General features: G+C 72.2%; 50 protein-coding genes (2 of these 50 running past the window's edge). 21 read left to right on the forward strand and 29 right to left on the reverse strand.

All coding sequences use genetic code 11. The features are described from left to right. The 7 genes from ACWEOH_RS10590 to ACWEOH_RS10620 all read right to left on the reverse strand — a co-directional run. On the reverse strand, positions 1–795 hold the 5' portion of the coding sequence (locus ACWEOH_RS10590) for an ATP-binding protein (protein WP_452030706.1). It extends 1,488 nt beyond the left edge of the window; only the first 795 of its 2,283 coding nucleotides appear in the window; its start codon is at positions 793–795; the stop codon falls past the left edge of the window. A gap of 129 nt (positions 796–924) precedes the next feature. Then, entirely contained in the window at positions 925–1,284 is a 360-nt protein-coding gene (gene mnhG / locus ACWEOH_RS10595; RefSeq protein WP_452030708.1) for a monovalent cation/H(+) antiporter subunit G, read from the reverse strand. After that, the gene (locus ACWEOH_RS10600; RefSeq protein WP_452030710.1) at positions 1,281–1,553 is read right to left on the reverse strand and encodes a monovalent cation/H+ antiporter complex subunit F; all 273 of its coding nucleotides are present in this window, start codon (positions 1,551–1,553) and stop codon (positions 1,281–1,283) included. Before ACWEOH_RS10600 ends, mnhG begins: the two co-directional genes overlap by 4 nt. Then, positions 1,550–2,209 carry a Na+/H+ antiporter subunit E gene (locus ACWEOH_RS10605; RefSeq protein WP_452030712.1) on the reverse strand — a complete coding sequence of 220 codons (660 nt, stop codon included), beginning with the start codon at positions 2,207–2,209 and terminating at the stop codon, positions 1,550–1,552. The genes ACWEOH_RS10600 and ACWEOH_RS10605 overlap by 4 nt, the downstream gene beginning before the upstream one ends. Next, on the reverse strand, positions 2,206–3,792 hold the full coding sequence (locus ACWEOH_RS10610; protein WP_452030714.1) for a Na+/H+ antiporter subunit D: 1,587 nt from the start codon (positions 3,790–3,792) through the stop codon (positions 2,206–2,208). Before ACWEOH_RS10610 ends, ACWEOH_RS10605 begins: the two co-directional genes overlap by 4 nt. After that, complete coding sequence (locus ACWEOH_RS10615) at positions 3,789–4,307, reverse strand: Na(+)/H(+) antiporter subunit C (protein WP_452030716.1); 519 nt, start codon at positions 4,305–4,307, stop codon at positions 3,789–3,791. Before ACWEOH_RS10615 ends, ACWEOH_RS10610 begins: the two co-directional genes overlap by 4 nt. After that, complete coding sequence (locus tag ACWEOH_RS10620; protein ID WP_452030718.1) at positions 4,304–7,384, reverse strand: Na+/H+ antiporter subunit A; 3,081 nt, start codon at positions 7,382–7,384, stop codon at positions 4,304–4,306. Before ACWEOH_RS10620 ends, ACWEOH_RS10615 begins: the two co-directional genes overlap by 4 nt. 117 nt (positions 7,385–7,501) lie before the next feature. Here ACWEOH_RS10620 and ACWEOH_RS10625 point away from each other — a divergent pair, with 117 nt between their 5' ends. Then, positions 7,502–8,722 (forward strand): AAA family ATPase, encoded by a 1,221-nt coding sequence (locus tag ACWEOH_RS10625; RefSeq protein WP_452030720.1) that lies wholly within the window; start codon positions 7,502–7,504, stop codon positions 8,720–8,722. Further along, complete coding sequence (locus ACWEOH_RS10630; protein WP_452030722.1) at positions 8,722–9,597, forward strand: sulfurtransferase; 876 nt, start codon at positions 8,722–8,724, stop codon at positions 9,595–9,597. Before ACWEOH_RS10625 ends, ACWEOH_RS10630 begins: the two co-directional genes overlap by 1 nt. A gap of 18 nt (positions 9,598–9,615) precedes the next feature. On the opposite strand, the gene ACWEOH_RS10635 is transcribed toward ACWEOH_RS10630, so the two are convergent. After that, positions 9,616–9,960, reverse strand: a complete 345-nt coding sequence (locus tag ACWEOH_RS10635; RefSeq protein ID WP_452030724.1) for a hypothetical protein — start codon at positions 9,958–9,960, stop codon at positions 9,616–9,618. A gap of 84 nt (positions 9,961–10,044) precedes the next feature. Between ACWEOH_RS10635 and ACWEOH_RS10640 the strand changes: the two genes are divergently transcribed. Then, positions 10,045–10,857, forward strand: a complete 813-nt coding sequence (locus ACWEOH_RS10640; RefSeq protein ID WP_452030726.1) for a metalloregulator ArsR/SmtB family transcription factor — start codon at positions 10,045–10,047, stop codon at positions 10,855–10,857. A 27-nt stretch (positions 10,858–10,884) separates the two neighbouring features. On the opposite strand, the gene ACWEOH_RS10645 is transcribed toward ACWEOH_RS10640, so the two are convergent. Further along, positions 10,885–11,739, reverse strand: a complete 855-nt coding sequence (locus ACWEOH_RS10645) for a class I SAM-dependent methyltransferase (protein ID WP_452030727.1) — start codon at positions 11,737–11,739, stop codon at positions 10,885–10,887. A 108-nt stretch (positions 11,740–11,847) separates the two neighbouring features. Here ACWEOH_RS10645 and ACWEOH_RS10650 point away from each other — a divergent pair, with 108 nt between their 5' ends. Beyond that, positions 11,848–12,804 carry an FKBP-type peptidyl-prolyl cis-trans isomerase gene (locus tag ACWEOH_RS10650; RefSeq protein WP_452030729.1) on the forward strand — a complete coding sequence of 319 codons (957 nt, stop codon included), beginning with the start codon at positions 11,848–11,850 and terminating at the stop codon, positions 12,802–12,804. A gap of 28 nt (positions 12,805–12,832) precedes the next feature. Here ACWEOH_RS10650 and ACWEOH_RS10655 read toward each other — a convergent pair whose 3' ends face one another. The 3 genes from ACWEOH_RS10655 to ACWEOH_RS10665 form a co-directional block, all read right to left on the reverse strand. After that, positions 12,833–13,684 carry an energy-coupling factor transporter transmembrane component T family protein gene (locus ACWEOH_RS10655; RefSeq protein ID WP_452031912.1) on the reverse strand — a complete coding sequence of 284 codons (852 nt, stop codon included), beginning with the start codon at positions 13,682–13,684 and terminating at the stop codon, positions 12,833–12,835. 83 nt (positions 13,685–13,767) lie between these two features. Further along, positions 13,768–15,522: an ABC transporter ATP-binding protein gene (locus ACWEOH_RS10660; protein ID WP_452030731.1), complete on the reverse strand. Its 1,755-nt coding sequence runs from the start codon at positions 15,520–15,522 to the stop codon at positions 13,768–13,770. 136 nt (positions 15,523–15,658) lie between these two features. After that, positions 15,659–16,972, reverse strand: coding sequence for a glycosyltransferase (locus ACWEOH_RS10665; RefSeq protein ID WP_452030733.1), 1,314 nt, complete (start codon positions 16,970–16,972; stop codon positions 15,659–15,661). Between the two features lie 229 nt (positions 16,973–17,201). On the opposite strand from ACWEOH_RS10665, the gene ACWEOH_RS10670 reads away from it, so the two are divergent. After that, complete coding sequence (locus ACWEOH_RS10670) at positions 17,202–17,618, forward strand: transferase (protein WP_452030735.1); 417 nt, start codon at positions 17,202–17,204, stop codon at positions 17,616–17,618. 63 nt (positions 17,619–17,681) lie between these two features. Here ACWEOH_RS10670 and ACWEOH_RS10675 read toward each other — a convergent pair whose 3' ends face one another. Continuing rightward, on the reverse strand, positions 17,682–18,743 hold the full coding sequence (locus tag ACWEOH_RS10675) for an LLM class flavin-dependent oxidoreductase (protein ID WP_452030736.1): 1,062 nt from the start codon (positions 18,741–18,743) through the stop codon (positions 17,682–17,684). Positions 18,744–18,948: 205 nt separating this feature from the next. Between ACWEOH_RS10675 and ACWEOH_RS10680 the strand changes: the two genes are divergently transcribed. Both ACWEOH_RS10680 and ACWEOH_RS10685 read left to right on the forward strand, forming a co-directional pair. Further along, on the forward strand, positions 18,949–20,421 hold the full coding sequence (locus ACWEOH_RS10680) for an FAD-binding protein (RefSeq protein WP_452030737.1): 1,473 nt from the start codon (positions 18,949–18,951) through the stop codon (positions 20,419–20,421). Positions 20,422–20,502: 81 nt separating this feature from the next. Continuing rightward, on the forward strand, positions 20,503–21,687 hold the full coding sequence (locus tag ACWEOH_RS10685) for a baeRF3 domain-containing protein (protein ID WP_452030738.1): 1,185 nt from the start codon (positions 20,503–20,505) through the stop codon (positions 21,685–21,687). Positions 21,688–21,730: 43 nt separating this feature from the next. Here ACWEOH_RS10685 and ACWEOH_RS10690 read toward each other — a convergent pair whose 3' ends face one another. After that, positions 21,731–22,132, reverse strand: a complete 402-nt coding sequence (locus tag ACWEOH_RS10690; RefSeq protein ID WP_452030739.1) for a hypothetical protein — start codon at positions 22,130–22,132, stop codon at positions 21,731–21,733. A gap of 111 nt (positions 22,133–22,243) precedes the next feature. Between ACWEOH_RS10690 and ACWEOH_RS10695 the strand changes: the two genes are divergently transcribed. Then, positions 22,244–23,245, forward strand: a complete 1,002-nt coding sequence (locus ACWEOH_RS10695; RefSeq protein WP_452030740.1) for an LLM class F420-dependent oxidoreductase — start codon at positions 22,244–22,246, stop codon at positions 23,243–23,245. A gap of 32 nt (positions 23,246–23,277) precedes the next feature. Here ACWEOH_RS10695 and ACWEOH_RS10700 read toward each other — a convergent pair whose 3' ends face one another. Then, positions 23,278–23,556 (reverse strand): glutaredoxin family protein, encoded by a 279-nt coding sequence (locus ACWEOH_RS10700; protein WP_452030742.1) that lies wholly within the window; start codon positions 23,554–23,556, stop codon positions 23,278–23,280. Between the two features lie 82 nt (positions 23,557–23,638). On the opposite strand from ACWEOH_RS10700, the gene ACWEOH_RS10705 reads away from it, so the two are divergent. After that, positions 23,639–24,076 (forward strand): YdeI/OmpD-associated family protein, encoded by a 438-nt coding sequence (locus ACWEOH_RS10705; protein WP_452030744.1) that lies wholly within the window; start codon positions 23,639–23,641, stop codon positions 24,074–24,076. Between the two features lie 24 nt (positions 24,077–24,100). On the opposite strand, the gene ACWEOH_RS10710 is transcribed toward ACWEOH_RS10705, so the two are convergent. The 3 genes from ACWEOH_RS10710 to ACWEOH_RS10720 all read right to left on the reverse strand — a co-directional run bounded on the left by ACWEOH_RS10710 (position 24,101) and on the right by ACWEOH_RS10720 (position 29,504). Continuing rightward, the gene (locus tag ACWEOH_RS10710) at positions 24,101–27,643 is read right to left on the reverse strand and encodes a TM0106 family RecB-like putative nuclease (protein ID WP_452030746.1); all 3,543 of its coding nucleotides are present in this window, start codon (positions 27,641–27,643) and stop codon (positions 24,101–24,103) included. A gap of 130 nt (positions 27,644–27,773) precedes the next feature. After that, complete coding sequence (locus tag ACWEOH_RS10715; RefSeq protein ID WP_452030748.1) at positions 27,774–28,790, reverse strand: zinc-binding alcohol dehydrogenase family protein; 1,017 nt, start codon at positions 28,788–28,790, stop codon at positions 27,774–27,776. An 81-nt stretch (positions 28,791–28,871) separates the two neighbouring features. Next, positions 28,872–29,504 (reverse strand): TetR/AcrR family transcriptional regulator, encoded by a 633-nt coding sequence (locus tag ACWEOH_RS10720; protein WP_452030750.1) that lies wholly within the window; start codon positions 29,502–29,504, stop codon positions 28,872–28,874. A 119-nt stretch (positions 29,505–29,623) separates the two neighbouring features. Between ACWEOH_RS10720 and ACWEOH_RS10725 the strand changes: the two genes are divergently transcribed. The 5 genes from ACWEOH_RS10725 to ACWEOH_RS10745 all read left to right on the forward strand — a co-directional run bounded on the left by ACWEOH_RS10725 (position 29,624) and on the right by ACWEOH_RS10745 (position 35,230). After that, entirely contained in the window at positions 29,624–31,183 is a 1,560-nt protein-coding gene (locus ACWEOH_RS10725) for a purine-cytosine permease family protein (RefSeq protein WP_452030752.1), read from the forward strand. Then, positions 31,180–32,214: an agmatine deiminase family protein gene (locus ACWEOH_RS10730; protein WP_452030754.1), complete on the forward strand. Its 1,035-nt coding sequence runs from the start codon at positions 31,180–31,182 to the stop codon at positions 32,212–32,214. Before ACWEOH_RS10725 ends, ACWEOH_RS10730 begins: the two co-directional genes overlap by 4 nt. Next, entirely contained in the window at positions 32,211–33,953 is a 1,743-nt protein-coding gene (locus ACWEOH_RS10735; protein ID WP_452030756.1) for an amidase, read from the forward strand. The genes ACWEOH_RS10730 and ACWEOH_RS10735 overlap by 4 nt, the downstream gene beginning before the upstream one ends. A gap of 36 nt (positions 33,954–33,989) precedes the next feature. Further along, complete coding sequence (locus ACWEOH_RS10740) at positions 33,990–34,361, forward strand: HNH endonuclease (protein ID WP_452030758.1); 372 nt, start codon at positions 33,990–33,992, stop codon at positions 34,359–34,361. A 113-nt stretch (positions 34,362–34,474) separates the two neighbouring features. Further along, a complete protein-coding gene (locus ACWEOH_RS10745; RefSeq protein WP_452030760.1) occupies positions 34,475–35,230 on the forward strand; it encodes an SDR family NAD(P)-dependent oxidoreductase in 756 nt (251 codons plus the stop codon). 55 nt (positions 35,231–35,285) lie between these two features. Here ACWEOH_RS10745 and ACWEOH_RS10750 read toward each other — a convergent pair whose 3' ends face one another. The 9 genes from ACWEOH_RS10750 to ACWEOH_RS10790 form a co-directional block, all read right to left on the reverse strand. Next, positions 35,286–35,921 (reverse strand): hypothetical protein, encoded by a 636-nt coding sequence (locus ACWEOH_RS10750; RefSeq protein ID WP_452030762.1) that lies wholly within the window; start codon positions 35,919–35,921, stop codon positions 35,286–35,288. Positions 35,922–36,414: 493 nt separating this feature from the next. Further along, positions 36,415–37,962, reverse strand: coding sequence for a molybdopterin-dependent oxidoreductase (locus ACWEOH_RS10755; protein ID WP_452030764.1), 1,548 nt, complete (start codon positions 37,960–37,962; stop codon positions 36,415–36,417). Positions 37,963–38,038: 76 nt separating this feature from the next. Next, a complete protein-coding gene (locus ACWEOH_RS10760) occupies positions 38,039–38,758 on the reverse strand; it encodes an alpha/beta hydrolase family protein (protein ID WP_452030766.1) in 720 nt (239 codons plus the stop codon). A gap of 3 nt (positions 38,759–38,761) precedes the next feature. Continuing rightward, on the reverse strand, positions 38,762–39,148 hold the full coding sequence (locus ACWEOH_RS10765; RefSeq protein WP_452030768.1) for a hypothetical protein: 387 nt from the start codon (positions 39,146–39,148) through the stop codon (positions 38,762–38,764). A gap of 97 nt (positions 39,149–39,245) precedes the next feature. Further along, positions 39,246–40,298: a DUF2207 family protein gene (locus ACWEOH_RS10770; protein ID WP_452030770.1), complete on the reverse strand. Its 1,053-nt coding sequence runs from the start codon at positions 40,296–40,298 to the stop codon at positions 39,246–39,248. A gap of 87 nt (positions 40,299–40,385) precedes the next feature. Further along, positions 40,386–43,400 (reverse strand): aminotransferase class III-fold pyridoxal phosphate-dependent enzyme, encoded by a 3,015-nt coding sequence (locus ACWEOH_RS10775; RefSeq protein ID WP_452030772.1) that lies wholly within the window; start codon positions 43,398–43,400, stop codon positions 40,386–40,388. A gap of 228 nt (positions 43,401–43,628) precedes the next feature. Next, positions 43,629–44,462, reverse strand: coding sequence for a tryptophan-rich sensory protein (locus ACWEOH_RS10780; RefSeq protein ID WP_452030774.1), 834 nt, complete (start codon positions 44,460–44,462; stop codon positions 43,629–43,631). Positions 44,463–44,570: 108 nt separating this feature from the next. Beyond that, complete coding sequence (locus ACWEOH_RS10785) at positions 44,571–45,602, reverse strand: FUSC family protein (RefSeq protein ID WP_452030776.1); 1,032 nt, start codon at positions 45,600–45,602, stop codon at positions 44,571–44,573. 124 nt (positions 45,603–45,726) lie between these two features. Beyond that, entirely contained in the window at positions 45,727–46,380 is a 654-nt protein-coding gene (locus ACWEOH_RS10790; protein WP_452030778.1) for an NAD(P)H-binding protein, read from the reverse strand. Between the two features lie 171 nt (positions 46,381–46,551). On the opposite strand from ACWEOH_RS10790, the gene ACWEOH_RS10795 reads away from it, so the two are divergent. Then, positions 46,552–48,222 (forward strand): DUF885 family protein, encoded by a 1,671-nt coding sequence (locus ACWEOH_RS10795; RefSeq protein WP_452030780.1) that lies wholly within the window; start codon positions 46,552–46,554, stop codon positions 48,220–48,222. Here the strand turns inward: ACWEOH_RS10795 and ACWEOH_RS10800 are convergent. Beyond that, a complete protein-coding gene (locus tag ACWEOH_RS10800; RefSeq protein ID WP_452030782.1) occupies positions 48,219–49,250 on the reverse strand; it encodes an SDR family oxidoreductase in 1,032 nt (343 codons plus the stop codon). The two genes, ACWEOH_RS10795 and ACWEOH_RS10800, sit on opposite strands and share 4 nt — an antisense overlap. Before the next feature lie 104 nt (positions 49,251–49,354). Here ACWEOH_RS10800 and ACWEOH_RS10805 point away from each other — a divergent pair, with 104 nt between their 5' ends. From ACWEOH_RS10805 to ACWEOH_RS10815, 3 genes are read left to right on the forward strand one after another with little or no spacing between them, the layout of a single operon-like run. Then, on the forward strand, positions 49,355–50,122 hold the full coding sequence (locus tag ACWEOH_RS10805; RefSeq protein WP_452030784.1) for an SDR family oxidoreductase: 768 nt from the start codon (positions 49,355–49,357) through the stop codon (positions 50,120–50,122). Between the two features lie 33 nt (positions 50,123–50,155). Continuing rightward, entirely contained in the window at positions 50,156–50,653 is a 498-nt protein-coding gene (locus tag ACWEOH_RS10810; protein WP_452030786.1) for a nucleoside deaminase, read from the forward strand. Continuing rightward, the gene (locus tag ACWEOH_RS10815; protein WP_452030788.1) at positions 50,650–51,345 is read left to right on the forward strand and encodes a CPBP family intramembrane glutamic endopeptidase; all 696 of its coding nucleotides are present in this window, start codon (positions 50,650–50,652) and stop codon (positions 51,343–51,345) included. Before ACWEOH_RS10810 ends, ACWEOH_RS10815 begins: the two co-directional genes overlap by 4 nt. A 153-nt stretch (positions 51,346–51,498) precedes the next feature. Here the strand turns inward: ACWEOH_RS10815 and ACWEOH_RS10820 are convergent, their stop codons facing one another. Further along, positions 51,499–52,527 carry a LacI family DNA-binding transcriptional regulator gene (locus ACWEOH_RS10820; protein WP_452030790.1) on the reverse strand — a complete coding sequence of 343 codons (1,029 nt, stop codon included), beginning with the start codon at positions 52,525–52,527 and terminating at the stop codon, positions 51,499–51,501. Between the two features lie 168 nt (positions 52,528–52,695). Between ACWEOH_RS10820 and ACWEOH_RS10825 the strand changes: the two genes are divergently transcribed. The 3 genes from ACWEOH_RS10825 to ACWEOH_RS10835 form a co-directional block, all read left to right on the forward strand. Next, positions 52,696–53,988, forward strand: coding sequence for an ABC transporter substrate-binding protein (locus ACWEOH_RS10825; protein ID WP_452030792.1), 1,293 nt, complete (start codon positions 52,696–52,698; stop codon positions 53,986–53,988). Between the two features lie 81 nt (positions 53,989–54,069). Next, the gene (locus tag ACWEOH_RS10830; RefSeq protein ID WP_452030794.1) at positions 54,070–54,993 is read left to right on the forward strand and encodes a carbohydrate ABC transporter permease; all 924 of its coding nucleotides are present in this window, start codon (positions 54,070–54,072) and stop codon (positions 54,991–54,993) included. Then, positions 54,993–55,835, forward strand: the 5' portion of a protein-coding gene (locus ACWEOH_RS10835; RefSeq protein WP_452030796.1) for a carbohydrate ABC transporter permease. It continues 132 nt past the right edge of the window; only the first 843 of its 975 coding nucleotides appear in the window; its start codon is at positions 54,993–54,995; its stop codon lies beyond the right edge, outside the window. The genes ACWEOH_RS10830 and ACWEOH_RS10835 overlap by 1 nt, the downstream gene beginning before the upstream one ends.

Below are 55,835 nucleotides of genomic sequence, written 5' to 3' on the forward strand. Positions count from 1 at the left end.
CTCGGCGCTCGACGCGTAGGCGCTCCGCACCGAGAAGCTCCGGTCCTCGGGGATGTACTCCATGATGGAGCCGCCGTCGCAGCCGGCGAACCGCACGGCGTTCATGATGATGTTCGAGAGCACCTCGTCGAGCACGAGGCTCGAGCTCACGGCCGCGCCGACCTCGCTGAGCGCCTCGAGCTGCTCGATCCGCCGGGCGAGCTCGGCGCCGCGAGCCTCGAGGGCGCGCACCAGGTGCACGTTGCGCACGACGACGGCGGCCTGCGCCGCGAACGCCTCGAGCAGGGCGATGGCTCGCTTGTCGAACGGGGCGACCTCGGTGCGCCACAGCGAGAGCGCGCCGACGACCTCGCCGTCGAGGAGCATCGGCGCCGAGATGAGCGTCCGGAAGCCGCCGATCTGCTGCACGTCCTGGCGGCCGTACTGCGGGTCGCTCAGCACATCGGCGATCTGCTGCACCTCGCGATCGAGCGTCACCCGGCCGATCAGGGTGCGGCGGTCGCGCTGCAGCGGGTGCGTCTCCACGTAGTCGACGAACTCGTCGGAGAGTCCCACCGACGACGAGAGGACGAAGTAGTCGCCCTCGATCAGGTAGACCTGCGCCGCTTCGCACCGGCACAGGCGTCGCGCGCTCTCCACGACCGTGTCGAGCACCGCATCGGGGTCGGAGGAGGATCTGCCGAGCGCGGTGAGCACCTCGTTCGTCGCCGCGAACTGCTCGGTGGCGTCGGTGTAGTCGCGCTGGAGGCGTTCGAAGTCCTCCTCGCTGATGCTGCTGCGACCCCGCTCGCTCATGATGTCCTCTCCTTCTCTGGAGAGAGTTCGCACGAACGCGACTTCAGCCGTATTCTCCACCCGCCGGAACGGGGGCTGCAATCACCTCGTTCGCGTGACAGCGAGGAATCGGTCGAGGTCGGCGACGCGTCAGCGGCTCGCGTCCTCCTGGTCGTGCTCCTCGATGTCGCGGCCGAGGTCGTCCTCGATGAGCAGGTCGCGGCGCACGTGGTCGGTGCGGTACGCCGACCGTCCGAGCATGTGCGCGGTCATCGGCTGCGTGAGCAGCTGGAACGTCATGACGAGCACGATGGTCGTGAGCACGCCCCACGTCGGCACCTGCAGGAGGATCGCGACCAGCACGGCGGCGAGTCCCAGCACCTGCGGCTTCGTCGCGGCGTGCAGGCGGGTGAGCACGTCGGGGAACCGCACGATGCCGATGCCGGCCGCCATGGAGAGGAAGGCGCTCACCAGGATGAGCACGCCGACCACGATCTCGGCGGCGCTCACGAGGCATCCTGCTTCGCCATGAACCGGGCGATGGAGATCGACCCGACGACCGCGAACATCGCGAGGATGAGCATCACCACGAGGGTGTCGGTGTGCTTGTTGATCGCCATCTCCGCGCCGAGCGCGCAGATCGCGATCGCCAGCAGCACGTCGGTCGCGAGCGCCCGGTCGAGGATCGACGGCCCGCGGATGATGCGGTACACGGCCGCGAGCGCGCCGATGCCGAACATGACGCCCGCGACGATGCTGACGAACGTGAGGAAGGTCATCGTGGGTCCTCCTTCGTGTGGTCCGCGGTCTCGTGGGGGTCGACCTCGCGCAGCTCCTCGGGCGTCGGCTCGGACGCCTGCAGTCCAGTCCGCCGCGCGCGCTGCGCCTCGCGCACCGCGACCGCCTGCGCGTGCGTGCCGATCGCGAGCACGATGCGCTCCTCGGTGCCGAGCACGCCGCGCTTGGTGCGCTCGATGTCGGCCTCGGTGCGCGTGCCCAGCGCGTGCAGGTAGAGCAGGCCTCGCTCGCGGTCGATGTCGACGACGACGGTGCCCGGCACGACCGAGATCGCCTCGGCGGTGAGCGTGGTGACCAGGTCGGAGCGGGTGAGCAGCTGCACGGCGATGATCGAGTTCATCGGCTTCCAGCGCGGGTTCAGGGCGAGGAAGGCGACCTGCAGCGACGCGACGACGACGTCGAAGATCATGCGCAGGCCCAGCAGGAGGCCGCGCCACGGGTTGAATCGGCCGCTCAGCAGCACGGGCGGCAGGTAGAGCACGCGCGTGACGGCGATCGCCAGGACGACGCCCGTGACGACCGTGAGCGTGTCGACGTGGTCCCAGAGGAAGAGCCAGAGCGCGACGAGCCCGATGAGCAGCGGCAGCTGCCGCCACACCGAGCGCCAGCGCGACACCTCGAGCTCGGGCCGGGTCATCGGATGCCTCCCGGGAACACGAGCGAGACGTACGCCTCGGGGTTCACGAGGTCGAGCGACGCGCGGTCGGTGAGCTCGAAGAGCGGACCGGCGAACACCGTGAGCAGGACCGTGACCACGGCGAGCGTCGTCGTCGCCGCGACCATGAGCTTGGGCGTGGTGCGCGTCGCGGTGACGGTCGCGCCCTCTGGCGCCTCCTGCACCGATCCGAGCAGCGCCGACTCGTAGCCCTCGAGCTCGTCGCGTCCGCGCCAGAACGCCATGTTCCAGAACCGCGTCAGGGCGTAGAGCGTGATGAGCGAGGTGGCGGCGCCCGCGCCGATCACGGCCCAGGTGAGCCACGCCGTGCCCGCGGCATCCGGTGCGCCCGCCTGCTCGGCCCCGGCCAGGAACAGGCCCGCCTTGCCGAGGAAGCCCGAGAACGGCGGGATGCCGCCGAGGTTCAGCGCCGGGATGAAGAACAGGACCGCGAGCAGCGGCGACGCCTTCAGCAGCCCGGCGAGCCGGTTGATGGAGGTCGCGCCGCCGAAGCGCTCGATGAGTCCGGTGGTGAGGAACAGCGTCGTCTGCACGGTGATGTGGTGCACGACGTAGTAGATCGTCGACGCGAGGCCGAGCTGCGTGCCCACGGCGATGCCGAAGATCATGTAGCCGATGTGGCTCACGAGCGTGAACGACAGGAGTCGCTTGATGTCGGCCTGCGTGAGCGCGCCGAGGATGCCGATGAGCATCGTCAGCCCGCCGACCACCATGAGCAGCAGCGTGAGGTCGCTCTCGGTGAAGATCACGGTCTCGGTGCGGATGATCGCGTAGACGCCGACCTTCGTGAGCAGGCCGGCGAACACGGCGGTGACCGGAGCGGGCGCGGTCGGGTATGAGTCGGGGAGCCAGAACGACAGCGGGAAGACCGCGGCCTTGATGCCGAACGCGATGAGCAGCAGCAGGTGCAGGATGAGCTGCACGCCGTCGGGGAGCTCCGCGAGCCGCACCGAGAGCTGCGCGATGTTCACCGTGCCGGTCGCGCCGTAGATGAGCGCGATCGCCGAGAGGAAGAACAGCGACGAGACGAGGCTCACGATGATGTACGTGACGCCCGCGCGGATGCGCTCGCCCGTGCCGCCGAGCGTGAGCAGCACGTAGCTCGCCGAGAGCAGGATCTCGAACCCGACGTAGAGGTTGAACAGGTCGCCGGCGATGAACGCGTTGAACACGCCCGCCGACAGGATGAGGTAGCTCGGGTGGAAGATCGACACCGGCGTCTCGCGGTGGCGGTCGGCCACGCCCTGCCCGACGGCGTACACGAGCACGACGAGCAGCACGATCGCCGAGATGAGCAGCATGATAGCCGACAGGCGGTCGACGACCAGCACGATGCCGTAGGGCGCCGGCCATGCCCCGACCGAGACGACGGTCGGCTCGCCCGCGTCGACGGCGCCGAGCAGCACCGCGGCGATCACCACGACGCCGCCGAGCACGGTCGCGCTCACGGCCATCTGCGCTCGGCGGTGGCGGCCGAGGATGAGCGCGGTCGCGGCTCCGAGCAGGGGCAGCAGCACGACGAGCGGCACGAGCACGGCGGTCATCGGTCACCACCTCCGTCGTTGCGGTCGCGAGCGGATGCCTCGAGCTCGAGTTCCTCCTCGAGGGCCTCGTCGGGCTCCTCGTCGCTCGCGTCGATGATCTCCTGGATGGCCGCGTCGTCGGCCGCGGAGCTGCGGATGAGGTCGGCGGCCTCCTCGGCGTCCTGCACGTCCTCCTCCTCGTCGTCGATGAGGTCGCCCTTCGTGCCGAGCTGGGCGAGCCACCACGACCGGTAGATGAGCGCGAGCATGAACGCGGTGATGCCGAGGTTGATGACGATCGCCGTCAGCACGAAGGCCTGCGGCAGCGGGTCGGAGATCTCGTCGGGGTCGACGCCCTCGCCGAGGATGGGCGCGAGGCCCGGCGCGCCGCTCATGAGGTAGATGAGGATGTTCACCGAGTTGCCGACGAGCAGGAAGCCGATGAGCACTCGCGTGAGGCTGCGCTCGAGCATGATCGAGATGCCCGCGCCGAACAGCACGGCCATGAGCACCACGAGCGTGAGCGAGGCGGTCATCGGCGGGCCTCCTCGGGCGCCGTGGTGAGCGGGGTCTCGAGTTCGGCATCGACGTGCTCGGGGCGCTCGGCGAGCTCGGGGCCCTCGCCCTGCTCGAGGTCGGCGCCGGCCGCCGCGCCGCCGCGATCGAGGTCGCCGCCCTCCTCGCTCTCGTCGCCGGCCAGCTCCTCCTGCCGGTCGACCTCGCCGCCGAGCGAGCGGAGGATGTCGAGCACGAGCCCGACGACCACGAGGTAGACGCCGATGTCGAACAGCGTGGAGGTGCCGATCGAGATGGTGCCGATGATGGGCAGGTCGGCCTCGAACCAGGCCGACTCGAGCGGGGCGGTGCCGAAGGTGAGCGAGCCGGCCGCCGTGCCCGCCGCGAGCAGCAGGCCCGTGCCGAGCAGGCGCCCGGCGTCGACCGGGGCCGCCTCGCCGAGCTCGTACCGCCCGCCGGCGAGGTAGCGCGCGACGAGGGCGAGGCCGGCGAGCAGTCCGCCCGCGAAGCCGCCGCCCGGCGCGTTGTGGCCGACGAACAGCAGGTAGACCGACACGATGATCGCGGGGTGGAACAGCAGCCGCACGAGCACCTCGATGAGGATCGAGCGGTTGCGCGGCGACAGCGTGCGGCCGGCGAGGAGCCAGGTCTGCCGGGTCGATGCGGCCTCGGCCGCGGCATCCGTCTCGCCCTCGGTGTCGGCGAGGCTCGTGCGCGGGGCGCGGATGCTCGACGCGGGCTCTGGCACCGGCCGCAGGCGCTGCCGCCGGTCGACGGGCACGTCGAGCTCGGCCAAGTCGAGCCGCGGTGCGCCGCCCGTTCGGCCCGAGACGAAGATGAGGCTCGCGACGCCCGTGGCGACCGCGACCAGCACCGAGATCTCGCCGAGCGTGTCCCAGGCGCGGATGTCGACGAGCATGACGTTCACGATGTTCTCGCCGTGCGCCTCGATCGCGAGCGCCGGCAGCCCCTCGGCGATGGTCGGCTCGATGCGGGCGCCCAGCGCGACCAGGCCGATGACGCCCATCACGATCCCGGCGAGCGCCCCGATGATGCCGCGCGCGACCTTGTGCACGGGCGGGTTGCGCTGCGCGATCTGCCGGGGAAGGCGGCGCAGTACGAGCACGAACACCACGAGCACGATCGTCTCGACGAGCGCCTGCGTGAGCGCGAGGTCGGGCGCGCCTGACATGCCGAACAGCAGCACGAGCCCGTAGCCCGTGACGCTCACGAGCAGCACCGCCGTCATCCGCTGCCTCACCGTGGCGGCCGCCAGGCCCGCGATGGCCATGACGAACGCGAGGAACGGCTGCGCCGGGTAGTCCCAGAGCCGGATGCCGTCGGGCCAGGTCGTGTTCATGACGGATGCCGCGCCGAGCCCGCCGATGAACACCGTCACGATGATCGCGAGGTAGCCGGGCAGCCCGCGGTGCTGGATCGCGGTCGTCACGGCCGCGGCGACGCGGTCGACGACGGAGACGATGCCGAGGTAGCCGCGCGCCGAGTCGACCATCGGGGTGACGGCCGCCTGCAGTCTGGCGACGCGCACGCGACCCCAGACGAGCAGCGCGCCGAGCGCGAACACGGCGAGCGAGATCCAGAGCGCGGGCTCGAGTCCGTGCCACAGCGCGAGGTGGTAGTCGTCCGGGCCGGGCAGCTCATCCGCGTAGGCGGCGAGGAGCGGCTCGATCGCCGGGATCGCGAAGGCCGCGACGAGGCTCGCCGCCGACAGGATGCCGGGGGCCAGGCCGATGAGCGGCGACTCCGCGTGCAGGGGCGTCGGCTCGAGGTCGGGGCGCGTCCAGAACGCGCCCCACACGAAGCGCACCGAGTACGCGACGGTGAGCACCGAGCCGAGGAACGCGCCGACGAGGGCGACCCACGCCCACGACTCGCCGGCGGCCGCGGCCTCGAGGAACGCCGTGAACACGGCCTCCTTCGCGACGAATCCGAGCAGCGGCGGCAGGCCCGCCATCGACGCCGCGGCGACGATCGCGATGGTCGCGATCACGGGCATCCGTCGACCGAGACCGGAGAGCTTGCGCCAGTCGCGCGTGCCGGCGGCGTGGTCGACGATGCCGACCACGAGGAACAGGGCTGCCTTGAAGAGCGCGTGCGCGAGCAGCAGCGCGACGCCCGCGAGGGCCGCGTCGCGCGTGCCGTACCCGGTGACGAGCACGAGGAAGCCGAGCTGGCTCACCGTGCCGTACGCGAGCAGGAGCTTGAGGTCGTACTGGCGCAGCGCGCGCCAGCCGCCGACGAGCATCGTGAGCACGCCGAGCCCGATGACGATCGGATGCCACACGTCGAGGTCGGCGTACCCGGGGGCCATGCGCGCGACCAGGTACACGCCCGCCTTCACCATCGCCGCGGCGTGCAGGTACGCCGACACCGGCGTGGGAGCGGCCATGGCCGCGGGGAGCCAGAAGTGGAACGGCACGAGCGCGCTCTTGGAGATCGCGCCGACGAGCACGAGGGCGATGCCCCACTCGCCGGCCGCGCCGGTCACCGGGTTCGCGATGAGCTCGGAGAGCGAGGTCGTGCCGCCCGCGACCACGAGCAGCACGAGGCCGACGAGCATGGCGAGGCCGCCGAAGGTCGTCACGGTGAGCGCCTGCAGGGCGGCACCGCGGCTCTCCTTGCGGCCGGTGTAGTGGCCGATGAGGAGGTACGAGAGCACGCTCGTCGCCTCCCAGAAGACGAAGAGCAGGAACACGTCGTCGGCGGTGACGAGGCCGAGCATCACGCCCGCGAAGGCGAGGAGGAGCGCCGCGAACCGGCCGAGGGCGGGCTCGTCGTCGCGGAAGTAGTGCGTGCAGTAGAGCAGGACGAGCGCGCCCACGCCCGTGACGATGAGGGCGAGCAGGAGCGCGAGCGCGTCGAGTCGGAAGGACAGCGCGATGCCGAGCTGCGGGATCCAGGGCACGACCTCGACGACCGGACGGCCCGCGACGACGCCGGGCAGCCAGGCGAGCAGCAGGACGAAGACGGCGGCGGGGACGAGGGCGATGATCGGGAAGATGCGCCGGCCCAGGAGCCTCGTGGCGAGCGGCGTTAGGAGGGCGACGACGCCGAAGGCGACGAGGCTGGTGATCATCCGACCTCCCAGCACTCGCGCAACATCCCGTCCGAGCAGTCTATCGGAGTTCGACGATTGTTTAGGTCGCTTTATCGGTGCTTCATAAAGCGTGCAAAACCTCCTAAGCTACGGGTCGTGGACGCCGTCAGCAATCCGTACACGCCCAACGCCGGGGCCGCTCCAGAGATCGTGGTCGGCCGCGACGACCTCCTCGAGGCCTTCACCGTGCTGCTCCAGCGCCTCGAGCGGAGTCGCACCGAGCAGTCGATGATCATCACGGGGCTCCGGGGCGTCGGCAAGACCGTCCTCCTCGGCAAGTTCGGCGAGATCGCGCGTCGTGCGGGCTGGGAGGTGGTCGAGCTCGAGGCGAGCAAGCACGACGACACGCGCTTCCGCCAGGCGATGTTCTCGCAGCTCAAGGCCGCCCTGCTCCGGCTCTCGCCGCGGGCGCGATGGACGGATCGCGCCAGACGCGCAGCGGAGGTGCTGAGCGCCTTCGCGGTCTCCGTCGACCAGAAGGGCACGTTCAGCGTCTCCTGGGACGTGCCCGCTGCGGAGGGCGCCGGCGACCACGGCGATCTCTCGATGGACCTGACCGACGTGTTCGTCGCCCTGGGAGAGGCGGCCGAGGAGCAGGAACGCGGCGTCGCCCTCCTCATCGACGAGGTCCAGTTCCTCGGGCGGAGCCAGCTCGAGGCGCTCATCCAGGCCGTGCACAAGACCGTGCAGCGCCGGCTGCCCATCACCTTCGTCGGCGCGGGCCTGCCCCAGATCGCGGAGCTGGCCGGCGACGCGAAGAGCTACGCGGAACGGCTGTTCACGTTCCCGACGGTCGGGTCGCTCGACGACGAGGACGCGGCGAAGGCCCTGGTCGAGCCCGCCCTCGTCGAGGGCGTGACCTTCGACGACGACGCGGTGCAGCTCGCGATCCGCATCACCCAGGGGTACCCGTACTTCATCCAGGAGCTCGGCTACCAGGTCTGGGGCGTCGCGACCGAGCACCGCGTCCGTCGCGCCGACGTGGCGACCGCCCGCGAGGCGTACGAGGCCAAGCTCGACGGCTCGTTCTTCCGGGTGCGACTCGATCGGGCCACGCCGCTGCAGACCTCCTACCTGCGTGCGATGGCCGAGCTCGGCTCCAAGCCGCAGAAGGCATCGGATGTCGCGAGGGTCATGGGTCGCGAATCGACCCAGGTCGGGCCGACCCGGGCCGAGCTGATCGACATGGGCCTCCTGTACACGCCCGAGCACGGATACGCCGCGTTCACCGTTCCCGACTTCGACGCCTTCATGCTGCGGGCCGTCCCCGAGCTCCACGTGCCCGAGATCCAGAAGCGCAAGCGGAGGGACGACTGATGACCCTGCCGATCCTCATCACCGTCGACGACCTCGCCCGGCGCCTCGACGACGAGCGGGCCGGGAAAGCCGACACCCGCACGGTCGTACTCGACGTGCGGTGGTCGCTCACCGTGCCCGACGGTCGTCCTGCATTCCTCGACGGGCATGTCCCCGGGGCCGTCTACGTCGACCTCGACCACGAGCTCGCCGACCATTCGGTCGAGGGGCGCGGGCGGCATCCGCTGCCGTCGGAGGCGGCGTTCACCGAGGCCATGCGTGCCTGGGGATTGCGCGACGGCGACACCGCCGTGGTGATGGACGACCTCGGCAACCAGTCCGCGGCGCGGGCGTGGTGGCTGCTGCGCCACGCCGGGTTCGGCGACGTGCGGATGCTCGACGGCGGGCTCGGCGCCTGGATCGCGGCGGGGCATCCGCTCGAACAGGGACCGACGGCCGTGGAACGGGGCGACGCCACCGCGCACTTCGGTGCGATGCGCGTGATCGACGCCGACGGCGTGGCCGTGCTGCCCGCGACCGGGGTCGTGCTCGACTCGCGAGCGGGCGCACGCTACCGCGGTGAGGTCGAGCCCATCGACCCGCGGGCCGGCCACGTGCCCGGTGCGCTCTCCCTGCCGACCGCGGAGAACCTGGACGCCGACGGGCGCTTCCTCGCGCCCGAGGAGCTGCGAGCGAAGTATGCCGCGCTCGGCATCCAGCCGGACACATCGACGGCGACCTACTGCGGCTCGGGCATCACCGCGGCGCACCAGGTCGCGGCGCTCGCGCTCGCGGGTGTCGACGCCGCGCTCTTCCCCGGGTCGTGGAGCCAGTGGTCGAACGAGCCCGGGCGCCCCGTCGCGACGGGTGCCGAGCCCGGCGGTGCCACGGACTGATGCTCGCTCGTGGACCGTTCAGGGACCGCTGGGCAGTTCGAGGAACTCGAAGACGTAGATCGAGGCACCGTCCAGCATGAGGTGCGGGTGGTCCTCGAGGCTCGAACGCAGCGCGTCGGAGGAGTCCGCCTCCATGATCGAGTACCCGCCGACGAACTTGCCGGCCGACTCCGGACCGGCGTTCGCGTGGCCGACCTGGCCGGCCGACGCGACCGGCGACCCGAAATCGACGAGTGCGGCTCCGGCCCGGCCGGCCCAAGCGTTCCAGGCCTCCATGCCCGCCGCGCCCTCCTCGGGCGTGGCGTTCGCCATCTGGTCCTGCGGCGAGACCGGGGACATGTAGAGCAGTAGGTACTTGGACATGGTGCTCACCTCATTGAGCGATTTCACTGATATTTTGATGGAGATCAAAATACTCCCTCGTCCACCGCGCGACAAGGACGAACCGTGACCGACTCCCCCCGACCGGCCCAGCGGGTCGCAGAGACCTCGCTGCAGGCGATCGTCGATGCGCTGTCGTCGCCCGTTCGCCGGGAGATCCTCTGGCTGGTCTGGGACGCGGAGCGGACCGCCGGCGAGATCGCCGCGTCCTTCGACCTCACCGCCGGCACGATCTCCAGCCACCTCGCCGCATTGCGGGCCGCCGGGCTCCTCGCGCAACGCCGCGACGGCACGTTCCGGTGGTACCGCGCCGACCGCGCGGCGATGAGAGCGGTGCTGCCGCTGCTGGGCTCCGCAGATGACAAGTGGAACGTGGCGGACGACATCCCCGAGGGTGCGCTCGCGCGAGCCGGCGTCGAGCAGTGGGTGACGGTCGCGGTGGATGTGCCGTTGGCGAGGGAACACGCGTTCGCGTCGTTCGTCGACGGGGCGAGGTTCTCGGACTTCCTCGGCGTGCCCGTGTCGATCGAGGACGGCCGCTTCTCGACCCGCCTCGAATGGGGCACGGTGGTGCGTGGTCGGTACGAGGTCGTCGCGCCGCCCGACCTCATCGCCATGCGCTGGGACTTCGACGACGAGGCGGTTCCGGTTCCCGGCCGCCAGCTCGTCGGGTACCTGCGCTTCAGACCCGAGCGCAATGGATGCCGCATCGAGGTGCACCAGGAGGCGCTCGACGCGGGACAGGCGCAGTTCCTCTCGGTCGCATGGTCGCTGGTGCTGGGGCGGCTGGTCGAGCACGTCGGCCGTGGCGGCGGTGTCCACCGGCGGCGATCCTCCCGCCCGAAGCACACCGGCTCGGATCCTGCGCCCGGCCGCTGAGCTCTCGGGCGATGACCCGCCCAGGAGTCACTCGGGGCGTCGGCCCACCGCGATGAGCGTCGTGGCGTCGACGGCTCGGACGTCCGCCTCGGCGATCGCCGCGAGGTACCGCTCACGCACCGCGTCGAGCTCGGCTCCGTCGAGCCCCTCGATCACCCCATGCAGACCGGTGCCCTGCACGAGGAGCCAGGCGAGCTCGGGGGTGAGGTCGACGTGCCGTTGCACCGCCTCGGCCCTCACGTCGACGAGGCCGACCTCGGTCAGCCAGTGCGCGAGGCTCCCGGCCGTGTTCGCCGCGCTGACGGTGTGCGGAGGCTCGGCGACCCCGTCCGGTTCCGAGTCCGGACGCTCGTCGGCATCCCCGTCGGGCTCGGCCGCGGCTGATCCGCCGATCGCAGCGGCGAGGAACTCGGGCAGCGGATCCAGCGAGTCCCGTGCCCAGACCGCGACGGCGACGCGGCCGCCGGGTCGTGCACGCTCGACGAGGTGGCGGGTCCCCGCCTCGACGTCGTCGAACGCGGCGACGCCCAGGACGCACTGCACGAGGTCGTACCCGGCCGGCTCCCACCCGGCCGGATCGGCGACGTGCAGCTGCAGTTGCGGCATCCGCTCGCCCGCCCGTTCGCGGGCCAGCGACACCAGCGACTCGGACGGCTCGACGGCGTCGACCAGCCCGCCGATGCCGACGAGCTCGGCGGTCGGCAGGGCGGATGCCCCGTCGCGGGCGTACGCGTCGAGCACGCGTTCGTCGAACTGCGGATGCGACCGCAGCAGCACGGCCGTCGAGATCGTGTTCCAGAGCACCTCGTCGAGTCCGGCGACGGAGTCGGCCGTCCCGGCGAACTCCCCCGCGGAATCGGGTACGGTCGTCGTGTCCCCCATCTGCCCATTCTCGTCCTGATCCGGCGGAAATCCGAAGTCTCAGGCAATCGAGAGCCGCACCGGGCAGACTGGCAGTTCGCGTTCCCGATCGAAACGAGAATCCCCGTCATGAACCGTGCCCTGCGCCGCGCTGCGCCCGTCGCACTCTTCTCCGCCGCCGCGCTCGTCCTCGCGGGCTGCGCCGCCGGCTCCGGACCCGAGACCACGACCCCGGCCGGCGCCGACTGCATGGACGTGTCGTCCGGCTCGCTCAGCGACAGCGTGCAGGTCGAAGGCGACTTCGGCACCGCGCCGACGGCGACGTTCACGACGCCCCTCGAGGCCGACGAGCTCGAGCGCACGGTCGTCATCGAGGGCGACGGCGAGGTCACGCAGGCGGGCGACGACGTCAACGCCATCGTGAGCGCGTTCTCGGGCACGACCGGCCAGCAGGCCTTCTCGCAGCCGGCCACGATCAAGGCGGGCGACGACAGCGTGTTCGAGGCGTTCCTCGCGGGCATCGACTGCGTGCCCACCGGCTCGCGCACCGTCACGGTCGCGCCGGCGTCGACGCTCTACGGCGACCAGGGCAACGAGACCATCGGCATCGCCCCGAACGAGACGGTCGTCATCGTGGTCGACGTGCAGGAGCCGCTGAAGCCGGCCGAGTGGACCGAGGACGTGCCCGAGGTGGAGTTCGGCGCCGAGGGCGACGTGCCCACGGTGACCCTGCCCGACACGGCCCCGCCCGCCGAGTACCAGCTCAAGGTGCTCGAGGAGGGCGACGGCGCCGAGGTGCAGTCGGGCGACAACGTCACCCTGCACTACCAGGGCACCAGCTGGGACACGGGCGAGGTCTTCGACCAGTCCTACGGCGGCGACCCGGCGCAGTTCACGACCGACGCGGTCATCCAGGGCTTCGGCGCTGCGCTCGTCGGCCAGAAGGTCGGCACGAAGCTGATCGTCTCGATCCCGCCGCAGTACGGCTACGGCACCGACCCGAACGCCGCCGAGCTCGGCGGTCAGACGCTCGTGTTCCTCGTGGAGATCATCGACACCGCGCCCGCCACGGAGCAGGGCCAGTAGGCACCCGGGCGGCCGTCGCGCGAGCGCGTCACGGCCGCCCGCCCAGTCCGCCGAACCCGGTGGAGAGCCCCCACCAGTACACCGCCGCGATCGCGCACCACGCGAGCGCGACGAAGACGGTGTCGCGGGCGCGCCAGCGACTGATGGTGCGCTCGGTGCGCGTGGCGTGGGCGCCGAACGCCCGTGCGTCCATCGCGAGCGCGACGCGCTCGGCGTGGCGGATCGCGCTCGCGAGCAGCGGGATCGCGACCGCGAGCGTTCGGCGCACGGCGGCGACCGGGCCGCGCCCGTGGTCGAGCCCGCGCACGCGCTGCGCCGCCCGGATCACCTCGAGCTCATGCCCGAACCGCGGCACGAAGCGCAGCGCCGCGAGGGCGGTGTAGCCGATCCGGTAGGGCACTCGAAGGTTCTGCACGAGGGCGCGCACGAGCTCGGGACCCGTCGTCGTGAGCCCGGCGATGAGGCTCAGCACGAGCAGCGCCGCGATGCGGAGCGCGGTGGCGAGCCCGATGAGGTACGCGGCGAGCGTGAACTGCCAGTCGCCGACCTCGACGAGCACCACGGATGCCCCGGGGCTCCCCGCCTCGATCCGGCTCGGGTCGACCCACACGCCGAAGGTCACGCCCAGCACCGCGACGAGCACGGGGACACCCACGAGGAGCAGGACGACGGCGCGCGCCCGCAACCGAGCGCCGACGAGGAGCACCGCGAGCGAGAGCAGGATGAGCACCGCCGGGATCGCGAGGCCACGCGTGACGATCAGCGCGAGCATGGCGGGCAGCGGCGCGGCGAGCTTGGCGAGCGGGTTCAGCCGGTGCAGGAACCGGCCGCTCGGCGCCGGGCGCGCGGTGAACGGGTCGAGCACGGCGTTCGCGGCGATCGCGCCCGCGGCGCGGTGGCCGTCGGCGCCCGCGACGTCGGATGCCGGTGCCGACGCCTGCGCCTCGCGGGCCCCGGCGGCGGTCACGAGGCGCCCTCCGGCGAGCCCGCGGGCGACGGCAGTTGCGACATCCGAGTGACCGCATGCCACTCGGGATGCCGCGCGAGCCCGCGGGTGGCCCGGGCGAGCGGCGGGTGGCGCAGGCCCGCCTCGTCGATGAGCGGACCGGCGAGCACTTCGGCCGTCGGGCCGGCGCCGAGCAGGCGTCCGTCGGCCATCACGGCGACGCGCGTCGCGTAGTCGGCGACCAGCTGCAGGTCGTGCGTCACGACGAACACCGTGGTGCCCTCCTCGTGCAGGGCGCGCAGCACGTCGAGGAGCTCCGCGGCCCGCTCGCGATCCTGCCCGAAGGTCGGCTCGTCGAGCGCGATGACGGGTGCGCCCGCGATCAGGGCGGTGCCCACCGAGAGTCGGCGCTTCTGCCCGCCCGAGAGGAGGAACGGATGCTGCGCCCGGAGCTCGTCGAGGCCGAATCGCTCGAGCATCCGCGTCACCTCCGCGGCGCGCTCGGCCGCGGGCACCCTCTGCACGCGCAGGCTCGTGTCGAGCTCCTCCTCGGCCGTGGTCGCGACGAACTGGTGCTCGGGGTTCTGGAAGACGAAGCCGATGCGGCGGCTGCGCTCACGGGAGTCGGCGCGCTGCGGGTCGAGGCCGAGCACGTCGACGGTGCCGGATGCCGCGGGGATGACGCCCGCGACGGCCTGCAGCAGGCTCGTCTTGCCGGCGCCGTTCGTGCCGACGACGGCGAGGAACTCGCCGGCCGCCACGTCGAGGTCGACGTCGTGCACCACGACCGGGCCGCGCCGTCCGCCGCGGCGCACGGAGAGCCCGCGGATGCGGATCGCCGGTCGGGCGGACGCCGGGGCCGAGTCGAGTGCGGGCGCAGCCGAAGCCGTCGTCGCCTCCACTCGGGGCGCCGGCAGCTCCTCGAGCCGGTCGAGCGCGGCGGCCAGCTCCGCCGGCGTGAGCGGCAGCGGCTCGAGCACGACGCCTGCTGCGCGAAGGCGCAGCGCCGCGAGCGTGGAGACCGGAAGCCACACGCCGAGCCGGAGCAGCTCGTCGACCTGGTCGCGGAGCACCTCGCGCACGGGTCCGTCGAAGGCCACGCGACCGTCGGCGTCGAGCACGACCGCCCGGTCGACGATGTCGACGGCGGCGTCGAGGTTGTGCTCGACGAGCACGATCGCGTGGTCGCGCGTCGACGCGAGCTCGCGCAGCACGGCGTAGACCTCGTCGATGCCGGCGGGGTCGAGGTTGGCCGTCGGCTCGTCGAGCACGAGCACGGGTGCGGCCATCGCGAGCGCACAGGCGATCGCCAGCCGCTGCCGGCCACCGCCCGAGAGGCGGTCGGGGTTGTCGGCCCGCCGCTCCCAGAGCCCGACGAGCTTGAGCGCCCGCTCGGCGCGCGCGAGCACCTCCTCGGCCGGCACGAGCTGGTTCTCGGGGCCGAAGCAGACCTCGTCGAGCAGCGTGCCCGTGACCACCTGCGCGTCGGGGTCCTGGAACACCATCGCGACGTGCGCGCTGAGCACGCCGACGGGATGCTCGCGGCTGTCGAGCCCGGCGATCGAGACCGTGCCGGCGAGCTCAGCGGGCACGGCGTGCGGCACCAGTCCGTCGAGGGCGAGCGCGAGCGTGGACTTGCCGCAGCCCGACGGCCCGAGCACGAGCACGACCTCGCCCGGCCGCACCGCGAGGCTCACGCCGTCGGGCGTCGCGCGGGTCGCGCCGTCGTGGCGGATGCGCACGGCATCGAGCTCGAGCAGGGGAGCGGTCATCGGGAGTCCCGGTCGTGCCGGCTGCCGCCGGCGGGCGAAGCATCGCCGACGGGGTCGGCTTAGGACAGCCTAACCTCTCCCGTTCGGACGGGGCGAGGCGCGGCATCCGCCGCCCTCACCCGGCCCGACGGATGCCTCAGCCGACCGGCGTCTCGAGCCTCAGCGAGGCGGCGATGACGGATGCCTCGAGCTCGGCCTCGATGAGGTCGAACGTGTCGACCTCGCGGATCCGGGCCGCCATCGCGCGGGCGCGGTCGCGGTACGTGCGGTCGGCGAGCACCTCGTCCACCGCCCTCGCGACGGCGGCCGCGGTGGGCGTGCCCGTGCGCAGGTTCACGCCGACGCCCGACCACTGCACGCGCATCGAGACCTCGGGCTTGTCCTCGGTGTCGCCCGCCGCGACGATCGGCACGCCGTGGCTGAGCGCGTACTGGGTGCCCCCGAAGCCGGCGTTCGTGACGAAGACGTCGGTCTTCGGGAGCAGCCGGTCGTAGGGGAGGAACTCCGCCGCGCGGGCGTTGCCCGGCAGCTCGCCGAGCTCCTCGACCGGACGACCACCGGTCGCCACGACCACGAGCACGTCGCGGTCGGCGAGCGCATCGAGCGTCGGGCGTACGAGCCGGTCGAAGTCCTTGTTGTCGATCGTGCCCTGGGTCACGTGCACGACCGGGCGGTCGCCGTCGAGCTCGTCCCACCACGACGGCAGGGCCGGGTCTGCGGGGGCGGGCGGCAGCACCGTGCCGACGAAGCGCACGTTCGGGCTGAGGTCGCTGCGGGGGTACTCGAACTCGGCGGGCGACAGCTGCAGGTAGCGGTCGCACTTGCGGGTCGAGTCGAAGACGAACGTGTCGAGGCCGGGGCGGCCGAGGTCGCGCATGACCTGCTGGGCGAGCGCCTGCGTCTTGCGGAAGATCACCTTCGTCACGAGCCCGTTCAGCACCCGGTTGCGCAGGCGGCCGAACGCGCCCGGCTTCGGCGCGAGGCCCAGCCCGGCCGGCGCGGTGTCGACGCTGAGCTGCACGAGCGGGATCACGCCGACGCCGAGGATCGGCGGCCGAGAGGCGGGGTCGTCGAGCAGCAGCGGCACGATGCCGGCGAACGCGCCCTCGGCGAGGATCGCGTCGGGGCCGAGCTCCGCGATGGCCTGCTCGACCGCGCGGAACTGGTCGGGCACGGGCCGCACGAACATGGTCTGCACGTCGTACTCGAGCTTCGCGATGCCGCGGTGGCGGTCGCGCTCGGGCAGGAGATCCTGCATGACGCGGTCGTCGTAGTCGGCGATGCCGACGAGCGGGCGGTGATCGGCGCCCGCGGCGAGCACGGCGTCGCGGAACCGCGAGCCGGTGAGGACGGTGACGTCGTGGCCGCGGCCGACGAGGTCGCGGGCGATGGCGATCATGGGCGCCACGTGGCCCTGGATGGGGCTGGCGCAGAGGAGGTAGGTGGACATAAGCAGTGAAGCTATCCACCGCTCGGAACCGTGGACAAGCGATCCGGACCGGTTTCCTGGCTGGCCCCATCGGGTTTCAGGGCTGGCACCGAGCTGTGGGTTCGCTGGGCGTCCTCGGGCTGCCTCGAAACCGGGAATGCCCCGGTCAGCCCCGATGTTGTACCAATGTCCGGACGTGGAGCCACCACGTCGGAGCGGCGTGGGAGGACCACGCCGGAAGGAGGAGAACGTGGGCATCAGCTACGTCGAGTTCGAGGACGAGAACGGGGTGCTGCGGCGTTACCGCAAGCACGTGAACGGTCGCGGCCTCGTCGCCACGACCGCGAAGGTCGACCCCACCGCGTTCGTGGACCCGACGGCCTACGTCGACCCGGGCGCCGAGGTGCAGCGCAACGCGAACATCGGCCCGGGCGGCTGGGTCGATCGCGACGCCATCGTCGCCGAGCGCGCCGTCATCGGCGAGCGCGCGCACGTCGGACGTCGCGCCGTCGTGGGCCGCAACGCGGTCATCGGTCCCTACGCCGAGATCGGCGCCGACGCACGCGTGCAGAACGGTGCGCGGGTGCCGCGCGAGGCGACGATCGCCGAGGGCGCGGAGTTCCGCGCATCGAGCGACGACCTGCGCCGGCTCGGCCTCGCGGCCTGAGCCGCAACCAGACGACACGGATGCCCCGGGGTGCACAGCCCCCGGGGCATCCGCATGTTCGGGCTACTCCACGACGGGCGTGCTGAGCTCGCCCGCCAGCAGCTCCAGCGTCTGCTCGCGGCCCGGCGCGGCATCCGCCGGCTCGGCCTCGTACGCACCCGCGATCGGCGAGACCATGACCTCGTCGACGCCGTGGCGCTCGGCGAAACGGCGCAGCTCGCCGGCGGCCGTCGCGGCATCCGCGATGACCCAGCGTCGGCGCATGCCCGCGATGAGCTCGTCGGCGATCGAGTCGGCGGGGGCCGACTGCGCCTCCTCGACGGTCTCGAGCGGCCGCATCGGCCGGTTCGCGCGCAGCCGCGCCATCGAGCGCAGCTGCGGCAGGGCGCGCGCCTCCGCCTCCTCGACGGTCGGCGCGACCGAGGCGTTCATCGTGAGGAACGTGACGGGCGACGGATGCCGCTCGCTGGGCCGGTACTCGGTGCGGTAGAGCTCGAGCGCCCGCTCGAGGCCATCGCCCGAGAAGTGGTTGGCGAAGACGTATGGCAGTCCGAGCTCCGCGGCGAGCTTCGCCGAGTAGTCGCTCGACCCCAGGAGCCAGAGCTCGGGCACCTCGGTCGCGGCCGGCGTCGCGGTGATCGGGTACTCGCGTCCGCTCGTGAGCCGCAGCGTCGCGCCGTCGGGCGAGAGCAGGCTCAGGATGTCGGCGACGTGGTCGGGGAACCGGTCGACGTCGGCGGTCGGCCCGCTCACGCGAAGCAGCTGCGTGATGACGGGGTCGCTGCCTGGGGCGCGGCCGATGCCGAGGTCGATGCGCCCTGGCGCGAGCGCCTCGAGCGCGGCGAACTGCTCGGCGACCACGAGCGGCGCGTGGTTCGGCAGCATCACGCCGCCCGATCCGACGCGGATCCGCGAGGTCTGCGCCGCAGTCGCCGCGATGAGCACGGGCGGCGTCGTCGACGCGACGGCCGGCATGTTGTGGTGCTCGGCGAACCAGTAGCGCGTGTACCCGAGGCGGTCGGCGAGCTGCGCGAGGCGCACGGATGCCGCGACCGCCCCCGCGCTGGTCTGGCCGCTGCGCACCGGGACGAGGTCGAGCACGGAGAGGCGGGGCGTGGGAGTCATCCCTCTCGGCAACCGCCGCGCCGGGGTCGGTATTCCGGGACAGGGTTGTCCCTGAGCCGATCGGAGGGATGCCCCTGTCGTCCGGCGGGGCGATTCGTCATGGGATGGAGATCGCGTTCGTGCGCGCCGCCGGGATCCCCCGCGGCCGTCCGCCTTCCACGGAGGCCCGGGCCCGCGAGACGCGAGATCCCGAGAGGAACCATCCGTGAACACCCCTGTGCCCGGCGCCGTCACGGCGCCCGCCGACGTGCGCGCCGACTCAGACGACGTCACCACGTTCTCGCTCCGCGAGGCGCTGGCCCTGCTCGACGACCGCATCGCGGGTCGAGTGCTCATCCCCGGCGACGCCGGCTGGGACGAAGCGCGCTCCGCCTGGAACCTCGCCGTCGACCAGCGTCCCGTCGCCGTGGTCGTCGCCGGCTCCGCCGAGGACCTCGCGCTGGCCGTGCGCACCGCGAAGGACCTCGGGCTCTCGGTCGCCCCGCAGGCCACCGGCCACAACGCCGGCCCGCTCGCCGCGGGCAACGGCCTCGCCGACGCGCTGCTGCTGCGCACGTCGGAGCTGCGCGGCGTCGCGGTCGACCCCGAGCTGCGGGTCGCCCGCGTGGAGGCGGGCGCGCTCTGGGGCGACGTGGTCGCCGCGGTCGCGCCGCACGGCCTCGCCGCGCTCGCCGGATCGTCGCACGACGTCGGCGTGGTGGGTTACACGCTCGGCGGCGGCATCAGCTGGCTCGGACGATCGCACGGCCTCGCCGCCAACCAGGTGCTCGCGGTCGAGCTCGTCACGGCCGACGGCGCGGTACGCCGCGTCGACGCCGACCACGACCCCGAGCTGTTCTGGGCGGTGCGCGGCGGCGGCGGCGACTTCGGCGTCGTGACCGCCCTCGAGTTCCGCCTGTTCCCGATCTCCGAGATCGTGGCCGGCACGCTCTTCTTCCCGCTCGAGCGCGCCGAGGAGGTGCTGCAGGTCTGGGGCGCGTGGACGACGACGGTGCCCGACAGCGTCACGTCGGTCGGCCGGGTGCTGCGTTTCCCGCCGATGCCCGACCTGCCGCCGTTCCTCTCCGGGCAGTCGTTCGTGGTCGTCGAGGCGGCCATCCAGGAGTCGCCCGAACGGGCCGACGAGCTGCTCGCGCCGCTGCGGGCTCTCGGCCCCGCCATGGACTCGGTGCACCCGCAGCCCATCCCCGAGCTGCTGCAGCTGCACATGGACCCGCCCGCGCCCGTGCCCGGGTACGGCGACAGCATGCTCCTCGCCGAGCTTCCCCCGGCCGCCGTGCGCGCGTTCGTGGCCGCCGTCGGTCCCGACTCGGGCAGCGCCCTGCTCTCCGCCGAGATCCGGCACCTCGGCGGCGGCCTCCGGCCCGAAGCGGCGCACGCCGCAGCGGCCGAGCGCGACACGCCGGCGCCGGGCGCCGTCGCCGGCCTCGACGCCGAGTACGCCGTGTTCGGCGTGGGCATCGCGGTGCCCGGGGCATCCGAGGCGCTCGCGATGTCGCTGGGTCGGCTGCTGTCGCGCGTGGAGCCGTGGCGCGCCCCGCTCGACTACCTCAACTTCGCCGAACGGGAGCGCGGCGCCGAGCGCATCTTCGGCGAGCGGGTGCACCGCCTGCGCGCGCTGAAGAACGCCGTCGACCCGACGGGCGTCATCCGCTCGAACCACCCCGTGCGTCGGTGACGGGGGGTGTCGCTCGCGCCGCGGCCTTCATAGGCTGGGAGCGAGCGACACCGCTGTCGCGATTCCCGGGGGAGGGAACGAATGACGCTCCACTACGAACTGCCCACCACCGCGGACTTCGCCGCACTGGCCGGCCCGCATCACCCGGCGATCACCATCTACGCGTCGACATCGCCGGTCGTCAGCGAACGAGAACGGTCCGAGGTGGCCGTGAAGAGCGCGTTCGACGACGCGATCGAACAGGTCAAGGGCTCGGGCGCCTCCGCCGCCGAGGTCGACGAGCTGCGTCGTGCCCGCGACGCGATCGTGCTCGACCAGCAGCTCTGGGGCAACCTCGCCCGGTCGATGGCGATCTTCGTCGCGCCCGGCTTCAGCGAGGTGTTCGTGCTGCCGAACCGCCTCGACGACGCCGTGCACGTCGGCTCGCACTTCACGCTCGGCCAGCTACTGCGCGCCCCCAGCCAGGACCAGGAGGCGTACGCCGTCGCGATCTCCGCGAACGAGTGGAGCCTCTGGCACGCGACGCCCACCGACCGGGCCGCCCAGATGCCCGTCGAGCCCACCCTGCCGAAGAACGCCGAGGAGGCCGCGAACCGCGAGCCCGGCGGCGCCGGCACGAAGCGCGTCGGCGGCCACGGCGACCGCGGCACGAGCGAGGAGGACAAGCGCGCCGCCATGCTCGACATCTACGCGAAGCGCGTCGCCGACGCGGTGCGCCAGGAGCTCCAGGTGCACGATCCCGACGAGCGGGTCCCGCTCTTCGTGTTCGCAACCGAGCCGACGCTCAGCGGCTTCATGGAGCGTGCGCACAACCACCGCCGCATCATCGCCGTGCCCGGCGGACCCGACCGGCTCGCCCCCTCCGAGATCGACGAGGCGCTGCGCCTGCAGCTCGGCACGCTGAACATCAACGAGGCGGATGCCGCACTGCACGGCCTGACCGAGGGCAGCGCCGGTCGCGTCGAGCGCGACCTCGCCGCGATCGGGCGACTCGCGGCCGACGGGGCGGTCGAGACCCTGTGGTTCGACTTCACGACGTCGGTCAACGGCACGCTCGACCAGGAGTCGGGGGCGATCGAGTTCGCCACCGGCAACGGCGAGGGCGAGAGCCTGCAGGACGGGACCCTCGCGGGCGACGTGCTGCCGCAGCTCGCGCTGCTCGTGATCGCGAAGGGCGGCAAGGTCGTCACCGTGCGCAGCGACGACCTCGACGACAACGTCTGGTCGGGCCCGGCGATGGCCGAGCTCCGCTACGCGCTTGCGTAGCCGGGTCTCAGGGTCCCTGGCGGGGTACGACAGGCCAGGCGGGTCAGACGGCGGATGCCGCGAGCCGGCCCTTCGCGGCATCCGATGCCCGGCGTGCCGCGCGCCGGCTCCTGGGCATCGACGCGGCGACGACCGGGATCGTGAACCCCTCGCGCCAGCCGAAGCGGAGCACGATCTCGCGCGCCCGCGAGTCCTCGACGATCGCCTCGACCGTCGTCTCGGTCACGACCCGCGGGGCCTTGCGCGGCTCGAACTCGCGCAGCTCGAGCCAGAGGGTCTCGGGGTGGGGGACCCCGCCGGGGTTGGCCGCGATGAGTCGCAGCTCCCAGCCGCTCGTCGGGCAGAGGCCCGATCCCGTCACTCGGATGAGGCGCCCGGCCGACGATTCGATCGCGGTCGCCCGGAAGTCGGCGGCGGAGAAGTCGCAATGGTTCGGCCCAGTCATGTCCTCGACGCTAGGGGCGCCCCCATGAGGCGTCCTCAGTGCTGGCGCTGAGATCCGCCGACGACGAGGAAGCGGTTTCCGGCGTCCTCGCGCCGACCTAGGCTTGCACCCATGCGATTCGGAATGTTCGTTCCCCAGGGTTGGCGTCACGATCTCGTCGGCATCCAGCCGGCCGAGCACTGGGACACGATGCGCGGGCTCGCGGAGTTCGCCGACGCCGGGCCCTGGGAGTCGATCTGGGTCTACGACCACTTCCACACCGTGCCGGTCGCGAGCGAGACCGAGGCGACGCACGAGGCGTGGACGCTGACGTCGGCGTACGCCGCGACGACCTCGCGCGTTCGGCTCGGCCAGATGTGCACATGCATGAGCTACCGCAATCCCGCGTACCTCGCGAAGGTCGCGGCGACGGTCGACGTGATCTCGGGCGGACGCGTCGAGATGGCGATCGGCGGCGGCTGGTACGAGCACGAGTGGCGGGCGTACGGCTACGGCTTTCCGCCGGTCGGGGAGCGGCTCGCGCGGCTCCGCGAGGGCGTCGACATCATGCGCCAGGCGTGGACGACCGGGTCGGCGACGCTCGAAGGCACGCACTACCGGGTCGACGGGGCGATCGTGCGTCCGCTCCCCCTGCAGCCCGGCGGGATCCCGATCTGGATCGCCGGTGCGGGCGAGAAGGTCACGCTGCGCATCGCCGCGCAGTACGCGTCGTACACGAACTTCGCCGGGTCGATCGAGGAGTTCGTGCACCGGAGCGAGGTGCTCCGCGCCCACTGCGAGGACCTCGGCACCGACTTCGAGGCGATCACGCGGTCGACGAACTTCAACACCGTCGTCGGCGTCGACGAGGCGGATGTCGCGCGGCGCCTGGATGCCATCGAGGCCCGCGTCGCGCCGTACCTCGGCCCCGCGAAGACGGCGGAGTACATGCACGCGTTCCGCGGACCCGAGGCGTTCGCCGTCGGGACGCCGTCGCAGGTCGCGGCGATGCTCGCCGAGCGCCGCGAGCGCGGCCTCGGGTACGCGATCCACTACTTCCCCGAGGCGGCGTTCGACCGCTCGGGGCTCGAGCTGTTCGCGCGCGAGGTGATCCCGGCGCTGCAGGAGGGATAGGGCCCGCAGACCGATGAGCGTCAGGCGCCGGGCTACGCCGCGAGCGCCTCGTCGAGCTTCGCGCCGAGCTCCGCGTCGGTCGGCTCGGTGAAGTGGGTCCCGTCGGGGAACACCACCACGGGGATCTGCGTGCGGCCGCTGATCGCCTTCGCGCGGTGGGCGCCGTCGACGACGACCTCGAGGTCGACGTACTCGTAGTCCACGCCGCGGCCGTCGAGGAGCGCCTTCGAGCGGCGGCAGTCGCCGCACCAGGCGGCGCCGTACATGGTGATGCGGGCAGGGTTCAGGTCTGACGTTGAAGGGGAAGTCACGTAGGGACCATACGCAGCGAGGCTGTGCGGTATTCCCAGCTTCGGGCTGTCGCGCTGTCGGCGCGGGTGGCAGACTCGCCGCATGCGATTCGAGACGGAGCTGCTGCTCGTGGACGGCCGGAACACCGGGATCGAGGTGCCGCCCGAGGTCGTCGAATCGTTCGGCGCCGGCAAGCGTCCGCCCGTGGTCGTGAACGTGAACGGCTTCGAGTACCGCAGCACGATCGCCCCGATGGGCGGCACGTTCCTCATCCCGTTCAGCTCGGACAAGCGCGCGACGACCGGGCTCGGCGGCGGGGACCACATCGTCGTGGAACTCGAGCTCGACACGGCGCCGCGCATCGTGGAGCCGCCTGCGGACTTCGCCGAGGCGCTCGACGCGACGCCCGGCGCGCGCGAGGCCTGGGAGAAGCTCGCCCCCAGCCACAAGAAGGCGCACGTCACGGCGATCGAGGGCGCGAAGGCCGCCGAGACCCGTCAGCGGCGGATCGCGAAGGCAGTCGAGCAGCTGACGAGCTGAGCCGGCCCGGGCCACTCGGTCGCGCTAGACCGCGACCGCCTCGGGCACGTCGGCCCCGACGAGCCGGATGAACGCGCTGAGCTGGGCGACGCCGTCGGGGCGGCGGGGCAATGCGTCGAGCAGGCCGGGCGAGTAGAGCAGGTAGGCCGCCCACTTCGCACGGGAGATCGCGACGTTGAGCCGGTTCTTCAGCAGGAGGAACTCGATGCCGCGGGGCGCCGCGCTCGCAGACGACGCGGCCAGCGAAACGATGGCGACGGCCGCCTCCTGGCCCTGGAACTTGTCGACCGTGCCCACCGGAACGTCGGGGTACCCGGCACGATCGAGCGCCTCGCGCACCGTCGTGAGCTGCGCGTTGTAGGGCGTCACGACGATGAGATCCGTCTGCTCGAGGGGCCGGGCGGGCGACCGGACCGGCCCGGATGCCGCGTCGCCGGCGTCGGACCAGTCGCGCCCCAGCAGTGAGGCGACGAGCTCGACCACGATGTTGGCCTCCTCGGGCGACCAGGTCGTGTTGCCCTCGTGGTCGACGGGGATCGGACGCACGCCGGGGTCGATGCCGTCGAGGTGCCGGGTCGAGGCGATCGGATGCGAGCGGAGCTCGCCCTGGTAGGCCAGCCGCGACACCGGCGCGGCGACAGCCGGGTGCATCCGTCGGCTCTCGGCGAGGAAGTAGCCGTATTCGGGCGGGAGGACCTCATGGCCGTCGGCGACCCAGCCGAGCGCGGAGGTGTCGACCGGCTCGGGGTGCAGCGCCTGGCTGACCTGCGGCAGCTGCTGCGGGTCGCCGAGCAGGAGCAGGTTGCGCGCGGCGACCGACACGGCGATCGTCGACGCGAGCGAGAACTGCCCGGCCTCGTCGATGACGAGCAGGTCGAGCGAGCCCCGCGGCACGCGCTTCACGTTGCAGAAGTCCCACGCGGTGCCGCCGACGACGTAGCCCGACGGGCGCTCGGCCGTGAACTTCGACAGGTCGTCCTTCTTCGCGAAGGCCGTGAACACCCGCGACTCGACCTCTGCCGGATCCTTCACGGCCTTGCCCACGAGCGCGGCGTCGAGGCCGGCTGCGACGACCGCCTCGAGCACGTGCTCGACGACGGCGTGCGACTGCGCGACGACGCCGATGCGCCAGCCGTGCTCGGCGACGAGGCGCGCGATGACGTGCGAGGCGACGTAGGTCTTGCCCGTGCCGGGCGGGCCCTGCACGGCGAGGTACGAGTGCTCGAGTCGCCGCACCGACTCGACGACCGCGTCGACGTAGTCGGCGCCGAGCACGGGCGCGAGTCCGCCTGCGGCTCGCGGGGCCAGGCGCCGTAGCACGTCCATGGCGGGGTTCGACGGCAGCGCCGGCACGGTGGCGGGGATGGGCGCCGCCCACTCGGCGATCGCCGCCTTGAGCGCCCGTGAGTCGGGCGGCCAGCCGGGCGTCATCGCCATGGGGAGGCCCGGCCACGTGGCATCGGCGACGCCGACCTCCTCGACGAGCACGCCGGTGTCGGTGACCTCGAGGATCGTGCCGCTCGACCAGGCCCGTTGTCCGGGGCGCATCGTGCTCGACGGGAACGGCGCCGGCCAGTCGTAGAGGAGGAACACGTTCGCGCCCACGCCGAACCGGGAGCCGGGGGCGATGCGCCCGCCGAGCAGCACCTCGCGCCGGGGGTACTGCCGCGTGCCCTCCTCGTACCAGCGCTGCGCGACGCGCGAGACCGCGGGGTCGACGACGAGCACGTCGCGGTGGTTCTCCCACGAGTCGACGGGCTGGTCGACGCGCAAGTAGTGCGACCACCAGAAGCTCTTCGCCTCGCGGTCGTGGTAGTCGATGGCCGCGGCCGACAGGGCCAGCGCGAGCTCGTCGGGCGTGCGTCCGTCGCCGGGCGCTGCGGGGCCGACGAGCTCGCGCAACTGGAGGGCCAGCGGCGTCGGTTCGTAGACCTTCGCCGCGCCCTCGGCGAGGTAGGCGGGCGGCACGGGCTCGACGCCCTCACGCCGTGCGATCGCGAGCAGCCAGTCGCGCAGGCGCCGCGTCGACACGCAGTCGTAGCGGTTGTAGTCGGCGAGGTCGTCGAGGATGCGCTCGGCCTCGACCGTCTCGGCTGCTCCACCCGACTCGACGAGCTGGCGCGCCCGAACGTACTCGGTGATCGAGTCGGCGCCGCTCTTCACGTCGGCCTCGCGCAGCTCGTCGCCCATGTAGAGCGGCTCGAGCTTCTTGATCGAGTACGAGCGGCTGCCCACGCGCACCGACCGCTTCACGATGGGATACAGGTCGACGAGCACCCCGTCGTGCAGGAGCTGGTCGACGTCGGCCTCGCCGACGCCGTGCCGTGCGGCGATGGTCGTCAGGTGCGTGCGCTCGTAGGACGCGTAGTGGTAGATGTGCAGGTCTGGGTGCGCCTGGCGGCGCAGCTTCACGAGCTCGAGGAACTGCAGCAGCGCCTCGCGCTCCTCGGCGAACGAGTGCGCCCACAGCGCCGTGTACTGCTCCTGCTCGTCGACCATGCCCCAGAGGTAGTCGAGGTTCCACGACGTGGCGTCGCCCTCGGTGTAGAGCGGGTCGCCCTCGAAGTCGAAGAACAGGTCGCCCGCGTTCGGCTCGGGGATCGCCGCGAGGGCGGCCGCCTCGCGAACCTCGACCGGCGGGGCGAGCGGCGGGTCGTCGGGGCCGCGCTCGCCGGAGGCCTCGGCGGCGAGCTCGGCCGCCTCGGCGACGAGCTGCAGGCGCGCCTGCGCGCGGAGGTTGTCGACCGTCGAGTCGATGAGGTGCGGGACGGACCCGGTCGACGTCGCGAGCTCGTCGATCGTGGTGATGCCGGCCTCGGCGAGCGGCTCGCGCTGGGTGACGCGCAGGCTGCCGACGAGCAGCACGTCGCGGTTGGCCTGCACCTCGAGCTCGCACGTGGGGCAGCGGCCGTCGTGCGTGTAGCGGGGGTCGCCCCACGCGACCGGACCGTCGGCGGCGACCCGCTCGTCGACGAGCTGTCGCAACCGCGCGACGCGCTGCACGTAGACGGGCGTGATGTCGTCGCGGCGGTGCTCGCTGTTCGTGCCGTCGCCGAGCAGCAGCTCGACCACGTCGTCGCTCGCGATGCCGATGCGATCGAGCTGCGAGGCGTAGGCGGCGAGCTGAAGGAGCGCGGTGACCCGCGCGTGCCGAGCGAGCTTCGAGTCCTGCACGCGATATCGGCCGTCGGGCCGGCGCACGATGAAGTCGGCGAACCCGATGAAGCCCGCGTCGGCGAACGTCGCCTGGTAGACGACGGGAACGCCCGCCTCGAGCGCGGCCCGAGTCGCCTCGACCGCCGCCGCGACCGCCTCGGCGTCGCGCACGTTGGGCTGCGGGATCTCGACGACGCCGTCGCCGAACTGCTCGCGGTAGCGCGCGAGCACGCGCCGCTCATGCTCGTCGCCGAGGCGCCCCGCGCGCTCGAGCATCGCGTCGGCGTTGGGCTCGAAGAGCGTCTCGCGGCCGAGCTTCACGTCGAGCTCGCGCAGGAACGCGAACTCGCACTCGGACGCCTTCTTCAGGTCGCTCGCGCTGGTGACCACGGAGCCGTCGACGACGAACATTCGGCTCCTTCCCTCGGCTTCGCCACCACGCTAGCGGGCGCGACCGACATCGGCCCGCGGCATCCTCAGGGCGAACGGCCGCGGCATCCGCTCATCGCGGGCGCGTGGCATCCGCAGGCCCGCGGACCGCTCAGCGCGTGACGACGACCTTGCCGATGCTGCGCCCCGAGGCGACGATCGCGTGCGCCTCCCGGAGGCCCGCGGCATCCAGCCCGCTGATCTCGCGGGTGAGCGTCGTGACCAGCGTGCCCGCCTCGACCTGTCCGGCGGCGGCGTCGAGGAGCTCGTGCTGGCCGACCATGTCGGGCGTCTCGAAGACCCCGCGCGTGAACATCGACTCCCAGAGCCAGGCGATGCTCTTCGACTTGAGCGCGCGCAGGTCCATGTCGGGGTCCTCGTCGATCGCGACGACCTGCCCGAACGGCCGCACGACCTCGGCGAAGAGCGGCACGCGTCCGGCGGTCGCGGGCGTGAAGACCCGGTCGAGGCCGCCGGGGGCGAGCTCGAGCACGGATGCCGCGAGGTCGCCCCGGTGGTCGAGCACGTGGTGCGCGCCCATCCGCCGCGACCACTCCTGCGACTCGGGGCGCGACGCGGTCGTGATCACCGTGACGTCGGTGAGCTGCCGCGCGAGCTGGGTCAGGATCGAACCGACGCCGCCAGCTCCGGCGAGCACGAGCAGCGTGCCCGTGCTGTCGGCGCGCAGCCCGAGGCGGTCGAACAGCGATTCCCACGCGGTGATCGTCGTGAGGGGCATCGCGGCCGCCTCGGCCATCGAGAGGTTGGCGGGCTTGCGTCCGACGAGCCGCTCGTCGACCGCGTGGAACTCGGCGTTCGTGCCCTGCCGGTTGATGACGCCGGCGTAGTACACCTCGTCGCCGGGGGAGAACAGCGTCACGTCGCGGCCGACGGCCACGACGGTGCCGGCGGCGTCGTAGCCGAGCACGATGGGCGGGGCGTCGGCGGCGCGGCGCATCCGGGTCTTGAGGTCGACCGGGTTCACCGACACCGCCGCGACCTCGACGAGCACGTCGCGCGGACGCAGCTCGGGCAGCGGCAGCTCGACGTCGGCGAGCGCGCGGTCGTCGTCGAGGGGGAGGGCGCCCGTGGCGGCGACGGCGCGCATGGTGGTCGGGAGGGTCGTCATGTGAAGGGGAACCGGCGGGCGCGGTGGGGGATTCCCGGGTGTGCGGTGGTGTGGTTTCGAGACGGCTGCTTCGCGGCCTCCTCAGCCACCGGAGGGCGCGAGCGCGCCGCGGCCGAGGCCGAGCATGCCCTCGACGGCGTGCCCGATGCGCGAGCCGCGGTCGGTCGCGTCCTCCCAGCGCACGAGCGCGTGCGCGTTGAGGCCGTCGATCATGCCGAGCAGCTGCCAGGCGACGGATGCCGCGTCGTCGGTCTCGAACTCCCCCGCCGCCACGCCCGCCTGCACGATGCCCTGCACGAACACGCGCCAGTCGTCCATCTCCTCGCGGACGCGCTGCGCGAGCGCCTCGTTGCGGCGGCCCAGCGCCCACGCCTCGACCCAGATGACCGTGACGTCGTCGCGGGTGCCGTCGAGCAGCGTGTCGAGGAGGCGCGCGAGCTGCGCGCTCGGCGTCGGCAGCGGGGCGACCAGGTCTTCGAGCTCGGCGAGCTCGTCGGCCACGATCGACCCGAACGTGCTCGCGACCAGGACGTCCATGTTCGGCTGATAGTGCGCGACGAGGGCGGGGGCGACGTCGATGCGCGCGGCGATGCTGCGGAGGGTCACCCCGTAGAGGCCGTGCTCGAGGGCGACGGCGCGCGCGGCATCCGTGATCTCTGCGGAGCGCTCGGCGGGCGACTTGCGAGCGGCCTTCTTGCGAGGGGGTCTTGACATCGTGACCTCAGTGTAGGTAGCGTCCTTGCAACTTATTGATCGTGTGATCAATAATAGGTCGAGTCCGCGGCCGAGTCCAGAGATCGCCCCGGGCGATCGAAACCGGAGAGTCCTCAACGATGAGCAACCAGACCCCGAGCCCAGCGGCAGCGTCGCCGCACGTCGGCGCGGCCGCGGCATCCGACCGCGCCGGCCGCATCGAGACCCACGGCGTCGACGTCATCCCCGACGCCGAGCGACACGGCCGCCCGCGCGAGCTGTTCTGGGTCTGGATGAGCGCGAACGTCGTCTACCTCTACTTCGTGCTCGGCGGTGTGCTGATGCTGCTCGGCCTCTCCATCTGGGAGGCGCTCGCGATCACCGTCGTCGGCAACCTCTGGTGGGCGGCCGTCGGCTGGCTGGCCGTGAGCGGCCCCGCGTCGGGCACGCCGAGCGTCACCGTGATGCGCGCCATGTTCGGCATCCGCGGCAACCGCGTCTTCGGCGGCGGACTCGGCGTCGCGATCGGCCTGTTCTACGAGATCATCAACATCGCCGTCGCGACGCTCGCCGCCAATGCGCTGCTCGGGCTCATCGGCATCGACGTCTCCGGCGGGCTCGGCTGGGTCGTGCTCGTGGTCGTCGCCGCGCTGAGCTTCGTGCTCAGCGTCTACGGCCACGCGACGATCACGAAGCTGTCGCCGTTCTTCTCGGCCGCGCTCGCCGTGGCGTTCATCGTGCTCGCGGTGTTCGTGTTCCAGGCCGCCGACTTCACGTACCGGCCCGCGCCGCTGCCCGACGGCGAGCACTGGGCCATGGTGCTGCTCGGCTACGCGATTGTCGCGTCGGGGCCGCTGTCGTGGGGCACCGGCGCCGACTACGCCCGCTACCTGCCGCGCGACACCCCGAAGCGCACGGTCGCCCTGTGGACCGCGCTCGGCGGGTTCATCCCGGCCGTGCTCATCGGCACCCTCGGCGTGGTCGCCGGCACCGCGATCGACATGACCGACCCGCAGCTCACCATCGGCGAGATCGTGCCCGGCTGGTTCACGCCGGTCTTCCTCGCGATCGTCGTACTGGGCAGCATCACGAACAACGTGCTCGTCGCCTACTCGACCGGCCTCTACGCGCAGGGCCTCGGCATCCGCGTCTCGCGCGCCGCGACCGTGATCATCACGGGCGTCCTCGCGACCGTGGCGGCCGGCTGGTTCGTCTACCTCGCGCCGAGCTTCCTCGACACGCTCAACGCGTCGCTCGAGCTCAGCGTCACCGTGCTCGGACCGCTCGTCGCGATCTACGCGGTCGACATCCTGCTGCGCCGCAACCGCTACGACGGCGTCGCCCTGAGCGACGAGCGCCGGGGCAGCCCGTTCTGGTACAACGGGGGCGTGTTCTGGCCCGGCGTCGTCACCATGGTGGTCGGCACCACGCTCGCCGTGCTCATGGCCAACACGACCCTCTACGTCGGCCCCATCGCGGCCGCACTCGGCGGCGCCGACCTCTCGGCCGTCGCCGGCCCGTTCCTCGCCGGGGCGCTCTACGCCGTGCTCTGGCTCACGACCTCGCCGTACCGCGATCGAGCGCTCCGCCCCGGTGCGCCGATCGTCGGTCGCGATGCGACAGCGGATGCCGCGGCATCCGGAACCCAGCAGGCGGATGCCGCGGCATCCGCCCCCGTCACCATGGAGGTACCCGCATGACCTGGCGCATGCCCGCCGAGACCGCCCCGCACGAGCGCACCTGGATGGCGTTCCCGCGCGAGGGGATCACCCTCGGGGAGTCGACGTCCGACCGCGAGGAGGGCTACGCCGCGTGGACGGCCGTGGCGCTCGCCGTCGCCGAGTTCGAGCCGGTGACGATGCTCGTCGACCCGACCGAGCGCGAGCGCGCGGCGTCGATGCTCGGCGACGGCATCGAGCAGGTCGAGGCGCCGGTCGACGAGTTCTGGATGCGGGACCACGGCCCCACGTTCGTCTTCGACGACGAGCGGCCCGGCGTCCTCGGCGCCGTGGACTGGGTGTTCAACGGCTGGGGCGCTCCCGCGTGGTCGGAGTGGCGCAAGTCCGCCGAGCACGCGCGCCTCATCGCCGACCTGGTCGGCGCCGAGACCGTGAGCAGCCTGCTCGTGAACGAGGGCGGCGGCATCCACGTCGACGGCGAGGGCACCGTGCTCGTCACCGAGACCGTGCAGCTCGACCCGCGCCGCAACCCGTACGCCGACCGGGCGCGCGTCGAGGCGGAGCTCGCCCGCACCATCGGCGCCACCCGCGTCGTGTGGCTCTCGCGCGGACTGACCCGCGACTACGACGAGTTCGGCACGAACGGCCACGTCGACATCGTCGCGACGATGCCGTCGGCCGGACGCCTGCTGCTGCACGACCAGCGCGACCCCGAGCACCCCGACTTCGAGGTGACCCGCGAGCTCCGCGCCCACCTCGCCGAGCAGACGGATGCCGCGGGCCGCCGCTTCGAGATCCTCGACCTGCCGGCGCCCGAGACCCTCCGCGACGACGAGGGCTTCGTCGACTGGAGCTACGTGAACCACCTCGTCGTCAACGGCGGCGTCATCGCATGCGGGTTCGGCGAGGAGCGAGCGGATGCCGCGGCGCGCGAGATCCTCGAGGCGGCGTACCCCGGGCGCCGTGCGGTCACCGTGGACGCGCGCCCGCTCTTCGCCCGCGGCGGCGGCATCCACTGCATCACGCAGCAGCAGCCGGCGGTGACGCGATGAGCGGGGCGGAGGGGGTCGACGTCGTCGAGGCGTCGATCGCGCAGCTGCGCGCCGCGCTCGAGGACGGGCGCGCGACGAGCGAGTCGCTCACGCGGGCGTACCTCGACCGCATCGAGGCGTACGACCGCCCGGGCACAGCGACCGGGCTCAACGCGCTCGTCGTGATGAACCCGTCGGCGCTCGACGACGCGCGGGCCTCCGACGAGCGCCGCGCCCGCGGCGAGACGCTCGGCCCGCTCGACGGGATCCCGTACACCGCCAAGGACAGTTACCTCGCCCGAGGGCTCACCGCGGCCGCCGGCAGCCCCGCGTTCGAGCACCTCGTGGCCCAGCGCGACGCGTTCACGATCGAGCGGCTGCGCGCGGCGGGCGCCGTGCTCATCGGCCTCACGAACATGCCGCCGATGGCGAACGGCGGCATGCAGCGGGGCGTCTACGGCCGCGCCGAGAGCCCGTACAACGCCGAGTACCTCACGGCGGCGTTCGGCTCGGGCTCGTCGAACGGCTCGGGCACGGCCACCGCAGCATCCTTCGCGGCCTTCGGCCTCGGCGAGGAGACCTGGTCGAGCGGCCGCGCGCCCGCGTCGAACAACGCGCTCTGCGCGTACACCCCCTCGAGGGGTGTCATCTCGGTGCGCGGCAACTGGCCGCTCGTGCCGACCATGGACGTGGTCGTGCCGCACACGCGCTCGATGGCCGACCTGCTCGAGGTGCTCGACGTGATCGTCGCCGACGACGCCGAGACGCGCGGCGACTTCTGGCGCGTGCAGCCGTGGGTCGAGATCCCGGCGTCGTCGTCGGTGCGGCCCGACTCGTACCCGGCGCTGCGACCGGCGGATGCCGCGGCGGCCCGCTCGGCGCTCGCCGGCAAGCGATTCGGCATCCCGCGCATGTACGTGAACGACGATCCCGAGGCGGGCACCGCCGAGCCAGGTCGTTCGCCCGGCATCGGCGGACCCACCGGGCAGCGCATCGAGACGCGCCCGTCGGTGATCGACCTCTGGGAGGCCGCGCGCCGCGACCTCGAGGCGACGGGCGCCGAGGTCGTGCTCGTCGACTTCCCGGTGGTGTCGAACTACGAGGGCGACCGCACGGGCGCGCCGACGATCGCGACCCGGGGACTCGTGAGCCCCGAGTACCTGCACCGCGAGATCGTCGACCTCTCGGCCTGGTCGTGGAACGACTTCCTCGAGGCGAACGGCGACCCCGCGCTGCACTCGCTGGCCGACGTCGACGGCGCGCGGATCTTCCCGCAGCCCGAGGGCGCCCTGCCCGACCGGTACACCGGGTTCGACGACGACGTCGCCGAGTATCCCGACTGGGCCCGCGCGAACCCGGGCGCGACGTTCGCCGACATGCCCGAGCTCGAGGGCGGACTCCGCGGCCTCGAGGAGACCCGCCGGCTCGACCTGGAGCAGTGGATGGACGACCTCGGCCTCGACGCGGTGGTGTTCCCGGCGGTCGCCGACGTCGGCCCCGCGGACATGGACGTCGTCGAGGCATCCGCCGACCTCGGCTGGCGCAACGGCGTGTGGGTCGCGAACGGCAACCTCGTGCCGCGGCACCTCGGCATCCCGACGGTCACCGTGCCCATGGGCACCATGGCCGACCTCGGGATGCCGGTCGGGCTGACGTTCGCCGGACGTGCGTACGACGACAACGCGCTGCTCGCGCTCGCCGCGGCGTTCGAGGCCACGGGATCGCGCCGCACCGAGCCGCCGCGCACGCCGAGGCTCTGACGCGGTGCGGGCCGGCGCGAGCGCTACCCTGACGGCATGGCGGTCAGCCGGTCCCGTACTGCGGTCTACGCGCGACGGCGCAAGCGGCGCATGGCGCGCGTCACGCACGACCTCAGCGACGCGCAGTGGTCGGCGCTGACCGCCGAGTGGCGGGGATGCGCCTACTGCGGCGCCACCGACCGGGCCCTCCAGCGTGACTGCGTGCTGCCGATCTCGCGCGGCGGACGCTACACGCTCGAGAACGTCGTGCCCGCATGCGGATCCTGCAACGCGAGCAAGTGCAACGACGAGGTCACCTCGTGGCTCCGCCGCAAGAAGCTCGACGAGCGCGCGTTCCTGCTGCGCCAGCGTGAGATCGCGCTCGTGCTGGTCGCGCGGTTCGCCGGCCCGGATGCCGCGACGACCTGACACCCCCACGGGACCTTCGACTGGTGGGGCTCCCAGCCGTGGTTCCTAGGCTGGCCGAGGACGGACCGCCCGAGAAGGGTTCCCGGCTCCGCGTCCGCCCGGGGAGGACCAACATGGCCACGTACGACGTGGGAGGACGCTCGGCGATCGTGACGGGCGCGGGCAGCGGCATCGGCCGCGCGATCGCGCTGCTGCTCGCCGCGAACGGCGCGTCCGTGATCGTGAACGACCTCGACGAGATGCACGCGAACGCGGTGGTCGACGAGATCCGGGCGGCGGGCGGCACCGCCGAGGCATCCGTCGGTGACGTCACGGATGCCGCGTGGATCGCCTCGTCCATCGAGCAGGCGAACGCAGTGGCACCGCTCCGGATCGCGGTGAACAACGCCGGCATCGGCGGGCCGTCCGCACTCATCGGCGACTACCCCGACGACGGCTGGGACACGGTCATCGGCGTGAACCTGAGCTCCATCTTCCACAACCTGAAGGCGCAGTTGCCGGCGATCGCGGCGAACGGCGGCGGGGCGGTCGTGAACATCGCCTCGATCCTCGGCAGCGTGGGCTTCGCGAATTCGTCGGCGTACGTCAGTGCGAAGCACGGGCTCGTCGGCCTCACCAAGAATGCCGCGGTCGAGTACGCCGACCAGGGCGTGCGCGTGAACTCGGTCGGCCCGGGCTTCATCAGGACGCCGCTCCTCGACGCGAACCTCGACGAGGCCGCCCTGGAGTACCTCGTCACGAAGCACCCGATCGGACGCCTCGGCGAGGCCGACGAGGTCGCCGCACTCGTCGCCTTCCTCGCGAGCGACGCGGCGAGCTTCATCACGGGCAGCTACCATCTCGTCGACGGCGGCTACACCGCCGTCTGAAACCCAGCCGCGAGCGGATGCTGCACGGCACGGTCCGCGGCATCCGACGTCTCGATCACAGCGGTCGCGAGCGCGCGATGAGGTCGTCGAGCTCAGACGGGCGGTACAGCCGAACCGCGGTCAGCGAGGTCACGTCGACCCACGACTTGAGGATCGATCGGGCGATTCCGCTGAGCACGACGACCGCTCCGCTGCCGTCCTCCAAGCGCGTGTCCACGAGGAGCTCCACTTCGTCCTCCTCGGCACCTCCGAACTCGAATTCATCGTCACGTTGCGACGGCCGCTCGATCACCACACGCACCCCAGTTCCTCCGCGGGCCGCGAACTCTCGGATCAACTGTGCCCGGCTCAAGGCCAGCCGATCCCGGATCGGCAGGTCCTCGAACGTCAGCGCCGCCGCCGTCGAGGACAACTCACCGCCCAGGCTCGCGTCCTCGCCGTCGCCTCCGTGACCCCGACCGACGGCGTCGCCTCGACCACCCTCGTCGCCACTTCCGCCCGTACTACCGCCAGCATCGGCCCCGGCCCCGCCTCCCGCTCGTGACAATCGCGCCTCCGCGTACTCCGCAACGGCCTCGCGGACGACCGCCTTCTTCGGAACGTCCATGAAGTAGGCCAACTGCGCGATGCGCCGATCAGTGTCCACGTCGACCTTCACCGCGCGTTCGACGGTGTTCCGTGATCCCGGCATGGCGTTCCGTCCTCTCTCGATGCATCCAGCGCATGAAGTGTTGTTCCCTCGTGGATCTCGGTTCCGAAGTTCCGAAGTTCCGAAGTTCCGAAGTTCCGAAGTTCCGAGACTTCTGGGAATAAACACTCCCATCCAGCGGGCCAGTCGAACTCGGGCGATCGGGGCCCGGTGATGCGGGGATCGGGTGGCTCGATTGTGGAGGACGAGAGGCGGGAGCGCGGGAAGAGGCGGGGCGGGGATGCGTGGAAGGGCGAGGGATGCGTGGAGGGGCGAGCATGCGTGGAGGGGCGAGGGATGCGTGGAGGGGCGAGCATGCGTGGAGGGGCGAGCATGCGTGGAGGGGCGAGGGATGCGTGGAGAGGCGAGGGATGCGTGGAGGGGCGACGGATGCGTGGAGGGTGATGGACGAGTGGGGGCGAGTGGCAGAAGTCGTCGACGAGGGGCGGGGCGGAGGACGGCGGGGTGCAGCGGGAGCGGCGGGTGGGTGACGGCGTCAGGCGACGGTGACGGTGCGCTCGTGGTGGCCCGTGGCGCCGTCGGGCACGACGCCCTGCACGTCGGAGGTCTGCACCTCGCCGTCGGCGCTGGTGGCGCGCACGCGCAGGGTGTGGGTGCCCGGCTCCGCGTCCCAGTCGAGGCGCCACTGCACCCAGGTGTCGATCGAGATCGCCTCGGCGAGGGTCGCCGGCTGCCACGGGCCGTCGTCGACCTGCACGTCGACCGCGGTGATGCCCGTGTGCTGGTGCCAGGCGACGCCGGCGACCGTGATGGTGCCTGCGCTCAACTGCTGGCCGGTGCGCGGCACGTCGATGCGGCTCTGCAACTTGATGGGTCCCTTCGCGCTCCAGCCGCGATCGGTCCAGTAGGCGGAAGCCGCGTCGAATCGGGTGACCTCGAGGTCCACGACCCACTTCGTGGCTGAAACATAGCCGTAGAGGCCCGGCACGACCATGCGCACGGGGAATCCGTGCTGCGCCGGCAGCGGCTCACCGTTCATGCCGACGGCGAGGATCGCGTTCCGATCGTCCTGCAGGACAGCGAGCGGCGTCGACGCCGTGAAGCCGTCGACGCTGCGCGAGAGCACCATGTCGGCGTCGGCACTCGGGTTCGCTCGCGCGAGCAGCTCGCGGATCGGGTAGCCCAGCCAGACCGCGTTGCCGATGAGGTCGCCGCCGACCTCGTTCGACACGCACGCGAGCGTCGTCACGCTCTCTTCAAGGGGGAGGGCGAGGAGCTCGTCCCACGTGAGGGTGACCTCCTGGTCGACCATGCCGTGGATGCGGAGGCTCCACGTCTCGGGGTCGACCGCGGGCACGGCGAGGGCCGTGTCGATGCGGTAGAACTGCGCGTTCGGGGTGACGACCGGGGTGAGCCCCTCGATGCCGAGCTCCGCACTGGCCGGGACGGTGGCGTTCGTCGAGGGCGTCGGCAGCGCGATCGTGTCGCGGATCGCCGTGACCGCACGCGTGCCCGCCTGCAACGCATAGCCGCCGATCGCCGCGAGCACGCCGACCGCCGCGGCCCCGCCGGCCCACCCGAGGAAGCGCCGCCGGTCGATGCCTTCGGGCTGCTGCATCGGCACCGGGGCATCCGTCGACGGAAGCCGGGTGACGAGGAACTGCAGCGCGATGACCGACGCGACCGCCGCGAGTGCGGCCGGCGCGAACGCCAGCAGGGGCGCGTTCGCCCGGGTCATCGCGGCGATGACCCCGACCAGCCCGAGCGCGCCGATGAGGACGCGTCCCCACGGGGGGCGACGCACCTCGAGCACGCCTGCCGCTCCGGCGACGGCCAGCAGCACGATCGCGATGCCGATGAGCAGCGCGACCTTGTCGGCCGTGCCGAACAGGGCGATCGCGGCATCCTTCGCCCACGACGGGGCGAGGTCGATGAGCAGCGAGCCGACGACGACGAAGGGGCTCGCCTCGGGGGCGAGGATCGCCGCCGCGAGCTCGCCGACGCCGGCGCCGAGGGCCACGGATGCCACGCCGGCCAGCGCCGGGAGCACCCACCCCCGCGCGCGACCGGTCGTCGTGGGCATGCGTCCAGCGTAAGTCGGCGAGGCTGCGCGTCGACTCGGAAATCGGCGCCTGTGGATGAATGGCGTCCGGCGGCGCTCAGCCCGCCCGGTGCGCCGCCATGAACGCGGCCGCGCGCGGGGCGAGCGACGCGCCGATCTCGCCGGCCGGGCGCTTGCGTCCCTTCACCTCGAACGAGTGGTTCGCCTCCTCGATCCATTCGAGCGTCGCCGTCGGGCCGATGCGGGCGACGACCTCGTCGAGCTGCTCGTTGGGGATGGCGAACGGGTCGTTGCGTCCCTGTAGGAACAGCATCGGCACGGTGATGCCCGGCAGGTGCTCGTCGCGCGCCTTCTCGGGGCGGCCGGGCGGGTGCAGCGGGTAACCCAGGTAGATGAGCCCCGCCGCCGGCATGCCGTCGGCGACCGCCATCGATGCCATGCGTCCGCCGAACGACTTGCCCGAGGCCCAGATCGGCTCGCCCGCGCCGCCGGCGCCAGCGCCCGAGCCGCCGGCGCCGCCGGCCCGCTCGGCCGCGGCGGCGAGCGCCGCACGCCAGGTCGCGATCGCGATGGGCGGCCGGTCGGGGAACCGGCGCTTCGCCTCGCGGTACGGGAAGTTGAAGCGCAGCGTCGCGTAGCCGAGGTCGTGCATCGCCCGGGTGAAGCCCGACATGAACGGATGCTCCATGCCGGCTCCGGCGCCGTGCGCCACGACGATCGTGGCCGCGGCATCCGTCGGGCGCGAGTACACGCCCGACACGGGCGTGCCGTCGACGTCGATCGTGATGGCGGTCTCGGACGAGGTCGAGGCGGTCATGCCTCAATCGTGCCGCATGGCGTCGTCGTCAGGCATGGGCCGGTCGGCCCGACGCGCCGCCCGCCGCCGCTCGATCGCGGCGTACCACCGGAACATCTGCGGCATCAGCCAGTACGCCGCGATCGGGACGACGATGAGCGTCACCACGAACGCCCGCAACACGGGATGCCAGTCCGCGATCATCGGCGCGAGCAGCACGCTCACGATGGCGACGAGCGGGAAGATCGTGAGCCAGACGATGAGCGCGCTGACGTGGATGTTCGGCGGCTTCGGGCGCGCAGGCGGCGCAGGTGCCGGTGCCGACATCGACGCAGGTGTCGGCGGCGTCGGATCCACCGGCGCCCGGGAGTTCGGCACGGGCGAGCCGTGCTCGGGGGGTGTCACGGTCATGTGTTCGGCTCCGCGATGCGGGCGAGGCCTCGGAATGCGGCCGAGCCGCCCGGAGACGACCGACCGCCTCCATTGTCCTCCCGGTCCAACCGCACCGCTAGGAGCTGAACACCTCGAAGATGCCGCCCACCCCGTCGAGCACCGCGCCGGTGCCGTCGACGAGGTCGCCGACCGCGGCGATGAGCTGCACCGCCCCGCCGGCGGCGTCGACGGCCGTCGCGACGTCGTGCAGCGCGTCGACCCCGTCGACCCCGTCGACGATGAGCCCTGGGTCCCGCGCGACGAGTCGGTCGTGTTCGAGCCTGAGCTGCCGGATCCACTCCCGTTCGATCCCGAACAGCACCGCGTAGGGGAGGAGGCGCTCGTGCAGGTGGTAGCGGGCGAGGGCCGGATCCTCGCCATCGCTCGGCACGAGATCGGCCCCGGTCGGCGACTGCAGCATGCGCAGGCGGTCGGCCTCGGCGAGCTCGAGGTACTGCCGCAGCCCGTCGAGGTGCTCGCGCCGCGGGCGCGCGGGCGGCAGGAATCGGCGCCACGACGCCGGCGTCACCACGATCGTGCCGATCGTCGCCACGAGCGCGACGAGGGTCAGGCCGAGTGAGGCCACGTCGCCGTCGATGAGCGCGAAGACGATCAGCAGTGCCTCGACGAGCATGCCCAGGTAGGCGAGGCTGCGCAGCGTGACGCCCGGCCAGGTGGTGCGGCGCGGGGCGATGAGCCCCTCGCGGGCGAGCGCGTGCTCGGCGTGCTGCACGAGGATGCGGAGCCGCCCGGTGAGCGCACGCCGCTCGGCGGAGAATCGCCGCACCCGTCCGGGCGTGTGGTCGGGACCGAACAGCGCCTCGAGCAGCGTGAGCTCATCGGCCGTGAACACGACGTTCGGCAGCACCTCGACGCCGATCGGCTCCCGCTTCGCGCCGGCGAGCAGCCGCACCTTGCGCTTCACCGCCAGGTCGATGAGCATCGCGGATGCCGCGCGCCGATCCGCGTCGACCAGCAGCGCGTCGTGCAGCACCGTCGAGCCGCGCTGCGGCGCGTACTGCACGATGAGTCCGGTCACGCGCTGCGCGGCGATCGCACGGGCGACGAAGCCGAGCCCGAGGATGAGGCACGCAGGTGCGATCGCGAGCGCGATGACGGCGGGGAGCACGGGCTCAGTCTAGGGATGCCGCCGCAACCGGTGTCATGGCGTTGACAACCGCGGCAACGGTGCGGTCGTCGGGCGCGAGCGATCCGCCTACGAGCCCTCGGCGAGCACCCGGTCGAGCGTGTCGACGAAGAATTCGGCCGAGGCGCGGTCGATGCACAGCGGCGGCTTCGTCTTCAGCACGTTCTGGTGGTCGCCCGTGGGCTGCATGACGATGCCGAGCTCGAGCAGCCGGTCGCAGATCGCGCGCGTCTCCTCGGTCGCGGGCTCGAGCGTCTCGCGGTCGCGCACGAACTCGACGCCGAGGTAGAGGCCGAGGCCGTGCACGGCGCCGATGAGCGGATGCCGCGTCGCGAGCTCGGCGAGCCGGCCCTTCAGGTGCGCGCCGACCTCGGTCGCGTTGCGCTGCAGTCCTTCGTCACGGAACGCGTCGAGCACCGCGAGGCCGGCCACGCTCGAGGCCGGGCTGCCGCCGGTCGACGAGAAGAAGTAGCCCTGCGTGCGGAAGCGCTCCGCGATCTCGCGCGTCGTGATGACCGCGCCGAGCGGGTAGCCGTTGCCGGCTGCCTTCGCCACGGCGACGATGTCGGGCACCACGCCCTGCTGCTCGAAGCCCCAGAACCATTCGCCGAGACGCCCATAACCGGCCTGCACCTCGTCGGCGATCGCGAGTCCGCCGGTCTCGCGCACGGCCGCGTACACCTCGGCGAGGTAGCGGTCGGGCAGGGGGATGCCGCCGGCGTTGCCGGAGAAGGTCTCGGCGATGAACGCGGCGGGCAGGCGATCGGATGCCGCGAGCTCGCGGATGCGGCGGGCGGCCTCGGGCGCGTAGCGCGCGGCATCCGCGCCCCGATGCAGCCCACGGAACGGGTTGGGCGCGTCGAGCACGTGCACCCAGTCGGGCCGGGTCGCGAGCGCGTTCGGGTTGTCGGCGATCGAGGTCGAGACGGCGTCGGAGCCGTAGGTCCAGCCGTGGTACGCCTCGAGGATCGACACGACGTCGCGGCGTCCGGTCGCGGCGAGCGCGACGCGGATCGCGAGATCGGTGGCCTCCGAGCCCGAGTTGACGAGGAAGACCGTGTCGAGCGGATCGGGCAGCAGGGCCGCGAGGCGCTCGGAGAACTCGACGACGGCGCCGTAGTTGAAGCGCGAGTTCGTGTTCAGCGTGCGCAGCTGCTTCGCGACGGCGGCGGCGAGCTTCGGGTGACCGTGGCCGAGCGGCGTCACATTGTTCACCATGTCGAGGTACACGCGTCCGTCGGTGCCGACGAGGTGCTCGCGCCAGCCCCGCTCGATGCGCGGAGGCGCGTCGTAGTAGTGCTCCTGCACCTCGGCGAACGCCCGGTCGCGTCGCTCGATGAGCGCCGCGGCATCCCGAACCGGTGGTCGAGGAGCGCCCGGCGAAGCCTCCCCCGGTGGTCGAGGAGCGCCCGGCGAAGCCGGACGCGTATCGAGACCCATGATGGGCGCCGGATCCCGAGTCACCCCGAGCCACCCGGCCGCATACTCCGGTCGCACCAGATGCGGCACTCTCGGACCGTCGGGCTCCTCGAGCCGGATCCGGTGACGGGTCCGTGCGAGCATGTGCCCGTCGAGGATCGTGACGCCGTCGGCGGCCTCTATCACGAGCCGGGTCCCCTCCGGCGCGGCGAGGTGCTGCGGGTCGGCGAACCACACGTCGACGCCGGTCGGGATGGTCGCCGAGGACGTCGTCGCGTGCGTCCGGCTCCCGGTGAGGCGGGGCGTGCCGCGCTCGAGCCAGGCGACGGATGCCCCGGCGTCGAGCGCCGCGAGCGCGAGTCGATCCTCGAGGTCGTGGTCGAGCCACGCGCCGGCGTCGACGTCGTCGGAGGTGATCGAGACGTCGAGGCGGACGGCCGACGTCGCGACCCGGTCGTCGAGTAGCGCCGCCGGAGGCGACGATGCGAACCGGTCGTCGAGTAGCGCCGCCGGAGGCGACGCGTATCGAGACGCATCGCCGTCGGGTCTCGATACGGGTCCGGCTTCGCCGGGCCCTACTCGACCACCGGGCGTGTCGAGCGCGTCGGCGATCACCGCCGTCATGACCGCGGTTGGCACCGAGACGGCCTGCTCGAACATACGCCATTCGCGTTCGATGCCGCTCGCGGCATATGCGTTCTCGCCGCCGTCGAGCTGCACCTGGTGCTCGCCGCTCACCACGAGCGCGGCGCCGCGCAGGACGACGATCGGCCAGAGCGCCGCGACCTCCTCAGGCGACAACGGGCGAAGCGCGTGGAACGCCCGGATCGCGGGCAGCACCGAGGCCGGCTCGGCTCCCGCGTGGTGCAGCAGCGACGTGATGGTGATCGCCAGCTCGGCGACCGCCCAGCTGCGCGTCACGTCGCCGAAGTCGATGATCCCGTCGGGCAGGCGGATGCCGCGCTCGGTCGTGCACACGACGTTGTCGTCGGTGAGGTCGAGGTGCACGGCCTGCAGCGGCAGGTCGGATGCCACGACGGAGAGCTCGGCCCAGGCGGCGGTCGCGGCATCCGTCACCTGTCGCCGTCGGGCCGGGTCGGGGTGGTGCGGCGCGAGGAGCTCGACGACGCGGTCGGCGTGCCGGGGGTCCCACTGCAGCACGCGGTCGAGCCCGTCGTGATCGAAGTCGGCGAGCGCGAGGTTCGTGCGGGCGGCGAGTTCGCCCATCCTCGCGATTGTGGCGGGCGAGAGGTACGCGCCGCCGGTCAGGGTGCCGCCGTCGAGGTGCTCGATGATGCGGATGCTGAGCGGGCCCTCGCTCGTCTCGGCGACGATCGAACGGGGTGTGCCCGCGGCATCCGTCGTGGTCGTCGCGATGCGCACGGCCGGCGCGTTCGCGGCGATGTGATCGGCGGCCTGCTCCTGGGCGGCCAGCTCGACCGCGGTGAACGCCGGGTTCGTGATCTTCACGACGCCGACCGGCTCGCCGTCGACCCGCGCGAGGAAGTTCTGGTCCTGCTGGCTGCCGAGCGGCGAGAGCTCCGCGACGATCCCCCAGCGCTCGCGCACGATCGACGCCACCTCGTCGGCCGGCAGGTTCGGAGCAGGCAGCTCGCCCGCCCCGAAGAAGTCGAACCCCCGCAAGCCCGCGCTTCCCTGCGACATCCGCGCCCCTTTCCGCTCTCGACGATAGCCAGCCGCGCCTGCCGCTGAGAATGTGCGCGGTGGCGAGGAGCGCCGTCTGCGTTCGCCATGGCGACCTGTGGGGCGCGTCGACGTCGGCGTTCCGGTCGGAGTGCTGGCCCGCAGAAGTCAGTGCCGAAGTTCCGAAGTGCCGAAGTGCCGAAGTGACGAAGTGCCGAAGGTCCGAAGTTCCGAAGGTCTCGACGACTGCTACGAGGAGATCGGGGCGCGGCGGCGGCGCACCTCGATCGCGACCCGCGCGGCGACCGTGGCCAGCACGACGGCGGCAGCCGCGATGATGGCGGCGATGCCGGTCGCGGTCGACTCCGGGGCGTCCGTGAGGCGGGCGATCCCGATCCAGGAGAGACCCCACGCGATCGACAGGGTGGGGGCGATGCGCCCGCGGTCCCAGGTGGCGAGGGCGACCCCGACGAGGCCCGCGACCCCGACCACGGCGACCGCCCAGGTCTCGGCCGGAATGCCCCAGCCGTCGAAGCCCGCGGCGACCAGCGCGGCCGTGACGTTCGCGGCGGTCGCGACGATCACCCAGCCGAGGTAGAGCCCGACCGTGCCGTCGGTGACCAGGGCGTCGAGCGCGCTTCGCGGCGGGACGGCGAGGCAGCGCCGGAAGGCGGCCACGAGCACCACGAGCAGCGCGACGATGATCGGCACGCTGAGCCAGAGCAGGTCGAACTGGATGCTGAGGATCCACGCCGCGTTGAGCAGGAGCGAGGCGGCGACGAGGTAGCCGATGCGGCGGTGCCGGTCCTCGGTGCGCTGCGCAGGCAGGAACTGCCACACCGCGTACGCGAGGAGTCCGAAGTAGATGAGCGACCAGATGGAGAAGGCGCCCGTTCCCGGTGCGATGAGCGTCGCATCGGCTGCGAGCGCTCCGCCCGCGGCATCCTGCACCGGCGTGCCGCCCGCCGCGCCCGACCCGATGAACGACCCGACCACCGCCAGCAGCGCGCTCACCGCGACCGAGAGCTGCCGGGCGAGATCGCCGCTCCGGGTCGTCGTCGCTGCCGTGTCGGTCGTCGCCATCGCTGCCGCTCCTGCCGTCGCCTCGTCGTTCCCGGTCGGTTGCAGGCCAGCCTAGGCAGCCGGTGGCGGCGCGGCGTCGAACTTCCGATTGACGGGCACGCCGGCCCGTCACTCCTCGGCGCCGAGCTCCTCGCGGATGCGACGCAGGTCCTCCATGAGCGAGCCGACGAGGACCCAGTGCGCGGTCTTCGGCGCCGCGATGACGAGCGCGGAGGTGAGGGCCGGCGTCTCGGAGGTGAGCGGCTCGGGTTCGGGCTCGGCCACACGGGCGGCGAGGCGCACGTCGTGCGCGACGCGGCGCAGCTGCTCCGCGATGGCGCGCACCGTGGGCTCGTCGTGCAGGCTGGCGTCGTAGTGGTCGGCGAACGCGCGGGTCATCCCGATGAGCTGCGTCACGATCGGGCTGAGCTGCTCCAGCAGCTCGCGGAGCTGGGCGAGCTCCTCACGGTGCGCGGAGCGCCGTGGGTTGAGGGTCAGCGACTCCTGGCCGTCATCGATCGCGGCATCCGCGGCATCCCGCATCGGCCGCAGCAGCCGTGCCTCGATCATGAGCGACTCGAGCTCGGCGGGCGTGCGATTCGTCTCGAGGGCGTGGGCGAGGCGGTCGACGGATGCCGCGAGCTCACCGCCGAGGCGGGCGAGCGCGTCGCGGGCCGGTGCGACGGCCACAGGCGGAACGATGAGCGCGTTGATGATGATGCCGATCGCCGCGCCGATGAGCGTCTCGAGCACGCGATCGAGCGCGTACTCGGGCGAGGACGCGCCGAGGGCGAGCACGAGCATCGCGCTGATCGCGACCTGGTTCGACGTGCCGGGCGTCATCTTCAGCGCCCACGCGACGAGCATCGCGACGACGATCGCGACGAGGATGACCCACGTCGTCTGTCCGAAGGCGAGCGAGATTCCCGTGGCGATGAGCACGCCGAGGATGACGCCGATCGAACGCTCGATCGCCTTGCCGAGCGACTGGTTCACGCTCGGCTGCACGACGAGGAGGGCCGCGATCGCCGCGAACACCGGCAGCGGGCCGGGGATGAGCCAGCCGGCGACGAGCCAGGCGGCGATCGTGGCCACCGCCGACTTCAGGACCTGCAGGATCGGGACGCGCTTGGTGGCCCGGAACGTCGCCGTGATGCCCATGCCCTCAGGCTACGCGGCAGCACCCGGCGGTCGAGTAGCGCCCGGCGGAGCCGGACGCGTATCGAGACCCTCTCGCCGCGTCTCGATACGCGTCGCGCTTCGCGCGGCGCTACTCGACGACCGTTCAGCGGAGCGAGGAGAGCGCGTCCGGGATCGGATCGTCGCCCGACACGACCTCGAACTGCGTGCGCGAAGCCGCGCCGGTCTCGAGGAGCGACGCGATGATCGCCGCGACGTCGGCGCGGGGGATCCGTCCGCCGCCGGGCACGACATCGGCCGCCCGCACGTGCCCGGTGCCGGCGTCGTTCGTGAGGGAGCCCGGCCGGACGATCGTCCAGTCGAGGTCGCGCGAGCGGACCGAGGCATCCGCTTCGCTCTTCGCACGCAGGTAGAGCTGGAAGATGTCCTGCGAGTCGGGGTCGAAGCGGTCGGTATCGATGGCCGAGATCACGATGAGTCGCGGCACGCCCGCGGCCTCGGCGGCGTCGGCGAGCAGGATCGCCGCGTCGCGGTCGACGGTGAACTTGCGCTCGGCGGTCGAGCCGGGCCCGGCGCCGGCGGCGAACACCGCGGCATCCGCGTTCTTCAGCACCTGGCCGACCTCGGTGACGGATGCCTCCTCGAGGTCGAGCACGACGGCGGCCGCGCCCGTGGCGTCGACGTCGGCCCGGTGCTCGGGGTTGCGGATGATGGCGATGGGCTCGTGCCCGGCTTCGACGAGCAGGCGTTCGAGGATGAGGGCGATCTTGCCGTGGCCTCCGGCGATGACGACGCGCATCCACCCAGTCAACGCGCGTGGGTCGGGTCGCGCAACCGGTGGTCGAGTGGCGCCCGACGAAGTCGGACGCGTATCGAGACTCATGTCCGATCTCGATACGCGTCGGCGCTCCGCGGCGGCGCTACTCGATCACCGGGGACGGCGTCGGAGGCCCCCGATAGCGTGGACCGCATGACGTCGCTCGCAACCGACCTCGCCCGCCTCGGCGTGGAGTTCTGGGAGTGGCGGGACGCCACGTCGTTCCGCACGTCCGACGACATCCCGCGCGTGGAGCGGCCCGACGGCTGGCTGCCGCGCTTCGACCCGGCGGCGATCGACGAGTTCCGCCTCGAGCTCGAGGGCTTCGCCGCGCGCTGGCGGGCGATCGACGACGAGGGCGTCGGCGCGCTGCCGATCCCCGACCAGGTCGACCACCGCCTCCTCGGCGCGGCGCTCGCGCGCGTGCACTGGGAGCTCGACGTGCTGCGCAACCAGGAGCGCGACGCCGTGTTCCTCACGTCGCAGGTGCTCGGACCGTGGTTCGACCTGCTGCTCCCGCCCCCGCCGTTCGACGCCCGACGGCAATCCGACCTCGTGCGCGTGCTCGAGGCGGTCCCGGCCGGCGTCGACCAGGCGATCGCGAACCTCGAACGCGCCGGAGTCGCCACGCTCGCCCGTGTCGCGGCGGCCGAGCTCGACGACATCGGCGCGCGGCTCGCCCGGTCGGTCCACGCGGTGCGCCCGCTGACGGATGCCGCGACCGCCGCCGCGCTCGCCGCAGCCCAGCCCGCCGCGAGCGACGCGCTCGAGCGCTACCGGGAGTGGCTCGCGGCATCCGCCGGTCGGCTCGGGCCCGACGTGATCGTCGGACGCGACGCCTTCGTCTGGTACCTGCGGCACGTGGCGCTCGTGACCGCCGAGCCCGAGGAGCTCGTCCGCGCGGCCATGCAGGACTACCGACGCAGCGTCGTCGGGGAGCTCGTGCTGCGCACCCGCTTCAGCGGTCTGCCCGAGCCCGAGCTCGCGGAATCCGCCGAGGCCGAGTCGGCCGACCAGGCCGAGCTCGAACGCGAGGTGCGCGCGTTCACCGAGGCGGCGGGTCTGCTCAGCCAGCCCGACTCGCTGCGGCGTTACCTGTACGCGCCGACGCCCGACTACCTCGAGCCGCTCGCGTTCCTGGGTGTGAACGACGACCTCACGAGCATCCGCCGGGTCGACGACGATGCGACGTCGTACGTGCCCGGGCCGTCGCCCGACCTGCCGTACTTCGCCGCGGCGAACGCGCGCGATCCGCGGCTCGGCATCATCCACGAGGGCGCGCACAGCCAGCAGCTCGCGCTGTCGTGGGCGCAGCCGAACCCGATGCGCCGGCACTTCATCGACTCGGTCGCCAATGAGGGCATCGCGCACTACAACGAGGAGCTCATGCTCACCGCGGGGCTCTTCGCCGACAAGCCGCACTCGCAGGCGATCGTGCACAACTTCATCCGGCTTCGGGCGCTGCGCGTCGTCGTCGACGTGAACCTCGCCACCGGCGTGTTCAGCCTGCCCGAGGCCGTCGAGTTCTTCGTGCGCGAGGTGCCCATGGACGTCGGAACCGCCACCGAGGAGACCGCGTACTACGTGGCGACGCCGGGGCTCTCGATGGCGTACCACGTCGGCAAGCAGGAGGTGCTGCGCCTCGTGACGGATGCCGCGGTCGCGGCCGCCGCTGACGGGCGCGAGTTCTCCGTGCGCGACGTGCACGACTTCGTGTGGCGCAACGGCAACGTGCCGCTCTCGCTGCAGCGCTGGGAGCTGCTCGGCGACCGCACCGACGTCGACCTCCTCGATGCCGCGGGCCGCTGGGACGCGGCGCTCTAGTCGCGTACCAGCCCCTGCCGCACCAGGCTCTCAGCCGAGGCGAGAATCGCCTCCTCGTTCGAGCGCGGGTGCCAGTCGAGCATCCGCTCGGCCTTCGCGTGCGACGCGTACGGCCGGCGACCGAGCTGCGGCAGGACCGCGCGCACGTCGGGGTCGAAGCGCGCGGCGAGGCGTACGACCCAGCTCGGGACCGCGCGCGTCGGCACGTGCCGTGCCGCGTCGCCGAGGTGGTCGCGGAGCAGGACGGCGAGCTCGCGGAACGGCACCGGATCGCCGGCGACCGCGAGGAATCGCTCGCCCGCGGCATCGGGATGCGTCATGGCGGCGAGGTGCAGCGCGGCGACGTCGCGCACGTCGATGGCGTTCGTCGCGGCATCCGGGATGCCGCGCACCTCGCCGTTGAGGAACGTCAGCAGGAGCTGCAGCGACGACGACAGGTCGCGGCCGAGCGTCGGGCCGAACACCGCCACCGGGTTGACGACGGCGAGCTCGAGGCCGGGCGCCTCGCGGTCGATGAAGTCCCACGCGGCGCGCTCGGCCGCGGCCTTCGACCGCACGTACGGCGTGAGGCGCTCGTCGGCCGGGTCGGTCCAGTCGTCCTCGGTGTACGGGCGACCGGGATGCGGCGCGCCGTAGCCGACCGCGGCGAACGACGAGGTGAGCACGACGCGTCGCACCCGCGCGTCGTGGGCGGCCCGCAACGCGCGCACGGTCCCGTCGCGGGCGGGCACGATGAGCTCGTCGGGATCCTGCGGCTGGGTCGCCGGGAACGGCGAGGCGACGTGGAGCACGTACGTCGCCCCGGATGCCGCGTCGAGCCAGCCGTCGTCGTGCAACAGGTCGAGCTCGGCGAACTCGACGCCCGCGGCATCCGCGCCGCCCTCGGCCACCATGGCGCGCACCTCGTCGGCCCGCGCGAGCGACCGCAGGCTGGTGCGGACTCGGTACCCGGCCTCGAGGAGCTGCACGATGCAGTGCACGCCGATGAAGCCGGAGCCGCCGGTCACCAGCACGAGTTCTCCGCTCATACGGCCCATCCTGCTCCGGCGCGGCATCCGTGTCACAGATCGGCGGGCCGCGCGGTCGGAGCTTCTGGAACGGGGTGGCGGATGCCCCGACGGAAGGGAACATCGTGAAGATCGTCATCATCGGCGGAACCGGGCTCATCGGGTCGAAGGTCGCCCAGCGGCTCACCGCGCAGGGGCACGAGGTCGTGGCGGCCGCACCGAACACCGGGGTGAACACGCTCACGGGCGAGGGCGTCGCCGAGGCGCTCACCGGCGCGCAGGTGGTGATCGACGTGTCGAACTCGCCGTCGTTCGCGCCCGACGACGTGCTCGCGTTCTTCGAGACCTCGACGAACACCCTGCTCGCGGCCGAGCAGGCGGCCGGCGTCGGGCACCACGTCGCGCTGTCGATCGTGGGCTCCGACGGGCTGCCCGACAGCGGCTACATGCGGGCGAAGGTCGCACAGGAGCGGCTCATCCGCGACGGCGGCGTGCCGTTCACGATCGTGCACGCCACCCAGTTCATGGAGTTCGGCAAGGCCATCGCCGACGGCGCGACCGACGGCGACACGGTGCGCATCGCGCCCGTGAAGTTCCGGCCGATCGCGTCCGATGACGTGGCCGACGCGGTGGCCGCGGTCGCGACGGGCGAGCCCCTGAACGCCGACGTCGAGATCGCCGGGCCCGAGGAGTTCCGCTTCGACGAGTTCATCGCCGACGCGCTCGCGGCTCGCGGCGACGAGCGCACGGTGGTCGCAGACCCCGACGCCGAGTACTTCGGCACGAAGCTCCACGACGGCTCGCTGGTGCCGGCGGATGCCGCGACCGCGCGTCTCGGCGCGACGACGTTCGCGCAGTGGAAGGCGGCGCAGGCCGCGGCGCCGGCGCGCTGACGGCCGGGGTCGCGTCGCGGCTAGACTCCGCGCATGCTGGACCAGGCCGATCCGACCCTCGTGACCGACGCCGACCTCGCGTGGCTGCGCCGGTGCACCGCCCTCGCGGGCGAGGCGCGGAACCGCACCGACCACCCGTTCGGGTCGATCGTGGTCGCCGCCGACGGCCGCGCGGTCGAGGCGATGAACACCGTCGTCACGACGGGCGACCCGACCGGCCACGCCGAGACGAACGCCGTGCGTGCGGCGTCGCAGGCGCTCACGCCAGAGGAGCTCGCGACCGCGACGCTCTACACGAGCACCGAGCCGTGCGCGATGTGCTCCGGCGCGATCTACTGGAGCGGCATCGCGCGCGTCGTCTACGCGCTCTCGGAGGCGGGGTTGCGCGAGCTCGTCGCGGCGCAGGAGGGCGTGCCGACCATGGAGCTGCCGTGCCGCGAGGTGTTCGCGCGCGGCGGTCGTCCGGTCGCCGTCGCGGGTCCGGCGGAGCTGCCCGAGGCGACCGAGGTGCACGAGGGCTTCTGGACGTGACCGAGCTGCAGACGACGGCGCCGGCCACTACGGGCCGCGTCGCACGCGCGATCTTCGTCATCGCCTACCTCGCGTCGTTCTTCGTCGGCGCCGCGGTGTTCGCGCTCACCGGCGGGATCGGCCCCGTCGTCGCGACGTGGGCCAACCTCGCGATCGTGGTCGTGTTCGCCGCCGTCGGAAGCTGGGTGTATCGCGACACGTGGGCGCGGAGCTTTCGGCTGACGAGGGAGCACCCGTGGGTGACCTTCGGACTGTTCGTGGCCGGCCTCGTGTCGATCTTCGTGCTGCCGACCATCGTCAGCATCGTGGTGTTCCTGCTCGGCGGCAGCCCGACCGGCGTGAACCAGGCCCAACTGGTGTCCGCCCTCGGCGGCCCCGAGACGTGGTGGGTGATCGCGCTCGCGGCGGTCGTGTTCGGGCCGATCGTGGAGGAGCTCGTGTTCCGCGAGGCCCTCGCGTGGCGCTGCCGCCACCGCCTTCCGGCGTGGCTCCTCATCGTCGGCTCCAGCCTGCTGTTCGGCCTCTGGCACCTGAAGGACGTCGCCGACCTCGCGTCGGTGCTCGTCTACGCGAGCATGGGGCTCGTGCTCGCCGGCACGATGTGGCTCACGCGCGGCAACCTCCTCGTCGCCCTGCTCGTGCACGCGGTGCGCAACCTCGTGAGCGTCGTGCTGCTGCTCGCGCTGCTCTGACCGGGCGCAGCCCAGCGAGAGGGCCAGCGCCCCTGCGCCACTTCGGCGGCCTCCGCACCAGTCGAACTGGCGCGAACGTGCGCAAAGTGGCGCAGAGACCGATGCTCGCGCGCGAACGCACCGCCGCGCATGCAGCGCCGCGTCCGCGCTGAGTCAGCGCCGCGGGATCGTCGACCCGCGGATGACGAGCCGCACGGGCAGGTGGTCGACGCCGGCGCCGGGCGCCTCGCCGTCGATCGCCTCGAAGATGCGCATGGCCGCGGCCCGTCCGAGCTGCTGCAGGTTCGCGTCGATGCTCGTCAGCTCGGGGCGTGAGTTGGTGGCGAGCACCTCCCAGTTGTCGTAGCCGATGACGGCGATGTCCTCGGGCACCCGCTTGCCGAGGTCCCGAAGCGTGTCGAGCGCGCCGCGCGCGATCTGGTCGGACGCGCAGAAGATCCCGTCGATGTCGGGATGCTGCGAGAGCAGGAGCGCCGACGCGTCGCGGCCCCAGTGCTCCGACCACTCGGAGAAGAGCACGTCGCCGACGAGCTCGAGCCCGGCGTCGGCGAGGGCCGCCCGCACGCCGACCGCGCGGTCCTGCGCCGCCGCGTAGGTCGGGTCGCCGCTGATGTGGGCGATGCGCCGCCGCCCGGTCGCGACGAGGTGCTCGATCGCGAGGCGCCCGCCGCCGACGTTGTCGGGCGTGACCGAGACATCCGTCGGGTCGTCGGAGGGAGCATACGCGTAGACGACCGGCACGGGGAGGTCGTGCCCGAGCGAGGGCCGTGGGTCGGTCTGCCGGCCCACCACGATGATGCCGTCGACGCGGCGGTTGAGCAGCGCCTTGAGGTGGTGCTGCTCGCGGATGGCGTCGCCGCGCGCGTCGCAGAGGAACACGTTCACCTGGCCGGCGCCGAACGCGTCCTCGGCGCCCATGAGGATCGGGATGACGAAGCGGCCCTCGAGGTCGCTCGTGAGGAGGCCGACGGTGCCGGTGCGGCCGGCGATGAGGCTGCGCGCGAGCTGGTTGGGCGTGAACGACAACTCCTCGGCGGCGGCGATCACGCGCTTGCGTGTGGCGGGCGCCACCTGGTCGCGCCCGTTGATGGCCTTCGATGCGGTGGCGAGCGAGACGCCGGCGAGGCGCGCGACATCGCTCAGCGTGGCCGCCCGGCCGCCGGGGGAGTCTGTTCGCGCCATCCGTGTCGCCCTTCCGAGTGAAACGCTACCGGAAGTCGTGCTTGACGCCGGTGACATCGCCAGAGTAGCGTGCCGAAAGGCATTTCGGTGATTTTCGGAACCGATGCCGTGCAATCACATTCCGGGCTTCCCCCGAGCCCGCTCGATGATGAGCTAGGAGATCTTCAGATGACACGCATCACTCGCCGGATGACGCGGGCCACGGCCCTGCTCGCCGCCGGCGCCCTCGCCGTCGGACTCGCCGCCTGCTCGCAGGGCTCCGAGCCCGCCAGCAACCTCTCGGACGCGGGCGCCGAAGGCGTCGACGACGGCTCGACCCTCACCCTCTGGACCCGCGCACCCCTCGAGAAGCAGGCCAACCTCCTCGTCGACGCCTACAACGCGTCGCACGAGAACCAGGTCGAGCTCACGGTCGTGCCGAACGACGACTATGTCGCCAAGGTGGGCGCCGCGGCCGGCTCGGGCGGCCTGCCCGACCTGTTCGCCGCCGACATCGTCTACGTGCCGAACTGGGTGGAGCAGGGGCTCTTCCAGGACATCACGGCCAACATCGACGGCTTCGACTTCAAGGACGAGATCAACACGGGCCACCTCTCGGCCGGCACGCTCGACGGGCAGGAGTACGTGCTCCCGTTCATGCTCGACCTCTCGATGATGTTCTGGAACAAGGACCTCGCGACCGAGGCCGGCCTCGACGCCGAGGCGGGTCCCGCGAACCTCGCGGAGTACGCGGAGTGGGCCAAGGCCATCCAGGCACTGAACAAGCCCGACACGTACGGCACGGCCACGGGCCTGAACTGCGGCGGATGCCTCGTCTTCACGTGGTTCCCGAGCGTCTGGGCCGACGGCGAGGAGGTGCTCTCCGACGACGGCACCGAGTCGCTGCTCGCGAGCGACACCGCGAAGGACGTCTACGCCACGTGGAAGGACCTGTGGGACTCGGGCGCGGTGCTCCCGTCGTCGCAGGACGAGGCGGGCCCGACCTGGACCGCGGGCTTCACCGAGGGCAAGGTCGGCATCCAGTTCTACCCGGCCACGCTGCTCTCGTCGACGCCGTTCGACGCGGGCGTCGCCGGCATCCCCGGCCCGAAGGGCGGCGGCTCGACGTTCGTCGGCGGTGACGGCATCGGCATCTCGAAGGACTCGAAGAAGGCCGCCCAGGCGTGGAACTTCCTCAACTGGCTGATGTCGGAGGATGCGCAGGTGCAGGTGCTCGCGAAGAACAACGACGTGGTCTCCCGCGCCGACCTCGCGAGCAACGAGTACTCCGAGAAGGACCCGCGCCTGATCACGATCAACGAGGTGGCCGGCAATGGCGACACCCCGGTCGCGATCAACTTCCAGCAGGCGTTCAACGCGCCGTCGAGCCCGTGGCTCACGCTCGTGCGGAACGCGGTGCTCGGCGACGGGGACTCCGTCGACGCCGACAACGACGAGATCACGGCGGTGCTCTCGCAGTAGTCGCTCCGACGGCCGATCGGCCGGCGCGCGGACGTCCATGCCGCGCGCCGGCCACCGGCCCCATCGAAAGGCTCCACCACCATGACCGCCACCCTCCCCGCCGACACGGCGGCCGCGGCATCCGGCCCGAAGCGTCGCCGTCCCGGCCGGCGCGGCGCGATCACCGGCTGGCTCTACGCCCTGCCGACCGCGCTCTTCGTGCTCTTCCTCTTCGCCCTGCCGCTGCTGCTCGTGCTGCAGATGTCGGGCTCCGACTGGCCGCTGCTCGGCGGCAACCAGGGCTGGAACTTCCCCGAGAACTACCAGGACGCGGTGTCGAACCGGTTCTTCTGGGACTCGGTCTTCTTCACCCTGAAGTACACGATCCTGACAACGATCATCCTGCTCGCGCTGAGCCTCGGGCTCGCGCTGCTGGTGCAGGAATCGACGCGCTGGAAGGGGCTGCTGCGCACGTCGTTCCTCGTGCCGAGCGCCCTCGGCCTGGCATCCGCGTCGCTGCTCTTCTACGTGCTCTACTCGCCGATCGCCGGGCCGTTCGCCGGGCTGATGAAGGCGTGGGGCTTCACGTTCCTCGGCACTCCCGACGGCGCGCTGTGGTCGACCATCTTCCTCATCGTCTGGCGCTACGCGGGCTTCTACATGCTGCTCATGCTCGTGGGCCTGCAGGGCATCCCCGACGACGTGTACGAGGCGGCGCGCATCGACGGCGCCTCGCGTTGGCAGACGTTCCGCAGCGTGACCATCCCGCTGCTCCGGCCGACGCTCGCGCTCACGACCGTGCTGTGCGTCACCGGCTCGCTGCTCGCGTTCGAGCAGTTCTACATCCTCACGAAGGGCGGACCCGACAACTCGACCATCACGATCGTGCAGCTCATCTACAGCGTCGCCTTCCAGGGCCAGAACGACCTCGGCGTCGCCGGCGCGCTCTCGGTGATCGTGCTGCTCGCGCTCATCGTGATCAACATCGCGCAGATCCGCGCGTTCAACCGGAAGGCCGAGGACTGATGAGCACGACCACCACGCGTCGGCCCTCCGACGAGTCGAATCCCCGCTCCGACAGCACGGTCGCCATCGTCGCGCCCGACTACCGCCGATCGCGCGGCGGTCGCGGCCGCTTCGGAGGCGCCGGCGGGCCCGGCAAGCGCCCCGCGCCGACGTCGTTCGCCGGCCTCGCCCTGCGCACGCCGTACTGGGTCGTCACGGGAGCGCTCGCGCTCCTTTTCCTCTACCCGCTCATCTGGACGGCGATCTCGTCGGTCTCGCCGCTGCCGGGCACGAACCAGGTCGACGGCTGGGGCTTCGGCAACTACGCGACGCTCGCGAACTACCAGGCGGGCATCTGGGTCTACCTGTTCAACTCGACGTTCGTGTCGCTGCTCACGGTGCTGCTGACGCTCGTCATCTCACTGCTCGGCGGCTACGCGTTCGCGCGGTTCCGGTTCCCGGGCAAGGACCTGCTGTTCCTGTCGACGCTCGCGATCCTCATGGTGCCGTACACGACGCTGCTCATCCCGCTCTACGTGCTGCTGAACGCGGTGGGCCTCTCGAACTCGCTCGTCGGCGTCGCGCTCGTGCTCACGATGTTCCAGCTGCCGTTCTCGATGTTCATGATGCGCATCTCGTTCGAGTCCGTTCCGCGCGAGCTCGACGAAGCAGCCATGGTCGACGGATGCTCCAGCTGGCGCGTCCTGTGGCAGGTGCTCGTGCCGGCGGTGAAGCCCGGCCTCATCACCGTGGGGCTGTTCGCCTTCCTCGCCGCCTGGAACGACTTCATGGCCCCGCTGATCCTCATCAGCGACACCAACCGGATGACCCTGCCCCTCGCGATCTCGAACCTGCGCGGCCAG

This window comes from Agromyces sp. NPDC004153 (genome assembly GCF_053603635.1).

What these genes read in the sequence shown, in the direction of transcription:
- ACWEOH_RS10600 (WP_452030710.1), bottom strand. Translation starts at nt 1,553, where the DNA reads ATGACCTTCCTCACGTTCGTCAGCATCGTCGCGGGCGTCATGTTCGGC.
- ACWEOH_RS10605 (WP_452030712.1), bottom strand. Translation starts at nt 2,209, where the DNA reads ATGACCCGGCCCGAGCTCGAGGTGTCGCGCTGGCGCTCGGTGTGGCGG.
- ACWEOH_RS10610 (WP_452030714.1), bottom strand. Translation starts at nt 3,792, where the DNA reads ATGACCGCCGTGCTCGTGCCGCTCGTCGTGCTGCTGCCCCTGCTCGGA.
- ACWEOH_RS10615 (WP_452030716.1), bottom strand. Translation starts at nt 4,307, where the DNA reads ATGACCGCCTCGCTCACGCTCGTGGTGCTCATGGCCGTGCTGTTCGGC.
- ACWEOH_RS10620 (WP_452030718.1), bottom strand. Translation starts at nt 7,384, where the DNA reads ATGATCACCAGCCTCGTCGCCTTCGGCGTCGTCGCCCTCCTAACGCCG.
- ACWEOH_RS10630 (WP_452030722.1), top strand. Translation starts at nt 8,722, where the DNA reads ATGACCCTGCCGATCCTCATCACCGTCGACGACCTCGCCCGGCGCCTC.
- ACWEOH_RS10635 (WP_452030724.1), bottom strand. Translation starts at nt 9,960, where the DNA reads ATGTCCAAGTACCTACTGCTCTACATGTCCCCGGTCTCGCCGCAGGAC.
- ACWEOH_RS10645 (WP_452030727.1), bottom strand. Translation starts at nt 11,739, where the DNA reads ATGGGGGACACGACGACCGTACCCGATTCCGCGGGGGAGTTCGCCGGG.
- ACWEOH_RS10650 (WP_452030729.1), top strand. Translation starts at nt 11,848, where the DNA reads ATGAACCGTGCCCTGCGCCGCGCTGCGCCCGTCGCACTCTTCTCCGCC.
- ACWEOH_RS10660 (WP_452030731.1), bottom strand. Translation starts at nt 15,522, where the DNA reads ATGACCGCTCCCCTGCTCGAGCTCGATGCCGTGCGCATCCGCCACGAC.
- ACWEOH_RS10665 (WP_452030733.1), bottom strand. Translation starts at nt 16,972, where the DNA reads ATGTCCACCTACCTCCTCTGCGCCAGCCCCATCCAGGGCCACGTGGCG.
- ACWEOH_RS10675 (WP_452030736.1), bottom strand. Translation starts at nt 18,743, where the DNA reads ATGACTCCCACGCCCCGCCTCTCCGTGCTCGACCTCGTCCCGGTGCGC.
- ACWEOH_RS10685 (WP_452030738.1), top strand. Translation starts at nt 20,503, where the DNA reads ATGACGCTCCACTACGAACTGCCCACCACCGCGGACTTCGCCGCACTG.
- ACWEOH_RS10690 (WP_452030739.1), bottom strand. Translation starts at nt 22,132, where the DNA reads ATGACTGGGCCGAACCATTGCGACTTCTCCGCCGCCGACTTCCGGGCG.
- ACWEOH_RS10695 (WP_452030740.1), top strand. Translation starts at nt 22,244, where the DNA reads ATGCGATTCGGAATGTTCGTTCCCCAGGGTTGGCGTCACGATCTCGTC.
- ACWEOH_RS10705 (WP_452030744.1), top strand. Translation starts at nt 23,639, where the DNA reads ATGCGATTCGAGACGGAGCTGCTGCTCGTGGACGGCCGGAACACCGGG.
- ACWEOH_RS10710 (WP_452030746.1), bottom strand. Translation starts at nt 27,643, where the DNA reads ATGTTCGTCGTCGACGGCTCCGTGGTCACCAGCGCGAGCGACCTGAAG.
- ACWEOH_RS10715 (WP_452030748.1), bottom strand. Translation starts at nt 28,790, where the DNA reads ATGACGACCCTCCCGACCACCATGCGCGCCGTCGCCGCCACGGGCGCC.
- ACWEOH_RS10720 (WP_452030750.1), bottom strand. Translation starts at nt 29,504, where the DNA reads ATGTCAAGACCCCCTCGCAAGAAGGCCGCTCGCAAGTCGCCCGCCGAG.
- ACWEOH_RS10725 (WP_452030752.1), top strand. Translation starts at nt 29,624, where the DNA reads ATGAGCAACCAGACCCCGAGCCCAGCGGCAGCGTCGCCGCACGTCGGC.
- ACWEOH_RS10730 (WP_452030754.1), top strand. Translation starts at nt 31,180, where the DNA reads ATGACCTGGCGCATGCCCGCCGAGACCGCCCCGCACGAGCGCACCTGG.
- ACWEOH_RS10735 (WP_452030756.1), top strand. Translation starts at nt 32,211, where the DNA reads ATGAGCGGGGCGGAGGGGGTCGACGTCGTCGAGGCGTCGATCGCGCAG.
- ACWEOH_RS10740 (WP_452030758.1), top strand. Translation starts at nt 33,990, where the DNA reads ATGGCGGTCAGCCGGTCCCGTACTGCGGTCTACGCGCGACGGCGCAAG.
- ACWEOH_RS10745 (WP_452030760.1), top strand. Translation starts at nt 34,475, where the DNA reads ATGGCCACGTACGACGTGGGAGGACGCTCGGCGATCGTGACGGGCGCG.
- ACWEOH_RS10750 (WP_452030762.1), bottom strand. Translation starts at nt 35,921, where the DNA reads ATGCCGGGATCACGGAACACCGTCGAACGCGCGGTGAAGGTCGACGTG.
- ACWEOH_RS10755 (WP_452030764.1), bottom strand. Translation starts at nt 37,962, where the DNA reads ATGCCCACGACGACCGGTCGCGCGCGGGGGTGGGTGCTCCCGGCGCTG.
- ACWEOH_RS10760 (WP_452030766.1), bottom strand. Translation starts at nt 38,758, where the DNA reads ATGACCGCCTCGACCTCGTCCGAGACCGCCATCACGATCGACGTCGAC.
- ACWEOH_RS10765 (WP_452030768.1), bottom strand. Translation starts at nt 39,148, where the DNA reads ATGACCGTGACACCCCCCGAGCACGGCTCGCCCGTGCCGAACTCCCGG.
- ACWEOH_RS10775 (WP_452030772.1), bottom strand. Translation starts at nt 43,400, where the DNA reads ATGTCGCAGGGAAGCGCGGGCTTGCGGGGGTTCGACTTCTTCGGGGCG.
- ACWEOH_RS10780 (WP_452030774.1), bottom strand. Translation starts at nt 44,462, where the DNA reads ATGGCGACGACCGACACGGCAGCGACGACGACCCGGAGCGGCGATCTC.
- ACWEOH_RS10785 (WP_452030776.1), bottom strand. Translation starts at nt 45,602, where the DNA reads ATGGGCATCACGGCGACGTTCCGGGCCACCAAGCGCGTCCCGATCCTG.
- ACWEOH_RS10790 (WP_452030778.1), bottom strand. Translation starts at nt 46,380, where the DNA reads ATGCGCGTCGTCATCGCCGGAGGCCACGGCAAGATCGCCCTCATCCTC.
- ACWEOH_RS10795 (WP_452030780.1), top strand. Translation starts at nt 46,552, where the DNA reads ATGACGTCGCTCGCAACCGACCTCGCCCGCCTCGGCGTGGAGTTCTGG.
- ACWEOH_RS10800 (WP_452030782.1), bottom strand. Translation starts at nt 49,250, where the DNA reads ATGAGCGGAGAACTCGTGCTGGTGACCGGCGGCTCCGGCTTCATCGGC.
- ACWEOH_RS10810 (WP_452030786.1), top strand. Translation starts at nt 50,156, where the DNA reads ATGCTGGACCAGGCCGATCCGACCCTCGTGACCGACGCCGACCTCGCG.
- ACWEOH_RS10820 (WP_452030790.1), bottom strand. Translation starts at nt 52,527, where the DNA reads ATGGCGCGAACAGACTCCCCCGGCGGCCGGGCGGCCACGCTGAGCGAT.
- ACWEOH_RS10825 (WP_452030792.1), top strand. Translation starts at nt 52,696, where the DNA reads ATGACACGCATCACTCGCCGGATGACGCGGGCCACGGCCCTGCTCGCC.
- ACWEOH_RS10830 (WP_452030794.1), top strand. Translation starts at nt 54,070, where the DNA reads ATGACCGCCACCCTCCCCGCCGACACGGCGGCCGCGGCATCCGGCCCG.